The organism is Streptococcus mitis, assembly GCF_013305725.1.
In the GTDB taxonomy this organism is placed as follows: domain Bacteria; phylum Bacillota; class Bacilli; order Lactobacillales; family Streptococcaceae; genus Streptococcus; species Streptococcus mitis_BO.
The window spans coordinates 1,086,432-1,144,102 of record NZ_CP047883.1; the positions used below are offsets into that span (position 1 = coordinate 1,086,432).

At 33.9% G+C, this 57,671-nt stretch carries 56 protein-coding genes and 3 pseudogenes (2 of these 59 cut by a window edge); 48 read left to right on the forward strand and 11 right to left on the reverse strand.

Annotated features, from left to right (window positions below; translation table 11 throughout):
* Positions 1 to 677, reverse strand: the 5' portion of a protein-coding gene (locus M594_RS05400; RefSeq protein WP_173876164.1) for a LeuA family protein. It extends 448 nt beyond the left edge of the window; only the first 677 of its 1,125 coding nucleotides appear in the window; its start codon is at positions 675 to 677; its stop codon lies off the left edge, out of view.
* 127 nt (positions 678 to 804) lie between these two features.
* On the opposite strand from M594_RS05400, the gene M594_RS05405 reads away from it, so the two are divergent.
* The 7 genes from M594_RS05405 (at position 805) to M594_RS05435 (ending at position 10,300) form a co-directional block, all read left to right on the forward strand.
* Positions 805 to 1,692, forward strand: a complete 888-nt coding sequence (locus tag M594_RS05405; protein WP_173876165.1) for a LysR family transcriptional regulator — start codon at positions 805 to 807, stop codon at positions 1,690 to 1,692.
* A 128-nt stretch (positions 1,693 to 1,820) separates the two neighbouring features.
* Positions 1,821 to 2,384, forward strand: a complete 564-nt coding sequence (locus tag M594_RS05410; RefSeq protein ID WP_173876166.1) for a DUF3990 domain-containing protein — start codon at positions 1,821 to 1,823, stop codon at positions 2,382 to 2,384.
* Positions 2,381 to 2,593 (forward strand): hypothetical protein, encoded by a 213-nt coding sequence (locus M594_RS05415; RefSeq protein WP_033680325.1) that lies wholly within the window; start codon positions 2,381 to 2,383, stop codon positions 2,591 to 2,593. Before M594_RS05410 ends, M594_RS05415 begins: the two co-directional genes overlap by 4 nt.
* Before the next feature lie 349 nt (positions 2,594 to 2,942).
* The gene (locus tag M594_RS05420; RefSeq protein WP_173876167.1) at positions 2,943 to 3,353 is read left to right on the forward strand and encodes a thrombospondin type 3 repeat-containing protein; all 411 of its coding nucleotides are present in this window, start codon (positions 2,943 to 2,945) and stop codon (positions 3,351 to 3,353) included.
* Between the two features lie 47 nt (positions 3,354 to 3,400).
* Complete coding sequence (locus M594_RS05425) at positions 3,401 to 9,631, forward strand: DEAD/DEAH box helicase family protein (RefSeq protein ID WP_254597116.1); 6,231 nt, start codon at positions 3,401 to 3,403, stop codon at positions 9,629 to 9,631.
* 74 nt (positions 9,632 to 9,705) lie between these two features.
* The gene (locus M594_RS05430; protein WP_049534662.1) at positions 9,706 to 9,990 is read left to right on the forward strand and encodes a DUF5962 family protein; all 285 of its coding nucleotides are present in this window, start codon (positions 9,706 to 9,708) and stop codon (positions 9,988 to 9,990) included.
* Between the two features lie 13 nt (positions 9,991 to 10,003).
* The gene (locus tag M594_RS05435) at positions 10,004 to 10,300 is read left to right on the forward strand and encodes a DUF5966 family protein (RefSeq protein ID WP_125395691.1); all 297 of its coding nucleotides are present in this window, start codon (positions 10,004 to 10,006) and stop codon (positions 10,298 to 10,300) included.
* Between the two features lie 13 nt (positions 10,301 to 10,313).
* Here the strand turns inward: M594_RS05435 and M594_RS05440 are convergent, their stop codons facing one another.
* On the reverse strand, positions 10,314 to 10,511 hold the full coding sequence (locus M594_RS05440; protein ID WP_025172557.1) for a hypothetical protein: 198 nt from the start codon (positions 10,509 to 10,511) through the stop codon (positions 10,314 to 10,316).
* Between the two features lie 159 nt (positions 10,512 to 10,670).
* Between M594_RS05440 and M594_RS05445 the strand changes: the two genes are divergently transcribed.
* The 12 genes from M594_RS05445 to pezT all read left to right on the forward strand — a co-directional run bounded on the left by M594_RS05445 (position 10,671) and on the right by pezT (position 18,145).
* Positions 10,671 to 11,312, forward strand: coding sequence for a peptidylprolyl isomerase (locus M594_RS05445; RefSeq protein WP_173876169.1), 642 nt, complete (start codon positions 10,671 to 10,673; stop codon positions 11,310 to 11,312).
* Between the two features lie 9 nt (positions 11,313 to 11,321).
* Positions 11,322 to 12,407 (forward strand): toprim domain-containing protein, encoded by a 1,086-nt coding sequence (locus M594_RS05450; protein WP_173876170.1) that lies wholly within the window; start codon positions 11,322 to 11,324, stop codon positions 12,405 to 12,407.
* Between the two features lie 50 nt (positions 12,408 to 12,457).
* A complete protein-coding gene (locus tag M594_RS05455) occupies positions 12,458 to 12,691 on the forward strand; it encodes a DUF5965 family protein (protein WP_002933293.1) in 234 nt (77 codons plus the stop codon).
* The gene (locus M594_RS05460; RefSeq protein WP_173876171.1) at positions 12,688 to 13,071 is read left to right on the forward strand and encodes a DUF5945 family protein; all 384 of its coding nucleotides are present in this window, start codon (positions 12,688 to 12,690) and stop codon (positions 13,069 to 13,071) included. Before M594_RS05455 ends, M594_RS05460 begins: the two co-directional genes overlap by 4 nt.
* Positions 13,072 to 13,108: 37 nt before the next feature.
* Positions 13,109 to 13,369 (forward strand): hypothetical protein, encoded by a 261-nt coding sequence (locus M594_RS05465; RefSeq protein WP_173876172.1) that lies wholly within the window; start codon positions 13,109 to 13,111, stop codon positions 13,367 to 13,369.
* A gap of 5 nt (positions 13,370 to 13,374) precedes the next feature.
* Complete coding sequence (locus M594_RS05470) at positions 13,375 to 13,938, forward strand: DUF3990 domain-containing protein (RefSeq protein WP_254597117.1); 564 nt, start codon at positions 13,375 to 13,377, stop codon at positions 13,936 to 13,938.
* Positions 13,939 to 14,311: 373 nt separating this feature from the next.
* Positions 14,312 to 14,500, forward strand: a complete 189-nt coding sequence (locus tag M594_RS05475) for a hypothetical protein (RefSeq protein WP_254597292.1) — start codon at positions 14,312 to 14,314, stop codon at positions 14,498 to 14,500.
* A gap of 32 nt (positions 14,501 to 14,532) precedes the next feature.
* On the forward strand, positions 14,533 to 15,120 hold the full coding sequence (locus M594_RS05480) for an ATP-binding cassette domain-containing protein (protein ID WP_173876174.1): 588 nt from the start codon (positions 14,533 to 14,535) through the stop codon (positions 15,118 to 15,120).
* A 3-nt stretch (positions 15,121 to 15,123) separates the two neighbouring features.
* Positions 15,124 to 16,308 carry a hypothetical protein gene (locus M594_RS05485; protein WP_173876175.1) on the forward strand — a complete coding sequence of 395 codons (1,185 nt, stop codon included), beginning with the start codon at positions 15,124 to 15,126 and terminating at the stop codon, positions 16,306 to 16,308.
* 222 nt (positions 16,309 to 16,530) lie between these two features.
* Positions 16,531 to 16,758 carry a hypothetical protein gene (locus tag M594_RS05490; RefSeq protein WP_173876176.1) on the forward strand — a complete coding sequence of 76 codons (228 nt, stop codon included), beginning with the start codon at positions 16,531 to 16,533 and terminating at the stop codon, positions 16,756 to 16,758.
* A gap of 152 nt (positions 16,759 to 16,910) precedes the next feature.
* Positions 16,911 to 17,387, forward strand: a complete 477-nt coding sequence (pezA, locus tag M594_RS05495; RefSeq protein ID WP_173876177.1) for a type II toxin-antitoxin system antitoxin PezA — start codon at positions 16,911 to 16,913, stop codon at positions 17,385 to 17,387.
* Entirely contained in the window at positions 17,387 to 18,145 is a 759-nt protein-coding gene (pezT, locus tag M594_RS05500; RefSeq protein ID WP_173876178.1) for a type II toxin-antitoxin system toxin PezT, read from the forward strand. Before pezA ends, pezT begins: the two co-directional genes overlap by 1 nt.
* 388 nt (positions 18,146 to 18,533) lie before the next feature.
* Here the strand turns inward: pezT and M594_RS05505 are convergent, their stop codons facing one another.
* A complete protein-coding gene (locus M594_RS05505) occupies positions 18,534 to 19,430 on the reverse strand; it encodes a tyrosine-type recombinase/integrase (RefSeq protein WP_173876179.1) in 897 nt (298 codons plus the stop codon).
* A gap of 91 nt (positions 19,431 to 19,521) precedes the next feature.
* Here M594_RS05505 and M594_RS05510 point away from each other — a divergent pair, with 91 nt between their 5' ends.
* Positions 19,522 to 21,801: a tetratricopeptide repeat protein gene (locus M594_RS05510; RefSeq protein WP_173876180.1), complete on the forward strand. Its 2,280-nt coding sequence runs from the start codon at positions 19,522 to 19,524 to the stop codon at positions 21,799 to 21,801.
* On the opposite strand, the gene M594_RS05515 is transcribed toward M594_RS05510, so the two are convergent.
* Positions 21,785 to 23,026, reverse strand: a complete 1,242-nt coding sequence (locus M594_RS05515; RefSeq protein WP_050088028.1) for an aminotransferase class I/II-fold pyridoxal phosphate-dependent enzyme — start codon at positions 23,024 to 23,026, stop codon at positions 21,785 to 21,787. The genes M594_RS05510 and M594_RS05515 overlap by 17 nt on opposite strands.
* Before the next feature lie 361 nt (positions 23,027 to 23,387).
* On the opposite strand from M594_RS05515, the pseudogene M594_RS05520 reads away from it, so the two are divergent.
* The 11 genes and pseudogenes from M594_RS05520 to M594_RS05570 all read left to right on the forward strand — a co-directional run.
* A pseudogene (locus M594_RS05520) lies at positions 23,388 to 23,489 on the forward strand (XRE family transcriptional regulator); the annotation flags it as partial.
* Positions 23,490 to 23,537: 48 nt separating this feature from the next.
* Positions 23,538 to 24,364: pseudogene (locus tag M594_RS05525) on the forward strand (IS630 family transposase).
* 231 nt (positions 24,365 to 24,595) lie between these two features.
* The gene (locus M594_RS05530; RefSeq protein WP_173876181.1) at positions 24,596 to 26,728 is read left to right on the forward strand and encodes an AAA family ATPase; all 2,133 of its coding nucleotides are present in this window, start codon (positions 24,596 to 24,598) and stop codon (positions 26,726 to 26,728) included.
* A gap of 48 nt (positions 26,729 to 26,776) precedes the next feature.
* Positions 26,777 to 27,064, forward strand: coding sequence for a hypothetical protein (locus M594_RS05535; protein ID WP_173876182.1), 288 nt, complete (start codon positions 26,777 to 26,779; stop codon positions 27,062 to 27,064).
* Positions 27,065 to 27,246: 182 nt separating this feature from the next.
* Positions 27,247 to 27,930, forward strand: coding sequence for a LexA family transcriptional regulator (locus M594_RS05540; protein WP_173876183.1), 684 nt, complete (start codon positions 27,247 to 27,249; stop codon positions 27,928 to 27,930).
* A gap of 2 nt (positions 27,931 to 27,932) precedes the next feature.
* Positions 27,933 to 29,348: a Y-family DNA polymerase gene (locus M594_RS05545; RefSeq protein ID WP_173876184.1), complete on the forward strand. Its 1,416-nt coding sequence runs from the start codon at positions 27,933 to 27,935 to the stop codon at positions 29,346 to 29,348.
* Positions 29,345 to 29,710, forward strand: coding sequence for a hypothetical protein (locus M594_RS05550; protein ID WP_049539642.1), 366 nt, complete (start codon positions 29,345 to 29,347; stop codon positions 29,708 to 29,710). The genes M594_RS05545 and M594_RS05550 overlap by 4 nt, the downstream gene beginning before the upstream one ends.
* Positions 29,700 to 29,990: a DUF5960 family protein gene (locus M594_RS05555; RefSeq protein WP_001080184.1), complete on the forward strand. Its 291-nt coding sequence runs from the start codon at positions 29,700 to 29,702 to the stop codon at positions 29,988 to 29,990. The genes M594_RS05550 and M594_RS05555 overlap by 11 nt, the downstream gene beginning before the upstream one ends.
* Positions 29,991 to 30,284: 294 nt before the next feature.
* Positions 30,285 to 30,644 (forward strand): SAG1252 family conjugative relaxosome accessory protein, encoded by a 360-nt coding sequence (locus tag M594_RS05560; RefSeq protein ID WP_048787830.1) that lies wholly within the window; start codon positions 30,285 to 30,287, stop codon positions 30,642 to 30,644.
* Between the two features lie 9 nt (positions 30,645 to 30,653).
* Positions 30,654 to 31,019, forward strand: coding sequence for a MobC family plasmid mobilization relaxosome protein (locus M594_RS05565; RefSeq protein WP_173876185.1), 366 nt, complete (start codon positions 30,654 to 30,656; stop codon positions 31,017 to 31,019).
* Positions 31,006 to 32,868: an SAG1250 family conjugative relaxase gene (locus M594_RS05570; RefSeq protein ID WP_173876186.1), complete on the forward strand. Its 1,863-nt coding sequence runs from the start codon at positions 31,006 to 31,008 to the stop codon at positions 32,866 to 32,868. Before M594_RS05565 ends, M594_RS05570 begins: the two co-directional genes overlap by 14 nt.
* A gap of 43 nt (positions 32,869 to 32,911) precedes the next feature.
* On the opposite strand, the gene M594_RS05575 is transcribed toward M594_RS05570, so the two are convergent.
* Positions 32,912 to 33,760: a helix-turn-helix domain-containing protein gene (locus M594_RS05575; RefSeq protein ID WP_173876187.1), complete on the reverse strand. Its 849-nt coding sequence runs from the start codon at positions 33,758 to 33,760 to the stop codon at positions 32,912 to 32,914.
* A gap of 213 nt (positions 33,761 to 33,973) precedes the next feature.
* Here M594_RS05575 and M594_RS10120 point away from each other — a divergent pair.
* From M594_RS10120 to xerS, 17 genes and pseudogenes are all read left to right on the forward strand, one after another.
* A pseudogene (locus M594_RS10120) lies at positions 33,974 to 34,199 on the forward strand (recombinase family protein); the annotation flags it as partial.
* Positions 34,200 to 34,403: 204 nt separating this feature from the next.
* Complete coding sequence (locus tag M594_RS05580) at positions 34,404 to 35,261, forward strand: helix-turn-helix domain-containing protein (RefSeq protein ID WP_173876188.1); 858 nt, start codon at positions 34,404 to 34,406, stop codon at positions 35,259 to 35,261.
* A gap of 97 nt (positions 35,262 to 35,358) precedes the next feature.
* Positions 35,359 to 35,529 carry a subtilosin A family bacteriocin gene (locus M594_RS05585; protein ID WP_302478521.1) on the forward strand — a complete coding sequence of 57 codons (171 nt, stop codon included), beginning with the start codon at positions 35,359 to 35,361 and terminating at the stop codon, positions 35,527 to 35,529.
* A gap of 71 nt (positions 35,530 to 35,600) precedes the next feature.
* Positions 35,601 to 36,956 carry a radical SAM protein gene (locus M594_RS05590; protein ID WP_173876189.1) on the forward strand — a complete coding sequence of 452 codons (1,356 nt, stop codon included), beginning with the start codon at positions 35,601 to 35,603 and terminating at the stop codon, positions 36,954 to 36,956.
* Positions 36,949 to 37,869, forward strand: a complete 921-nt coding sequence (locus M594_RS05595) for a hypothetical protein (RefSeq protein ID WP_173876190.1) — start codon at positions 36,949 to 36,951, stop codon at positions 37,867 to 37,869. Before M594_RS05590 ends, M594_RS05595 begins: the two co-directional genes overlap by 8 nt.
* Before the next feature lie 14 nt (positions 37,870 to 37,883).
* The gene (locus M594_RS05600) at positions 37,884 to 38,732 is read left to right on the forward strand and encodes a hypothetical protein (protein WP_173876191.1); all 849 of its coding nucleotides are present in this window, start codon (positions 37,884 to 37,886) and stop codon (positions 38,730 to 38,732) included.
* A gap of 653 nt (positions 38,733 to 39,385) precedes the next feature.
* A complete protein-coding gene (locus M594_RS05605; protein WP_173876192.1) occupies positions 39,386 to 39,523 on the forward strand; it encodes a hypothetical protein in 138 nt (45 codons plus the stop codon).
* A 1-nt stretch (position 39,524) separates the two neighbouring features.
* Positions 39,525 to 40,217: an ABC transporter ATP-binding protein gene (locus tag M594_RS05610; protein ID WP_173876193.1), complete on the forward strand. Its 693-nt coding sequence runs from the start codon at positions 39,525 to 39,527 to the stop codon at positions 40,215 to 40,217.
* A gap of 1,515 nt (positions 40,218 to 41,732) precedes the next feature.
* On the forward strand, positions 41,733 to 41,954 hold the full coding sequence (locus M594_RS05615) for a helix-turn-helix domain-containing protein (RefSeq protein ID WP_173876194.1): 222 nt from the start codon (positions 41,733 to 41,735) through the stop codon (positions 41,952 to 41,954).
* A gap of 304 nt (positions 41,955 to 42,258) precedes the next feature.
* Positions 42,259 to 42,492, forward strand: a complete 234-nt coding sequence (locus tag M594_RS05620) for a hypothetical protein (protein ID WP_001022845.1) — start codon at positions 42,259 to 42,261, stop codon at positions 42,490 to 42,492.
* 84 nt (positions 42,493 to 42,576) lie between these two features.
* A complete protein-coding gene (locus M594_RS05625; protein ID WP_024057448.1) occupies positions 42,577 to 44,085 on the forward strand; it encodes a tyrosine-type recombinase/integrase in 1,509 nt (502 codons plus the stop codon).
* 81 nt (positions 44,086 to 44,166) lie between these two features.
* Positions 44,167 to 45,018: a ribosome biogenesis GTPase YlqF gene (gene ylqF / locus M594_RS05630; protein WP_173876195.1), complete on the forward strand. Its 852-nt coding sequence runs from the start codon at positions 44,167 to 44,169 to the stop codon at positions 45,016 to 45,018.
* The gene (locus tag M594_RS05635) at positions 45,005 to 45,784 is read left to right on the forward strand and encodes a ribonuclease HII (RefSeq protein ID WP_173876196.1); all 780 of its coding nucleotides are present in this window, start codon (positions 45,005 to 45,007) and stop codon (positions 45,782 to 45,784) included. The genes ylqF and M594_RS05635 overlap by 14 nt, the downstream gene beginning before the upstream one ends.
* A 16-nt stretch (positions 45,785 to 45,800) precedes the next feature.
* Entirely contained in the window at positions 45,801 to 47,351 is a 1,551-nt protein-coding gene (locus M594_RS05640) for a ClC family H(+)/Cl(-) exchange transporter (RefSeq protein WP_173876746.1), read from the forward strand.
* A gap of 379 nt (positions 47,352 to 47,730) precedes the next feature.
* Entirely contained in the window at positions 47,731 to 47,856 is a 126-nt protein-coding gene (locus M594_RS10205; protein ID WP_368039302.1) for a hypothetical protein, read from the forward strand.
* 262 nt (positions 47,857 to 48,118) lie between these two features.
* Positions 48,119 to 48,541, forward strand: a complete 423-nt coding sequence (locus M594_RS05650; protein ID WP_173876197.1) for a hypothetical protein — start codon at positions 48,119 to 48,121, stop codon at positions 48,539 to 48,541.
* A gap of 400 nt (positions 48,542 to 48,941) precedes the next feature.
* Complete coding sequence (gene xerS, locus M594_RS05655) at positions 48,942 to 50,012, forward strand: tyrosine recombinase XerS (protein ID WP_150923141.1); 1,071 nt, start codon at positions 48,942 to 48,944, stop codon at positions 50,010 to 50,012.
* A 74-nt stretch (positions 50,013 to 50,086) separates the two neighbouring features.
* Here the strand turns inward: xerS and M594_RS05660 are convergent, their stop codons facing one another.
* The 6 genes from M594_RS05660 to M594_RS05685 all read right to left on the reverse strand — a co-directional run.
* Entirely contained in the window at positions 50,087 to 51,076 is a 990-nt protein-coding gene (locus M594_RS05660) for a lipoate--protein ligase (RefSeq protein WP_173876198.1), read from the reverse strand.
* Between the two features lie 59 nt (positions 51,077 to 51,135).
* A complete protein-coding gene (lpdA, locus tag M594_RS05665; protein ID WP_173876199.1) occupies positions 51,136 to 52,839 on the reverse strand; it encodes a dihydrolipoyl dehydrogenase in 1,704 nt (567 codons plus the stop codon).
* 45 nt (positions 52,840 to 52,884) lie between these two features.
* Entirely contained in the window at positions 52,885 to 53,928 is a 1,044-nt protein-coding gene (locus M594_RS05670) for a dihydrolipoamide acetyltransferase (RefSeq protein WP_173876200.1), read from the reverse strand.
* Between the two features lie 522 nt (positions 53,929 to 54,450).
* Positions 54,451 to 55,443 (reverse strand): alpha-ketoacid dehydrogenase subunit beta, encoded by a 993-nt coding sequence (locus M594_RS05675; protein ID WP_173876201.1) that lies wholly within the window; start codon positions 55,441 to 55,443, stop codon positions 54,451 to 54,453.
* Between the two features lie 16 nt (positions 55,444 to 55,459).
* On the reverse strand, positions 55,460 to 56,428 hold the full coding sequence (locus M594_RS05680) for a thiamine pyrophosphate-dependent dehydrogenase E1 component subunit alpha (RefSeq protein WP_173876202.1): 969 nt from the start codon (positions 56,426 to 56,428) through the stop codon (positions 55,460 to 55,462).
* A 153-nt stretch (positions 56,429 to 56,581) separates the two neighbouring features.
* Positions 56,582 to 57,671 carry the 3' portion of an MATE family efflux transporter gene (locus tag M594_RS05685; protein WP_173876203.1) on the reverse strand. Its footprint extends 272 nt past the window's final position, so only the last 1,090 of its 1,362 coding nucleotides appear in the window; the start codon falls outside the window, past its right edge; its stop codon occupies positions 56,582 to 56,584.

The window sequence follows — 57,671 nt, forward strand, 5'->3', positions numbered from 1 at the left end:
ATTCCTAAAAAGGTTGTCTCAATCTGACTTGCATGATTCATAATCGCAGCTACTGTATTAGCTGTTGCTAATCCTAAATCATTATGACAATGCGCTGATAACTTTAGAGCTGGAAATCTACTATGAATATCACTAAACATTTTTCCATATTCATCTGGCGTAGAACATCCAACAGTATCTGCTAAAGTTACAAATCCTACTTCATAGTTTGAAACAATATCTAATACTTGGAATAAAAATTCTCTATTAGCACGTGTTGAATCTTCTAAGACCATATCTACATGCAGTGATTTTTCTTTAGAATAATCCAAAATTCTCTCTAAGCGTTTTAGATAGATATCCTCTCTAGTTTTTAATTTTTCGGTTATATGCATCTTAGAAACAGGTACCAGTAGTTTAATAACCGTATTAGGAAACATACTATACAGCTGGAATGCTAAGTCAATACTACTCTCAATCAAGCGAGTTAAAACTACCCCAGATTGATCTTTTCTTAATATACGCATATAGCCTTTTAAAATATTCAAATCTTGAATAGTATCACACATACCAATCTCAACCGAATGAATTTTGGATTTACTAATCTCAGTAATAACCTTTTTCTTAGTTGCAACATCTTTCTTAATCGACGTTTGCTGCATACCATCTCTAATTGTATTATCTTGAATGTATATCATACCTCACTCCTTATTTTATTAGATACGAGCTCCTATCTGTAATAATATGGTATACTATATCAAGGTATTTTAAAATTTGAAAAAAGTTTAGAAATCATTAAGAAAAAATTTATAAATAGGAGTAACTATGAACTTAGATTGGTATTACACTTTTTTGGTATTATCAAAACATCTCAATTATCGTAAAGCTAGCGAAGAGCTATTTCTTACCGAACCAACACTACATCAACAAATTAAGAAATTAGAAAAGCACCTTCAAGTTCAACTTTTCGAAACAGTGGGAAGAAACTTGACACTAACTGCTGTTGGAAGAGAATTTATAGAGATTGCTGAAAATCTTATACAAACCTATGAGCAAAGTATTCAAAAGATTAGGCTACAAAATAAAAAACAACAATTTCATATAGAAATAGCCGTATCTCCTTACATTGCCACATACCTTTTACCACAATTTTTACAGGAATTCTTTCAGCGCTATCCAGATATTGATATCTCTGTATCCGTGCTAAATAGCCATATTGAACAAGCTATTGAAACGAATACATTCGATATTGGTATTGATAGAGAAGTTCCATATAGTAAAAAAATCATATCCGAACAAATTTGTGAAGGAAAGATTGCCCTCTTTTATCCTAAAACAACAGTAAAATGCGACGAATTACAATTATTTAAAAACTATAAAATATTATCCGATAACCACCCCGTCTATTGGGAAAATCTAAAAAAAGAAATCATTGAGCTAGTTCCAGAAGCCGATTTCACTACTATCAATGATATTACAGTAACTGCCAAACTAATAGAAATGAATCAAGGCATTTCCTTTCTGCCCCTTTACTTAAAAAAGACTTTTACAGATAAGATTGCTCATCTTGAAACCACTACAGTAACCACCCCCGTTTCTTTTACTTACTTAATGAGCAGAAAAGCTTCTAAGGCTATCACTATTTTCAATAATGCGTTTAAGGACTTTATTTTAAAGGAGCAAAATTTTAATTTAAGAATCAAAGGTCACTGATACTATTAGTGATTTTTGATTTACATATTAATCAATGGATTAATGACTAAAACGGAAAATAGTTAATGAGAGATGAAATTTATAAAATAGTACGTGCATAAATTATAGTAAAATGATATAATTAATTTATGGGAGAGTTAAGCTTTAGTAATCAATTTAGCAACACAGCCGTTTGGTATCACGGAACGACATCTACTCAGGTTCCATCTTTAAAAGATGGAATAGATGTTTGTCATAGTAAACGGAACTGTGATTTTGGTATAGGATTTTATGTGACATCTAAATTTGATCAGGCTGTTAAATGGGCTCAGCGAAAAACAAAAGATGAACTTCCTTTTAATCCAAACGTAAAGCCTGTTGTTTTAAGTTATCAGTTTCAAGATTCTAATGATGTTGAAACGAAGATTTTTGAAATTGATAAAGAATACTTTCAGTTTGTTTATAAAAATAGATTGAAGTTAGACGCTAAGGTTGGAATTAATTTTCATAATTTTTCAGCAGTATTTGGCCCAGTTCTTGATGGTCAAGTTACTCGTTTGAAAGTCACTTTAGATGACTATTTCAAGGGAGTAAATTCCTTAGAAAAAACCGCTGATATTCTTTTGGGAAAATATCAGGGTGATACACAACTTTGTATATGTGATCAAAAAATTGCAAATAAACTAATCTTAGTTGAGGAGGACACGATATGATTTTGACAAATGAAAAACAAGCTCTTAGAGTTGAGGTAGAACAGTTTTTACGGAAGAATTATCGCATTACTCCTGATACTGTTTCTTCTGTCACAAATGTTGTATTGAAGAATTGGTTTGAAGAGTTGGATAATGGAGGCTCTCATTTGACTTCAGACCTTATCGCTGATAATATCGCGGATATTGCAAAACGTTACTCAGTACATTAATAAGTAATTTGAGTTAGGTTTATCAAATCCAAATCTTTCTTTATATTCTCAAAAACGGTTCATTACCATATTAGGTAATGAACCGTTTTTTGTGTACGACGGGCATGTCGTGCGTCTGAGGTGTAAGTCCTCCGTGGGCACCCTCGAAAAACGTGGACTGGTTTCGTGTTTGGATTATTACCTTGAACGACATGCGTTAAAAGTTAGTTGAACCGCCGTATGCCGAACGGCACGTACGGTGGTGTGAGAGGGGCTAGAGATTATCCTCTACTCGATTTGTGATACTTCTTTCAAGGAATATTTGGTAGGATTGGAGTGAAAAAAGATTAACTAGGAAAGAAGGAAGTATATGGAAGCCATTTATCAACGTGATTCGGATCAAGATGGACTGACTGATGCTCAAGAATTGGCGCTAGGAACCAATCCTCTTAGCGCAGATTCTGATTGTGATGGTCGTTCAGATTTAGTGGAAGTAGAAGAAGGAACCAATCCCTTAGAAAAGGATTTACAAGACATGGAACAAACAAGTATAACTGAACCGACATCAGTATTTATGGAAATGAAACAAAAGATTTCAGATATGATGGAGAGTCACTACAAGGAATTTATACAGGCTCTGATTAGTATTGAAACAGGGATTGAAAACCAACAAGACCTTGAAGACTTATATAATTACTACATGAGAACAGATGCCGTTTCTCTTTTGTCTAGTGATTTAGAAACCAGTCCTCAAGAGGTTGAAATGGAGATAGAGTTGTAGGGGAATCATGTGATTCTCCTATTTTCGTATAGATGAAAGGAGCGAGTATGGAAGTAAAGGAAATATTAGCTATGTTTCGTGGAACAATTCCAAAAGATAGAGAGAAAATGGACCTATTTCTTCGTTATCAAGCGCAACATTTTGATGAGAAATGGCAGGATTTGGTAGAGAGTTTTTTGATTGAAGAAGGCAAGAGAGAAGAGATAGCTCATGTCTATTCTTTTGAACAAGATATTGTTTCTTTTCTAGAGGCCAGTTCTGAAAATAATAATCAAGATTTAGAAAGTTACACAAGAAATTTTGGACAAGCAGGTCTAGGTAAATTATCCCAATTAAGTAATTTTGAGAAAAACTTGGTGCTAGAAGTCGCAACCTATAATCTTTCCACTCGATTTTACATCCAATCTGAAAAAGAAAAGCTAGAACAACTAAGTGAGCTTGTATTTCATCAGAATCAGGATGTCAATTTAGTCAACGTCTATCGAGTTGCGAATAATCTATCTGACCGTATTAGTAGAGATATAGAGGAATTTCTTCTAATGGTTGACTCAAAAGAGCTTAAAAAAGAAGTTCTTGAGATTCGTTTTGAAGAAAAAGAGGGAGATGTTCTAGCCTATATGGGTTCAGAATTGATGGCTACTTTAGATACAGTTACGGATCTTGTTCATCGTGAAGAAAACTACCAACAACTCCCACTGACACAAAAGCTGAAGATTATTACTCATTTTGATGAGGTAAAGGCTAGAAGCGAAAAATCAAAGCAAGTAGAAGAATCCTTATCTCCTTCAAGTGAAATTGAACAGGAAATAGAAGAAACTAACTCTTTTTCTAATGTCGATAAAATTGTAGAAGAAGCTTTGAGGGAATATCCGATTGGTTCACAAGTAAGTTATAAAGGACAAGTATTTCAGTTGGTTTCGATTGAAAATGCACAGTTAAATGACTTAGTTCGCCTAGAGCTATTCAATGATTCCAACCAGTTATTTGAAGAGAATCCTATCTTATACTTGAACAGTTTGAAAGAGATTGAACAAGTATTGTCTCTTGTAGAACTTGAGAAAGAAGAATTAGAGATTGAGATTGAATCATCAAGTGAAAGTCAGGAAATAGATTTGTTTTCCTATTTGGAAGAAGAAAAAGAAAAAGAAAAAGAAAATGAAAAGGAAACAGAAACTCTAATTTCAGGTATAGAAGAGACGGATGTCTCTGTTCAAGATTTTGTTTTTCCAGATGATTTAGAGAACTTTTATCCTAAGACAAATCGAGAAAAAATTGAAACGAATATCGCCGCAATTAATCTTGTTAAAAGATTAGAAAAAGAGGGAAGACAAGCGAATCCAGAAGAACAAGAACTACTAGCCAAGTATGTTGGCTGGGGTGGCCTTGCCAATGAATTTTTCGACGAACTCAATCCAAAGTATGAAACAGAACGTTTAACTCTTAGGGGCTTAGTAAGTAAATCAGAATACTCGACCATGAAACAAAGTTCTCTCACAGCCTATTATACAGACCCAATGATTATTCGCCAGATTTGGCAAAAATTACTGGATGATGGTTTTGAGGGAGGAAGAATTTTAGATCCTTCTATGGGGACTGGGAACTTCTTTGCGGCGATGCCTAGAAGTATACGAGAGAAATCAGAACTCTATGGAGTTGAGTTAGACAGTGTGACAGGCACAATCGCAAAACAACTCCATCCAAATGTCCACATTGAAGTGCGAGGATTTGAAGAGGTTCCCTATCAAAATAATAGTTTTGATTTAGTCTTAACGAATGTTCCATTTGGAAATTTTCGCATTGCAGATAAAAACTATGATAAACCTTATATGATTCATGATTACTTTGTCAAACACTCACTTGATTTAGTAAGAGATGGAGGACAAGTGTCGATTATCTCTTCTATCGGGACAATGGATAAGCGGACAGATAATGTCTTACAAGAGATTAAAGCCAACACTCATTTTTTAGGGGGAGTTCGTTTGCCGGATACGACTTTTAAAAAGATTGCAGGTACTCGAGTGACCACAGACCTCCTCTTCTTTCAAAAGGATCAAGCAAAGAATCTTAATGAAGATGAGCTTGTCTTTAGTGGCTCTATTCCCTTTGAGGAGGATAAGCGTGTCTGGATCAATCCTTATTTTGATGGGAAATACAACACACAAGTTTTGGGTGAATATGAGGTACGTAATTTTAATGGAGGAACCCTCAATGTTAAGGGGGTATCAGAAACATTATCTACTGACATAATGAAAGCATTAGAGAATGTTGAAGCACCTAAACAAATTGACAATTCTTTGAAAGCACCTGTTTTTATCCAAGAAGAAGTGGATCATTCTATCCCAAGTCGTATACGTGAGAACTTAGCGCTCTATTCTTTTGGATATGAGGGAAATCAAATTTATTACCGAGATACGCATGGCATTCGGAAAAGTTCAAAAGTAGACGAAATTAGTTATTATGTAGACGAGAAGGGAGATTTTAAAGCTTGGGACAGTTCTTTGTCTGAACATAAAATAGACCGATTCGTGCAACTCCATTTGACAGATGAGGAAGCACTAGATGTATACAAGTCGGAAGAAGCGAGTAAAAGAGGGAAATATAAGGGACTGTTCAAAAAAACTGTCTTTTATGAAAGTCCCTTATCGGATAAGGATATTAGTCGCATTAAGGGCATGGTTGATTTGAGAGAGACCTATCAAGCCTTAATTGAAATTCAACGTCGTCCAGATTATAGTCGTCCAGATTTTCAGATATTACTTAGTAAACTCAATCATGACTATGACCGTTTTGTAAGTCAATTTGGATACTTGAATGCCTCAGTCAATCGGAACTTATTTGATAGTGACGATAAGTATTCCTTACTAGCTAGTTTAGAAGATGAATACATTGATTCTAAAGATCAGAAAGTAAAATATAAAAAATCTTTAGCCTTTGATAAAGCATTGGTTAGGCCAGAGAGAGTGATTACAAGAGTTTCAACGGCTCTAGATGCCTTAAACTCCAGTTTATCGGATGGTAGAGGAGTTGATTTAGACTATATGGTATCAATTTATCCCGAACATAGCCAAGCTGCTATTTTAGATGAGTTAGGAGACCAGATTTTAATGGATCCAGAAAGCTATTTAAGAGGGGAAAGAAAATATCTTTCTAAGAACCAGTTTTTATCAGGAGATATTCTCAACAAGATAGAAGTAGTTCAACTATTAGTGGAGGAAAATAACCAAGAATGTGATTGGAACCATGCTTTAGATTTGTTAGAATCTGTTCGTCCTCCACGGATTCATCTGGCAGATATTGAGTTCAAAATAGGGTCACGTTGGATTCCTCAATCCGTTTATGGTAAATTTGCCTTTGAATGTTTTACCAATCGTGAATTTGAATTGTCTTCGCCAGATGTTGAACAAGTCATTGAAGTGAATCCTGTCGATGGCCAGGTTCATTTAAGGACATCATTTGCTTATCGCTATCCAAGTGCCAAAGATAGTAGTCTTGGAGTTAGTGGGTCACGTTATGATACAGGAAGAAAGATTTTTGAGAATTTACTAAATTCAAACCAACCGACGATTACTATGACAGTTACGGAAGGAGAAAAGAAAAAGACTATCACAGATTTGGAAAAAACCTCTGTTCTAAGAGCAAAAGAGCAGCATTTACAAGAACTCTTTCAAGACTTTGTCTCACGGTATCCAGACGTCCAACAAGTCATTGAAGAAAGTTACAATCGTCTTTATAATCGAACGGTTAGTCGAGAGTATGACGGTAGCCATCTAGTCATTGATGGCTTGGCACAAAACATCAGTCTTCGTCCTCACCAAGAGAATGCCATTCAAAGAATCGTTGAAGAAAAAAGAGCCTTGTTAGCTCATGAGGTAGGTTCAGGAAAGACCTTGACTATGCTTGGTGCTGGGTTTAAATTAAAGGAGTTGGGGATGGTTCATAAGCCCTTGTATGTGGTGCCCTCTAGTTTGTCTGCTCAATTTGGCCAAGAGATCATGAAATTTTTCCCTACTAAAAAAGTCTTTGTGACTACTAAGAAAGATTTTGTGAAGGCGAGAAGAAAACAATTTGTTTCACGTATTATTACAGGAGATTACGATGCCATTGTCATTGGGGATTCTCAATTTGAAAAAATCCCTGTCAGTAAGGAAAGACAGATGAACTATATTGAGGATAAACTCAATGAACTACGAGAGATTAAAACACATTCTGAAAATAAGTATACCGTTAAAGAAGCAGAGCAATCAATAAGTGGTCTAGAGAAACAATTGGAAGAACTCCAACGCTTTAATCGTGATAGTTTTATTGATTTTGAGAACTTAGGAATTGATTTTCTCTTTGTGGATGAAGCACATCACTTTAAAAATATTCGTCCCATTACTGGACTTGGAAATGTAGCAGGGATTACTAATACAACGTCTAAGAAAAATGTGGATATGGAAATGAAGGTTCGACAGATTCAGGAAGAACATGATTTTAAAAATATTGTCTTTGCGACAGGAACACCTGTTTCCAATTCTATTAGTGAGTTATACACTATGATGAACTACATTCAACCCGATATCTTAAAACGCTATCAAGTTGATTATTTTGACTCTTGGGTAGGTGCTTTTGGAGAAATTCAAAACTCTATGGAATTAGCTCCTACAGGGGATAAGTACCAACCTAAGAAACGATTTAAAAAGTTTGTCAATCTACCTGAGTTGATGAAAATCTATAAAGAAACAGCCGACATTCAAACACAAGATATGTTGGATTTACCTGTTCCAGAAGCTCATATTATCCCTATTGAGAGTGAGTTAACTGAAAACCAGAAACTCTATCTAGAAGAATTAGTTATGAGGTCAGATATGGTCAAATGTGGAACAGTTGATCCGAGTCAGGATAACATGTTAAAGATAACAGGTGAGGCACGGAAACTAGCAATTGATATGCGTTTATTGGACTCTAGTTATAGTCTAGCAGACAATCACAAACTGCTTCAGGTAGTGGATAATGTTGAAAGAATTTATCGTGAGGGAATGGGAAATAAGGCTACTCAGATGATTTTTTCAGATATTGGCACACCTAAGAAAAAGGATAATGGTTTTGATGTCTATTCTGAGATTAAGGCTTTATTAGTTGATAGAGGAATCCCTAGTAAGGAAATTGCCTTTGTACATGATGCCAATAGTGATGAAAAGAAGAATAGTTTGTCTCGAAAAGTCAATGCAGGAGAGGTGCGGATTCTCCTTGCCTCAACTGAAAAAGGGGGAACAGGTTTAAATGTTCAGAGCAAGATGAAAGCAGTTCATCACCTGGATGTACCGTGGAGACCAAGTGACATTCAGCAACGCAATGGACGGATTATCCGACAAGGAAATGAAAACAAGGAAGTGGATATTTACCACTATATTACCAAAGGTTCGTTTGATAATTATCTATGGGCAACTCAGGAGAACAAACTCCGTTATATTAAGCAGATTATGACTTCTAAGGAGCCGATTCGTGCTGCAGAAGACATTGATGAACAGACTATGACAGCTTCTGATTTTAAGGCACTAGCAACAGGTAATCCTTATCTCAAATATAAGATGGAACTAGAGAATGATCTAACTCTATTAGAAAATCAAAGACGCGCCTTTCAACGCAGCAAGGATCACTATCGTCATACAATCTCCTACTGTGAAGAAAATATGCCCATTCTTGAGAAACGATTAAGCAAGTATGAAGGCGACATTCAACAGTCAGAAATGTCGAAAGACCAGGCATTTTCTATGACGGTAGGTAAGCAAGCTTTTGATCAACGATCTGAAGCAGGGGAATCCCTACACCGTTTTATCCGTCATAATCAAGCTGACAGCAAAGAATTCCGTACCCTAGCAAGCTATAGAGGATTTGACATTAAAATGCTTAGTCTTCCAACAAATCAACCTCTTCCTGAAACCTTCTCTGTTAAGATTGTAGGAGAAAATCAATATTCTGTCAGTTTAGATTTGTATTCTCCTTTAGGGACCATTCAAAGGCTTCAGCATACGATTGATCACATCAAGGAGGACCAAGTGAAAACTCAGAACTTATTGGATGAATTAAAGGATAAATGGACTACTGCTAAGGTAGAAATTGAGAAAAATTTTCCAAAGGAAGAGGATTATCAAACTAAAAAGGCCGAATACGATGTACTCGCGCCATTAATTGAAACAGAAACGGATTTAGATATTATTGATCAGGCCTTAAGACAACTCCACGAAAAAGGAAAAGGAAAAGAAAAGCAAGAACAACTTTCTTTTGAATTAGATTAAAAAATAGATATAAATAGCGGACAAGAAAAGAAAAGCGCGGTAGAATAAAGATAGAAAGAAACGAGGTAACGATTATGATGGAAGATACCTATTATCAATTAGAAGAGGCTTTGGTACAGGGATTTCAAACACCTGAAGAATACCAAGCCTACAAGGAGTTAAAGGAACATTATGAGGAAGTGACAGGCGATTACAGTTTTTCTAAACGAGAACTCACTAGTCAATTGGAAATCTCTCTTCAGAATCATCGAAGTGTGGACTTTGAAGAACATGAAAAAGAGGAGTATTTGGACTTAGTTCAAAAGCTAGAGGAATTTGATTCCTCTCTTGCCACCCATTATCGTCAATTGATTGACTAGAAAGGAGAAAGTCATGAATGATTTACTCCTTATCCCAGTAATTTTTTTAGCAGTAGGAGGAATTCTCATTCTTTTATGGAGACTCTTTCTTATTGCCAGTGGACTTTTCCTGATTGGTTTTGTCAGTTTTCTTATTTTCGTTGAGGGTTATGGAATTTATTTGTTCTTTACTGAACCTAGTTTATATTTTGATGATATCAGACAACATGGTTTAACTAGTTTTACGGCTGTGTACCTTTTCATCAATCTGATGTTGGTTCTAGGATTCAGTTGGCGCTTCATTAACTCCATAAATAAGAAAAAAATGTGAACTTTTTAGATAGTCAAAAGACTTTATCTGAATCTAAATTCGGATAAGGTTTTTTATTTGCCTTGATTCTTTCATATACTTCATAGCTAAATTGGAGTAATAATTTATGAAAATCATTATCCTCACTATTATTACCTGTATTTATGGCTTGTTTATGTCGTTCAATATGAGAAAGAGCTCTTCTCAAATTTTCTTCTTTTAATTTGTTCATGTTTATATTATAAGCTGAAGACAGCTAATTTTGATATTTTTCTCTGAACTGTACAATTTTGCGCCTGAAATGTAGGAATTACCTTTCGTTGTGATGTGATAAAACTTACAAGTTCTTTTTGTTATTCTTGACCTAGTTTTTATAGAAAGAAGGTCTAAGATGTTAAATAAAGTCAAAACTAAAGCCTTAATTAGTGTTGGAGCAGTGGCTGCAACTAGCTTTATTCTCATGATGGGATATACTGCTGGTCAACATTCTACTGCTAAACAAAGTCGCAAAGAAATCGAATTGGCTGCAGCTAAACTTGTAGAGGACAAACAAGCAGAAGATAAAGCAAGTATTTTGTCATCGGATACTGTAAAAGAATTTTTGACTCAGTACTATACGAAAGAAAAGCTCGGAGAAAATAATACACGTATTCAACCTTATATGACTGAATCGGCTTATTCTCAAGAATTGACAAGTCAAAATGATGCCATGAACCAAGTGTATAAGGATTATATTTTGGATTATCATTTTGAAAAAGCAGATATCTTTGTCAATCAGACTACGAATCAAGCTATTGCCATGGTCTCTTATAATGTAACCTATGTATCTGATTTAAAGAATGCCAACCAATCAAAGACTAATCAGACAGAAACAAGAACAGTTAAGTTATCCTATTCTAAACTACCTGGTAAGTTATTGGTCAATCAAGTACAGGTTTGGAAATCTGGGTTAGATGATTTAGATAAGGCAACTCCTAAAACTTTAGAAGAATCATCATCAATACCATCATTGCCAAATACTACGACAAAATGATGATATTGCATGGAAATAGAAGAGTGTAAGCAAATTTCAATTCTTGATGTAGCCAATCGTTTAGGTATCTCCTTTAAACAAGTTTCTAGCAGTGTCTATGAACATCCTGAACACGATTCATTCCGAATTTTTTCCACTACCAATACTTTTAAATGGTTTTCAAGAGATATTCAAGGTGATGTCATTGATTTTGTTCGACTAGTTAAGGGACTATCCTTTAAAGAAGCTCTAGCCTTTCTTTCTGAAGAACCTTTTCAAAAAGAAGCTGTTCAAGAAAAAAGAGAGAGACCATTTTATTATCCTTTAAAGAGAATAGAAGATTCTAACTGTAGTCTGGCCAGATATTATTTAACAGAATGTAGAGGAATTTCAGAAGAAATCGTACAAAGGATGATTCAACAAGGTTTAATAGCACAAGCCAGTTGGAAAACAAACGAAACAGTTGAACCTGTTATTGTTTTTAAAAGCTTTAATCATCGTCACAAGCTGCAGGCAGCAAGTCTACAAGGGATTTATAAGAATCCCGCTCTTTCTAGAGAGAGGTTAAAAACGATTCTAAAAGGAAGCCATGGACATATTGGAATATCCTTTGACATTGGTAAACCAAATAAACTGGTCTTTTGTGAATCGTTTATCGACTTGATGAGCTATTACGAACTTCATCAACAAAGTCTATCTGATGTTCGTTTGGTATCTATGGAAGGATTAAAAAGGTCTGTTGTTGCTTATCAAACTTTACGACTGATAGCTGAAGAAAATCAGAAGTTGGAATTTTTGGATACAGTAATACCTTCAAAGTTATTGCCTTTGATCAATACAATTCGTGATACGACCAGCTATTTTGATAATCATCCTGATTTATTGACACTAGCGGTAGATTGTGATGATGCAGGAAAAGATTTTTCTGATAAGTTATCTCAATCAGGATTTCCTGTTTTACTGGATTTACCTGATAATGAATCTGGGAAAGAAAAAGTAGACTGGAATGATGTCCTTAGAGAAAAGAAATCAGATTTACAATTGATGATCGATACTGCAAAAGAAACATTGAGGAATCAACCAGTAAGACAAACCTCTCAATGTTTAGAATTGTGATAACAAAATCAAGATGTTTTAGCTAATATTAGAATGAAGGAGGATCGTATATGACCATTATTGAACGCTTAGAAGAAAAGGTCACTAGGCAAGAAAGCAAGGTAGCAAGAGAGTCAGAAAAACTAGCTGCTTATAAAGAGCAACTAGAGACAGCGATGTTTGCGACGTTCAAAAGGCGTCAAAGCATTAGTCACATGAGTTTTGAAGAAGCTCTTGACCATGCCTTTGGTAAAGAAAGACAATTCGATGATTCTGAATTTAGAAAGGATGAAATGAGTGAATGACAAAAGATTGGAATTTTAATCAACCATTAGAAAGTAAATCAGAAAATCAAGAAGATCCAGATAAAATTGCAGCCTTATTTGGAAATCATCAAGGAGGTAATGATGTAAATTATGAAGCAGCTTTTCAAAAGCGAAAACAAGCACCTGTGACGGAATCAAATCCTAGTTCTAAACCCAAAGTTACAGAGGTTAGAACAGGAAAAGAGACAGATATTACTACAAGTTATCAGCAACATCTTAAAAGACTGATTGCAGATAACAATAGCGATATTCAAAGTAGTCAAAAGAAAATTGAAGAGCTACATACGTTGATTGACACAAAGAATAAAGACAATAAGAAATTGGAGTCCATTTATGATGCGATTTCAGAATTACACTAAGCAGTCCTGATAGGCTGCTTTTTTTGAGAGGTTATAGATGTTTACAACATTTTTTAAGAAAAACCACGACAATGGTGATATATTTAAGAAACTAATTCATAGACTATCTGATATGTCTGTCCAAGATCTTGAAAAAATAGACCGACTGCTAGATATCATTTTCACTCCAGATCAAGGATCAGAACAACTAAAAACAGAAGCAACTTTGGACGACACATTAAAGGAAGCTAAGAACCAACTTCATAAAGAACAATTGGAGAAGAATTTAGAGAGATTTAGGAAAGACGGAAGGAAGTAAATGTTTTGGAGTTGACTACCAAGCAGGAAAAGCAACTAGGTCAGACGCAGTGGTTTCATGCTACATTATTGAGACATTTAGAATCCTTGAAAAAAGGAATCGATGTTAAATTTAATTTAGGAAGTGAGCTAGACTTTGGACCTGGTTTCTATATCACGCCTGACTTTGAACAAGCTAGAAAATTTATTAACAAGCAAGTTGAAGTATTAAATCGAAGCACCTCTAATAATAATATTTTTGACTCTGAAGAAGAAGTAGGTATTATAGTAGAATTTCGTATTTCAAATTTTATAGAAATTTTTAAGAGCACTGACTATCATTGTCACTATTTTGCAAAATATAAAAAGTCAGAGTCAGATTTAGATTTTGCGGAATTTGTAATTCAAAATCGAGAAAATCCAGATGAATTACAACATCATTTTGATTTTATCTATGGTGTTCAGACTGATGACAATCCACCCCAAGTTTTAGCTCATTTTCGTCAGAATGAAATTACAAAAGAAGAAATGCTTGATGAGTTTAGAAAACCGGTAACTTCTAAAACTAACTTCCAGTTTCCCACAATCTAGCCTTTAGTATGAGAAAAACGCGTGAAACCAGTGGAAATTCGTCTTAGACTAACTTCCACTGGTTTTCTTTTTCTTGATATATAAGGGTTCAAAAGCGAAAAGACTTAGAAAAAAGTGCACGACAAATAGCCCTAAAACAGAGTCGTCTTAGAGTAAATTCCAGTTGCTAGCGTTTAGTGTGAGACTTTTCGAATTAAAAAAATTATTACATAACAAATAAAAAACTATTGCATAACAAATAAAAACATGATATAATTAAAGCGCTTTCGAAAGTAAATATATTAGTGAGGTGAAAACCATGAAAAAATCAGCAAAAGTTGTTTTATTGGCTAGTTTGTTATCTGTTGGTCTTTTTCAGTCCAGTGTATCTGCTGTGAGCGTTCTTAAAACTTATAGGTATGATTGGAATACCTACTATAGGTCTAGTATGAATTACCACAAACATAGCTATATTAATGTTCCATCATGGTCTCGTTATTATAGCTATTCTGAGTATAAAGTTGGTTCTGGCTGGAATTATGATCGTTATGAGGTAATAAACTACTACAGCGGAGGTTATTAATCCTTAAAGAGTGAGGAAAAGGAGGACTGGATATGTTGCAGCTTACTCATGTGACCTTAAAAACGCGACAAGTCATCTTACAAGATGTTGATTTTACATTTGAAAAGGGCAGTATTTATGGCGTTCTTGCTATCAATGGCTCTGGAAAGACGACCCTGTTCCGCGCCATTAGCAATTTAATTCCTATAAGTAGTGGAAATATCGCAGTTCCTCCTTCTTTATTTTATTATGAGAGCGTTGAATGGCTGGATGGAAACTTAAGTGGGACGGACTACCTTCGCCTTATAAAAAATATCTGGAAGTCCAACCTAAACTTGAGGGATGAAATCGCCTATTGGGAAATGTCTGACTATATCAGCCTTCCCATTCGCAAGTATTCCTTAGGCATGAAGCAACGCTTGGTGATTGCCATGTATTTCCTCAGTCAGGCGAAATGCTGGCTCATGGATGAGATTACAAATGGCTTAGATGAGTATTATCGACAGAAGTTTTTTGATAGGCTAGCACAAATCGATAGACAAGAGCAACTGGTTCTTTTAAGTTCCCACTATAAGGAAGAGTTGGTTGATGTCTGCGATAGAGTAGTAACCATTCATCGGGGAAAGATAGAAGAGGTTTAGTTTATGAAAGATGTTGGTCTATTTTTATTAAAAAAAGTTTTCAAAAGTCGCTTAAACTGGATTATCTTAGCTTTATTTGTATCTGTACTCGGTGTTACCTTTTATTTCAATAGTCGGACTGCAAACTCAGTCAGCTTGGAGAACAGGTTGGAAACTCGTACTGCAGCCAACGAGAGAGCTATCAATGAAAATGAAGAGAAGCTCTCCCAAATGTCTGACACCAGCACGGAGGAATACCAGTTTGCTAAAGAAAATTTAGACTTGCAAAAAAATCTTTTGACGCAAAAGAAAGAAATTCTGACTTTATTAAAAGAAGGACGCTGGGAAGAAGCCTACTATTTGCAGTGGCAAGCTGAGGAAAAGAGTTATGAAACTGTATCAAATGACCCAACTTCTAGCTCGGACTTAAAAATAGCGGTTGACCGCGAACGAAAGACTTACCAAGCCCTGTATCCCTTGAACATAAAAGCGCACAATTTAGTTTATCCAACCCACGGGATTGATCAGATTGTCTGGATTTTAGAGGCTATCATCCCAACCTTGTTTGTGATTGCTATTATTTTTATGCTAACGCAACTATTTGCAGAAAGATATCAAAATCATCTGGACACAGCTCAGTTATATCCTTTTTCAAAAGTGGCATTTGCCATGTCCTCTCTTGGAGTTGGAGTGGGTTATGTAACTGTGCTGTTTATCGGAATCAGTGGATTTTCTTTTCTAGTGGGAAGTCTGATAAGTGGTTTTGGACAGTTAGATTATCCATACCCGTTCTATAGCTTAACGAATCAAGAGGTAACTATTGGGAAGATACAAGATGTGTTATTTCCTAGCTTGTTACTAACTTTCTTAGCTTTTATCGTCATTGTGGAAGTCGTCTACTTGATTGCTTACTTTTTCAAGCAAAAAATGCCTGTACTCTTTCTTTCACTCATTGGGATTGTTGGCTTATTGTTTGGCATCCAAACAATTCAGCCTCTTCAAAGGATTGCACATCTGATTCCCTTTACTTACTTGCGTTCAGTGGAGATTTTGTCTGGAAGATTACCTAAGCAAATTGATAATGTCAATCTAAATTGGGACATGGGGCTAGTTTTACTTCCTTGCCTGATTATCCTTTTGTTAGTGGGGATTCTATTTATCGAAAGATGGGGAAGTTCACATAAAAAAGAAGTTTTTAATAGATCCTAGCTTTCCTATAGGGAAAGTAAGGAAAAACTAACATAGAGAGGGAATCAACTTGATTCTCTCTTTTTGATTCGAAAACCAAGCCAAAATACAAACACAAACTTTTCAAAAAAAGTTTAGAAAACCCTATTCTTTTAAACAATTATCCATTCACAACCAATCTTTTTGTGATATAATAAAAATAGAGAAGGTTTATCAATCAAAAATAGGAGAGGAGTTACAAAAATGGCAGTAGTATCATTGGAAAATAATATTAAACTATATAGTTCAGAATTACTTCAAGTACTATTAAAAGCCTCCAATTATAAATTGGATGAGCGTATTGCTCAGACTGTTGCAGAAGGCTATGCTCGTAATCTAGATTATTCTGATCCTGAACTGATGCATGTTGGTGTAACTTCTGTTGCTAACAATTTGCTTACAAAAATTAAACAAGAGTATTTTAATGTATAGTATTTTGAGAAAAACCACCTAAAAAGGAATAACTTTTTAGGTGGTTTTTCTAGAAGTAAAGTTTAGATAGAAAAACAAGAAATAATGCACCAATTTTGGTGCGTTCTGCTTTTTTATGCTATAATGGATTTATAAAAATAAAGGAGTTTGCCATGATTGGAAAAAATATAAAGTCCTTACGTAAAACTCATGACTTAACACAACACGAATTTGCACGGATTGTAGGTATTTCACGAAATAGTCTGAGTCGCTATGAAAATGGCACTAGTTCAGTCTCTACGGAACTAATAGACATCATTTGTCAGAAGTTTAATGTATCTTATGTCGATATTGTAGGAGAAGATAAAATGCTTAATCCTGTTGAAGATTATGAATTGACTTTAAAAATTGAAATTGTGAAGGAAAGAGGTGCTAATCTATTATCACGACTCTATCGTTATCAAGATAGTCAGGGAATTAGCATTGATGATGAATCTAATCCTTGGATTTTAATGAGTGACGATCTATCTGACTTGATTCATACGAATATCTATTTAGTAGAAACTTTTGACGAAATAGAGAGGTATAGCGGCTATTTGGATGGAATTGAACGTATGTTAGAGATATCTGAAAAACGGATGGTAGACTAATGGGAATCCAAGATTATACTGATAGTGAATTCAAACATGCTCTAGCACGGAATCTTCGTTCACTGACAAGAGGAAAAAAGTCCAGTAAGCAACCTATAGCGATTTTGCTTGGAGGGCAAAGTGGTGCCGGTAAGACTACAATTCATCGTATTAAACAGAAAGAATTTCAAGGAAATATTGTTATCATAGATGGCGATAGTTTTCGTTCTCAGCATCCACACTATTTAGAACTGCAGCAAGAATATGGCAAAGATAGTGTTGAATACACCAAAGATTTTGCTGGGAAAATGGTAGAGTCTTTAGTAACTGAATTGAGTCATTTGGGATACAATCTGTTGATTGAGGGAACTTTACGAACGATTGACGTTCCAAAGAAAACAGCACAACTCTTGAAAAGTAAGGGATATGAAGTACAATTAGCCATAATCGCAACCAAGCCCAAATTGTCCTATCTGAGTACTCTTATCCGATACGAAGAACTGTACGCTATCAATCCAAATCAAGCATGCGCAACTCCAAAAGAACATCATGATCTGATAGTGAACAATCTAGTTGAGAATACCCACCAGCTGGAGCAATTAGGTATCTTTGAACAAATCCAAATCTATCAACGAGATAGGACCTGTGTTTACGATTCGAGAGATGATGAAATATCAGCAGCAGCTGTTCTTCACGAGTTACTGTTTGGAGAGTGGAGTCAGGTAGAAAAGGATATGCTTAAATCTGAAGAAGAAAGATTTAAAGATTTAACTAATTGAAATGGTTGTTAGAACACAAATTTTAAAATATAGTCTACTTATAACTTTTGTTAGTTGTTTAAGGTGGGCGAAAATTTTTTAGAACCAAAAACGCATAGTCTCAGGTGTTGAAAAACTTGAAATTATGCGTTTTCTTGTGGGAAGATTTACTCCATTTTCTTCAGGAATTGAGATTTTGCCCATCTCTTTTTATTATATTTAAGGATATTTGAAAGATGTATTTTAGAAAAACAATTATGGAGTTCTTAATACGGAATATAGTATAAATGCTGATTCAAAGTGAAGTTTTATATGTTTTTTGCTTTTGTTGAGTATAAAACTATTAACTAAAGTCGAACTACAAAAATTAATTTAAGATGAAGTGAACTGTAGACTTTGGAAATGTCTCTTACTCGATTTCAGAATGAATTACTGATACGGGATTAAAAGAACTAAGTATTTCTTTTTGTTTTGAATGAGATACGTGAGTATAGATTTGTGTGATTGATATAGAACTATGTCCAAGAATTTGTTGAATATATCGAATATCTACATCACTATCTAGAAGCATTGTCGCAAAGCTATGTCTAAACATATGCGGTGTAATAGTTCTAGATAGGCTGTTTTGTTCAACAATTCTCTTTAAAACTAAACGTACACTTTGCTCTGACAATGGTTTAAGTGAATGTTTCCCAGGGAACAAGAAATCATTGGATTCATTTCTTGTTTTATTTATATATGTTTCTAATAAATTGAATGTTTTTTGATCTCCTAAAAATAGGATACGTTCTTTCTTACCCTTTCCTATAATATGGAGTGTCTTATTGGAAAGATTAATGTCTTTGAGATGAATGTGGCAAAGTTCAGAAATTCTGATGCCTGTTGAAAGTAAAAGTGAAATAATTAGTAGATTTCTTTCAGCGTGTTGTTTTTGATAGTCAGTTTTAGATACAATTACTTTCTGTTCTAAATATATAAAAATGCTTTTCAGAATGTCATACGGAATCGTTTTAGGCAATACTTTTTCAGTTCTAAATTGAAAGCGCAATTGATTGAAGGGATTCTCTTCAATTATGTTCTGGTATTGTAGATAGTTATAAAACACCTTCATACAAGCAATTTTTCTTCTTAATGTATTCGTTTTTATGTTAGATCGTGTCAACTGTTCTATATAGGATTCGACATTATCATAGTCTGAGTTATAAAATTGCATAAGATCATTCTTATAAGCGCGAATTGTGTGTGAACTCAAACGCTTATGAGTTTTGCAATAATCTAAGTAATTAGAAATAAGTTTATAATCCATAAAAATCTCCTTTATCAATAATCATGCTATTATAAACCTATTTGAGTGCTTTGTATAGTGATAATAAATTGTTATCGGTAGGAGATGTTTTATGTATTACGGTCGCGATACTGAAATAGAAGAATTAAAACAGCATTTTAAATTTTCTAGTAATGATAAAAATAGTTTATATATTATTAATGGTTTAAGTGGTAGTGGTAAAACCGAGCTAATCAAAGAGGTTTGTCAACGAGTTTACAGCCATGATAAAGAAGCCTTTATTCTCTACATTGATGTTATAAATGATGGGTTTGAAAGTAATAAATTTTTTGAAAATCTACTAAAAGGAGCGTATGTCCCAACACAATTCAGAAGAAATCTATGCTTATCAATACCTCAAAAATATTCGTTTTCAAATTATTTAAGAAAACAAAAACTAACAAATCTAACTCTGAAACATAGTCTTAGGTTAATCAGATCGTTTATTGCGTTCGATACAACTTACAAAAAAGTAATTGATTATCCTTGGGAAGAAGTTATTACTGAAATAAAGGAGGGAATATTTGAAAATGATTTATATTTAAGATATTTCATTCATGTTTCAAAAAAAATCCGTCTTAATATTATTATTGATAATTATCAATTTTTATCTGAAGATATAAAAATAAAATTTGAAGATGACTTTAATACACTTCAAAGCGGAATCTCTTTAACAATTATAAACCGAACAAATGATAAGTTAAAATCGATTGATAAACTAGATACATTGGACAATTATACTCCTACTGTATTAAATTTATCGTATCTTACTGAGGATGAGTGTAAATTACTAATAAGAAATAAAATTGCTTTACTTGATAATGTCAAATTGAATCAAATCTGGCAGATAACACAAGGTAATTATAAAGATATTGAATTAATTATTAACAGACTTATTGATAATCCAAATTCAGAATTATTTAATATTTCTGATATATATGACAAACTTCCAGATATTCAAAAAAATATACTTATCATATCATCAATTTTTCCTGCTGGTATGAAAAAAGATATAGTTTTTAACTACATTAAATCTATATTAGACGAAAATACTGAAGTAGCTGATTCTCTAAAATCCCTTATTGATGCAGGTTTTGTCTATATTAATGGTGATACAAATGATAAAATCAAAATTTCACACGAATCAATTGTAAATGGTATTTTAAATCACACAAATGCTTCTGATCTTCAATTAGTAACCAACAATCTAAAAATATATTTAGAGCAAACTATCCTATCTATAGGAGTTGGTGGCGAGTTAGCTTATTTAATTCACTGCTTAATAAATATATGTAATATTGAAGAGTTGCGGCAAAATGTAGAATATATCAAACAGTTACTTGAAATCGAATACAGGAAAAATTCATATTTTTACATTGTATCTTTGAGTAAGAAGATACTTCATTTAATAGAATTATTACCCGAAAAATACTTACATTATATGTTGAACTCGTACCAGTGGATTTCTGATTTTAATGGAGGTTTAGCTATTTTAAACAGTCTTCAAAAAGATAATTATTCAAAAGATTTACAGCTATACTATCCTAGATTTCAAATTCAAAAATATGAATTTGAGGAGGCGCTAAAATCACTGGAAAAGTTAGAAAATTGCTCTGGAACATTACTCTACAAGCTAAATGCTTATGGTCATTTAGGTAAAGATCGAGAGGCAATTAAACTCCTTAATGAAAGCATGAATTCTGTAGAAAAAGACGACTTCTATTATATTATTTTACGAAATTCTGCTCATTATTTCCCAACTAAAGAAGCTACCGAAAATCTCAAACTAGCATTGGACTATTTTCAACGTAATGAATATCAAATACCTGTTGCAACAGTATATAATAATTTAGGTGTTGTTAATATCTGGGACGGAGAATATGATATAGCTTTAGAGAATCTAAATAAGGCCATAAAAATACTAAAAAAATATGATTCAAATGAAATTTTTGAACCATATTGTAATAAATCAATTATTTTTTTGATGAATAAAAATTATCAACAATCTCTGAAGTTTATAAATAAATCACTTCAAGAATGTCCTAAAGCTTTGACCTTAGATATTAGGATGCTCAAGTTAAACAAATTAATTATTGAATTGATTTCTGAAAGAATCTCTTTTACAGAATTTCAAAATTCACTAAGAAACTTTGAGGAAGAAATTCCACTCATAGACGATCCTTGGTATAAATTTCAAATAGTATACAATTTACAACAATTTGATGATATTCCTTTTGTTTGTGAAAAAACTTATATTGATGATTATCAAGACGGACTCACTAAATACTATCTGTTGATTCCTTACAAAAAATATAATTTCTGTATAGGTCTTTCTCCTAATTGGAGATATTAATTTGTTCATGGTACTTGCGAATGAGATCTAAATATATGGAATAATCATATTGTTTATATTTTAATAAATTAGCTACTAGTTTAGCTAATTTTTTAATATCATCATCAGTATAGGATAAATTTGTAATTCCGATTGTTCCTAATCTTATTCCTGAAGTCGTCATTGGTCCGTGTGTATCATTTGGAATTTGATTTCGGTTAACTAATATTTTATGTTGAAAAAGTAGATTCTCTGCATCCTTACCACTCAAGTTTAGATTCAGTAGATTAACTAAAATTATATGAGTCTTTGAGTTTTTATAAACAACATCAACCCCTTCTTTACTTAATTGTTTTATAAACAATAAAGTATTTTTTATAACCTGTTGTGCATAATCTTGAATATCTATTGATAATAATTTGATTAAACAGATACATTTCGCAAATAATGCATTTTGTGTAGGACCTCCCTGTGTTCTAGGAAAAATTGAATTAGTTATTTTTTCTTCAAATATAGAACGATACATTAGTACTCCTCCTTGAGGCCCACGTAAACATTTATCCATTGTAAAAGTAACGAAATCGACATATGGAAAAATCGACTTATGTAGCTTTGCCATAATATATAAAACACTATGGCAAATATCCGCTAAAATAAGGGTATTGGGGCTAACCTCTTTTATAATTTCATAAATTTGTTGATAATTAAATTCATTTCCATACGATGAAGCACCAATAATAATCAATTTAGGTTTATATTTATCTAATAATTCCTTTAATTCGATATAATCAATATTTAAATCATGATCTAAGTGATAATATTTTACAGTACCTTTGCCTGTATAAGTGTGTGAAATATGTCCTCCGTCTTTTGGAGATAACGATAAAATATAATCGTCACTTTCTAAAACACAATTATAGACTATTTGGTTAGCCTGAGTTCCTGAATGTGGTTGCACATTAACTCTATAATCACCAGGATTTAAATCAAAAAGTTGAAGACACAATTCTTCTGAATATATTTCAATATTATCCAATGAAGTACAATGAGGAAAAAAGCGTTTTTCAACAGCTCCCTCTGTTGGCAGAGTAGCGAGAGGGAAACTTTGAATCTCTAATACTTCGGTGAATGGATAGCTAATACATGCAGCAAGATTTATTACGCTATTCTGTTCTTGGTTATATGAATCAAGAATTTTATTTAACTTCTGATAGATTTCACCTTCAAATTTATTAATTTTATACACTGACTTCTCCTATCGATAACAATTTATTATCATTAGTATACCATAAATTCATCTTTAGTAGATTGATTTGTATAATGATTTTTTTAGTAAAAATTAAATAGCAAACTATGATATTGGTCAACGAGAGCTTAAAACACGATTTTTAAATCATATCTAATACTTTTGATTTAATTACAAACTTGAAACAATGGGGGATTAGTATAGGTTGAAGGAAATAAGTACAAATTTATTAGAAAATCAAGATTGCATAGAATTAGCACGAAAAATTTCAATTTTAGAACTATAGCCCCAAATGATTTTGAATCAGTCTTTTTAATTTTCTAAATGATATGATAGTATTATCAAGTAAAAAGAAATTTCCCTGATTGGAGACCATATCAAATCTTTACGAAAGACACATGACATGACACAACTAGAATTTGCACGAATTGGGGATATTTCACGTAATAGCCTTAGTTGTTACTATAGTGAAATGAACCAAAAATAGTACATAATGTGGTATAATCTTCTTATGGCATATTCAATAGATTTTCGTAAAAAAGTTCTCGGTCATTGTGAGCGAACAGGTAGTATAACAGAAGCATCACATGTTTTCCAAATCTCACGTAATACCATTAGTTAAAAGAGAAAATAGGAGAGCTAAACCATCAAGTAAAAGGAACAAAACCAAGAAAGGTTGATAGAGATAGACTTAAAAACTATCTTACTGATAATCCAGACGCTTATCTGACTGAAATAGCTGCTGAATTTAGCTGTCATCCAACTGCTATTCACTATGCTCTCAAAGCTATGGGCTACACTCGAAAAAAAAGAACCACACCTACTATGAACAAGACCCAGAAAAAGTAGCTTTATTTCTTAAGAATTTTAATAGTTTAAAGCACTTAGCACCTGTTTATATTGATGAAACAGGATTCGATACTTATTTTTATCGAGAATATGGTCGCTCATTGAAAGGTCAGTTATCTGGAAGAAAATATCAGAGGATTTCTTTGGTTGCAGGGCTAACAAATGGTGAGTTAATCGCTCCAATGACTTACGAAGAGACAATGACGAGCGACTTTTTTGAAACTTGATTTCAGAAGTTTCTCTTGCTAACATTAAATACACCCTCAGTTATTATTATGGATAATGCAAGATTCCATAGAATGGGTAAGCTAGAGCTTTTATGTGAAGAATTTGGACATAAACTTTTACTCCTTCCTCCCTACTCCCTACTCACCTGACTACAATCCTATTGAGAAAACATGGGCTCATATCAAAAAGCACCTCAAAAAGGTATTACCAAGTTGTAATACTTTTTTCGAGGCTCTTTTGTCTTATTCTTGTTTCAATTGACTATAACAGTATCAACTAAGGATAGCGTTACCGTTGTTCCACTTCCAAAAGTGGAAAGCATAGATGACTGTATCGATAAAGCCAAGTCTCAACTTAAGACGGATAAATTAGAGAAACGGATAGAGGAGTTTAAGAAGAGGAGGAAGTAAGGCTAGCAGAATTTTATTGATAATATAAATGTTTCTATTCATATGAAATATGGTACAATAAAATTGTAATGGAGGTTTAGCAATGATAATTTCAACTCTTAAGAAACTGACGATAAAGTCGTTTGATAATTATGATATTCCCGATGATTTTTTTAAACGAAAAAATTTAGTATTTGGTCACAATGGTAGAGGAAAGAGTTCACTAGCCAGAGCGATTATTGATGAATATAGGTCTTTTCCAGAGACGTCTTCAGATGGATACCGTTTTTTTAATAGAGACTATGTACGGGATAAGCTCTTATTGACAGACTCAAACAATGAATTAAAGGGCGTAAAGGCTTTTTTTGGTGAAAAAGACACTGATATTCAAAATAAGATTATTAAACTAGAATCTGAAATCGTAGATACGATTCAGCTTAAAATGTCAATTAAGGAAGATAGTGATACTGTTAGACAGAAAATTAATGATATTCACGATTCTAAAAAAGGCAAAGCAAGGATATCTAAAAAGAACTCAAGTTTTACATTAAGACAAGTAATTTCTAGCTATGAAAACGATTTGGAAGATGCCAAAAAAGTCAATCCCAATCTTACTAATATAAAAGATTTTTCAGGGGATAGCGAGTCCCTTGAAAAGGAATTAGAAAGGGTTCAGAATATTGTTCTTCCTAATTTAGAAATTAAAGCTCTTTCATCAGAGGATTTGGAATTTTTGGATACTTGTTTATCAAAAAATTATAAGCTTGAAGATATTCCCAGCTTTAAAATTGTTAATTGGATAGAAGAGGGACTGAGTATACATCATCAAGATGAACATGAGTGTTTATTTTGTCATAGTCAGTTGAATATAGAGGAGATTAAATTAAGAGTAGAAAAATATAAACGAAATCAGGTTCAAAAAGATACTCAACGACTGTCTCTCATACTCGAAAAGTTAAAAAATAATTTATCTCTCTTTAATGAAGCAAAAAATAGCACAAATTCTTTACGAATATTGGAAGTCTCTGAGGAAGAAATACATAACTACTATACTATAGAGAGTGAACAGGGACTCATAGAAATTATTAATATTATTATTACAAAACTTTCTGATATGAATAATACTCATTCAGTAAATCTTGATAGTATAAAGAAATTTGAAAATCAGGTCAACAAACTAGATCTCAATTTAAAGAATCTTCGTAGTTCTAAATTAAATAGAATTAATAGTGACCTATCTAATATAGAAACATTAACTAAGGGGGCTATTTATTTAGCTATAAAAGATACTGATATTTTACAGAGCATTAATTCTATAGAAAATTCTGAAAAGGAGTTAATATCTATCGAACGATCCAATAATATTAAACGACTTGAAATTGAAAATTTAAATAAAAGTTTATCTGAGTATAGCGATTTTGCGGAGTTTTTGAATGAAGTATTGAAAGATTTAGGGATTCAATTCTCTTTACAATTACATGGTAAAAATTATTATCTTCAGCATAATTTTCACGATGTTGTTTTGTCAATAAATGATATTAGTGAGGGTGAAAAAAATCTATTAGCTTTGTTATTTTTTTATTTTGAGTTGTATTCTGATAAAGAACAATTACAAATAAAAGAAACAATTGAGTTAATTGTTGTTGATGACCCGATATCTAGTTTAGATGAATCGAATAGATTTTATGTACTAGAAATTATAAAAAGGATTTTTGAAGAAGACCAACCACAAGTTTTTATCTTTACTCATTCTTGGAATGATTTCAGTAGCTTAGGCTACCGTTTGAATGATGAAAATGTTTATTCGTTATTTGAAGTGTACAAAAAAGAAACGAGCGAGGTTAGGAAAATTCATGAAAATTTACCTCCTTATAAACTACTATTCAAAGAAATTATAGAGGTAAGTAGAAAAAATTATTCAGAAGAGCTTACTGAAGCCGAAAGATATCATACTGCTAATAGCATGAGAAGAGTTTTTGAAGAATTTTTATATTTTAAAAAGCCAAATCTATTACCTCAACGTAGTAATCATTCAGCAATTGAAGAATTTTATATGAAAGCAACTGGTGAACCACTTAGTAATAACTATCGCAGGAAATTAGGTGAGTTACTAAGTTTTATAAATGTGCTTTCGCACACGCCTTATCGTTCAGATGCTGTGATTGCGAATGCAAAATTTTTGATGAATCTCATTCAGAAACTTGATAAAGTACATTATGATTCGATGATTTCTTAAAAAATATAATTAATAAAATGAAAGAAAAAGAAGGATAGGAAGTAAGTTATGAAATTACAAGAAGTAAGAAATATGTTAGGGAATGATTTTGAAGCCATTATTTCTGAGTTTGAAAGAGAAGGAATTGTATTTGAGTCTCAATTCAGCTCTCTATATTCGATGTTTTGCAAGAAGTACACATATCAATTAGTTAAATTATTGGAGAAAGAAACTCAATTAGAAGTATCCTATGGCTATGCAGTTCCATATTTCTACTATTTCGATACTAATAGATTTGACCGTTCTGAGGCTACCAGAATTGCTATAAAGTATCAAATAGATAAAGGAAATATGTAATAAAATAGTTTTTGGAACGGTTAATAAGATTTTCACATATATAAGAATGTTGATTTGTCAGCATTCTTTTTTATTTCAAATGTATTCTCGGAATTAGAACATGGGGGTTATTAAACTCTTGATTTTTTCAGCAAGCTATGGTATTCTTTTGTTAGTTAATAAACTTACAAAAAGGAGAACAAATGTTTTCACCTACTAAATTAAAAGAAAAAAGAGAAAGTCAAGGATTATCGCAATCACAACTTGCATCCAGTTTGGGAATCAGTAGAGCCTCATACTTTAATTGGGAATCAGGTAAAACAAAACCGAATCAAAATAATCTAAGTAAGTTGAGCCAGATTTTAACTGTCGACCCTTGCTATTTTGAATCAGAGTATGAAATAGTTGAAACTTATCTCAAGCTAACGGAAAAGAATCAAAAAGCGACACTTCATTATGCTACAGAATTGTTGAACAAACAGAATGCGAAGGTTGTAGACATTCCTGAGCGTTTTGCTTATAAGGTCTACGAAAAATTATCAGCTGGTACAGGAACAGCTTATTTTGATGATGGTAATTACGATACAGTTTACTTTAATCACCAATTTGATTATGACTTTGCATCATGGGTGTTTGGTAATTCGATGGAACCAACATATGAAAATGGTTCTGTAGCCCTTATTAAGCAAACAGGATTTGATTATGATGGAGCTATCTATGCCATAGATTGGGATGGTCAAACCTATATCAAGAAAGTGTATCGTGAAGAAAATGGGCTACGTTTAGTTTCACTCAATCGGAACTATTCAGATAAGTTTGCGCCTTATGATGAGAATCCTCGTATCATAGGGAAAATCGTTGGAAACTTTATGCCTTTAGAGGACTGAGTATGACTTGGTTTGATTATAGTCTCGAACCTAAAAGCGATATTGCCTTTATTGATATGAAATCTTTTTACGCAAGTGTAGAGTGTGTCGATAGAGGCTTACACCCGCTTAAGACTTCACTTTGTGTTATGAGTCGAGCAGATAATTCTGCTGGGTTAATCCTTGCTTCCTCTCCTATGTTTAAGAAGGTATTTGGGAAATCAAATGTTAGACGTTCCTATGATTTACCATTTGATGTAAAGACTAGAAAGTTCTCTTACTATAATGCTAGAAAACAAGGTTTGCCGACAACGATAGACTATGTCCGTTATATAGAGGACTGGGCAAAATCAACAGTGATTGTTCCTCCGAGAATGGATACTTATATTGCAGTCAATATGGAGATTCAAAAAATCTTTCAAGATTTTGCAGCACCAGACGATATTTATCCCTACTCAATTGATGAAGGATTTATCGATTTAACCAGTTCATTAAATTATTTTGTGCCTGATAAAAGTATTAGTCGAAAAGATAAGTTAGACATTATCTCAGCTGCTATTCAAAAAAAGATTTGGAGAAAAACAGGAATCTATTCAACGGTAGGTATGTCTAATGCCAATCCCTTATTAGCTAAGTTAGCACTAGATAATGAAGCTAAAAAGACTCCGACAATGAGAGCCAATTGGTCCTATGAAGATGTTGAAAAGAAAGTATGGTCTATCCCTAAAATGACAGATTTCTGGGGAATTGGGAATCGTATGGAGAAGAGATTACATAGTTTAGGAATCTTTTCGATTAAAGAATTGGCACAAGCTAATCCTGACTTGATTAAAAAAGAGCTTGGTATCATGGGCTTAGAGTTATGGTTTCATGCTAATGGGATTGATGAAAGTAATGTTCATAAACCTTATAAGCCAAAGTCAAAAGGGATAGGGAACTCTCAAGTTTTACCTAGAGATTATGTCAAACCAAGAGATATTGAGATCATACTTCGTGAGATGGCAGAACAAGTTGCGGTTAGATTGAGAAGAGCTGGTAAGAAAGCAACTGTAGTTTCTATACACTTAGGGTATTCTAAAGTGGAACAGAAACGATCTATTCATACTCAAATGAAGATTGAACCAACCAATCAAACAGCACTACTGACAAACTATGTTTTAAAGTTATTTCACACTAAATATACTTCAGGAGCTATCAGAAGTGTTGCCGTGAGCTATTCAGGTTTAGTAGATGATTCATTTGGATTGATTTCATTATTTGATGATGTTGAGAAAATAGAAAAAGAAGAAAGGCTCCAGTCCGCAATCGATGCTATTCGAACAGAATTTGGTTTTACTTCACTATTGAAAGGGAATGCCCTGGATCAAGCTTCTAGAACAATCGCAAGAAGTAAACTCATTGGTGGTCATTCAGCTGGAGGATTAGATGGACTAAAATGATGAATCGTTCTTATTTACCTTTTTTGTCTGCAAGAGAGTATCAAGACCGTGGGATGGCTAAGTGGATGGGATTCTTTTTATCAGAACATTCCAGTTCTCTTTGGGAAGAAAAAAATAGAGAAGATATCTCCATTTCCCTATCAATGGAAGAGAAAGTTCTATTTGTTCGTCAACTTTATACGAATGTATTCCCAGCAACTTTTGTTTGTAAGCTCTCAAATAGAAGAAAAGTAGTATCGGGTATTGTTAAAGAGATTGGGAGAGAGTCTATATCCATTAAATCAGACTCTGGTTTTCTTCGATTAAGATGGGAAGATATACTCGATATCCAGATAGAAGGGGTGGATTTATATGAATCGTAAAGAATTATATGACGATAAATTGCAGCTGGATTATTTTTCAGATTCTTATTTACAGTTTGAGTCAGATTTTTACAAGTATTCAGCTTTAGATATACCATTAACATTTATCACTGATGATATTTTACGCACAATGGCTATGTCTCAAAAACATTATTTTAAACTTAACAAAAGTAAATCTTTAGACGGTCGTGACCATTACTTTGTTTTTTCTATCAAGATGAACAAAGACAGTAGTGGTATTAGACAGTATGAATATCAGAGACATTGTTTTAATTTGTAAGAGTCCGACAGGGCTCTTTTTCTGTGATAATTTTATCAAAAAGTATTTGTTATACTTTTTTTAATTTAGATTTATCTTAGGGGTTTGGGGGCGGAGCCACCAAGTTATCTTATCGTTGGCTGTCAAAACTGGAAGGTTTTGATCGGTTGACGATATGATTTTTGGGATATTGTGGACACAATATCTGAGCTCGCAAAGACCGAACAAGAAGCGAGTGAGGTCTTTAGGAAGCGTAATGACAATGTGAGGTAGACTGACACTGTCAGACAAGTAGAATATTGAAGGGATATCAGAATGGGACAAGAAATTAAGTCAATCCGAAAGCAATTTAGAATTACGAGACAAGAAGAAAAACAGATAAAAGAAATGATGAGGGAACAAAAAGTGGATAGTTTCTCAGAATTTCTTCGTCAAAATTTATTGAAAAAGAATTATCAGGATAGAATTTTTGAAAGTTGGTTCTCCCTTTGGCAGTCTCAAAAGTTTGAACAGATTAGTCGAGATGTGTATGAAGTTCTGGTTGTCGCAAGAGAAAATCATCAAGTGACTCAAGAGCACGTCTCAATCTTATTGACTTGCGTTCAAGAATTGATTGCAGAAGTGAATCAAGTGCAGCCACTCAGTCGTGAGTTCCGTGAAAAATATATGGGTTAGGAGGATGTAATGGTTTATCGCTATCGTACCAATCTCAAAAAAGTATTTCTAACTGATCCAGAATTACACCAATTGAATGAACGGATTGCTAAGAGCAATTGTCAAAATTTCTCAGTCTATGCCAGAAAAGTGTTACTTAATCCTAATATGGCTTTTGTCACAATTAACACGGATACCTATGAACAGTTAGTGTTTGAATTGAGACGGATTGGAAATAACATCAATCAGATTGCGCGTGCGATTAATCAAAGCCATCTGATTTCTCAGGACCAATTACAAGAATTGAGTAAAGGAGTCGGAGAGTTAATTAAGGAAGTGGACAAAGAATTTCAAGTGGAGGTGAAAAGACTGAAGGAGTTTCATGGTAGTTACTAAACATTTTGCGACACATGGTAAAAAATATCGTAGGCGTTTGATTAAGTATATCCTCAATCCCGATAAAACAGATGATTTGAAATTGGTATCTGATTTTGGAATGAGCAATTACTTGGACTTCCCTAGTCATGCAGAAATGGTAGAGATGTACAATGTCAACTTCATCAATAATGATAAGTTGTACGAATCCAGAAACGACCGACAAGAAAAACACCAACAAACTATTCATGCCCATCATCTCATCCAATCATTTTCTCCTGAAGATAATCTGACACCTGAAGAAATTAACCGAATTGGTTATGAGACCATGATGGAATTGACAGGAGGTCGTTTTAAGTTTATCGTAGCAACCCACACAGACAAAGATCATGTTCATAATCACATCCTAATCAACTCTATTGACCGCAATTCAGATAAAAAGTTGATATGGAACTATGCCTTGGAACGAAATCTCCGTATGATTTCTGACCGTATTTCTAAAGTGGCTGGTGCAAAAATTATTGAGAAACGTTATTCCTATCGAGATTATAAAAAATATAGGGAATCTAGTCATAAGTTTGAATTGAAACAACGTCTTTATTTTTTGCTGCAGCAATCTAAATCGTTTGATGATTTTTTAGAGAAAGCAAAGCAGTTGCATGTTCAGATTGATTTTAGTCAAAAGCATAGTCGATTCATGATGACGGATCGAGCAATGACAAAACCAATTCGAGGACGCCAACTCAGCAAACGAGATCTATATGATGAAGAATTTTTTAGAACGCATTTTACTAAGCAAGAGATTGAAAGTCGTTTAGAATTTTTGTTGAACCGTGTCAATTCTTTAGAAGATTTAATAACAAAAGCAAAAGAATTGAATCTAACCATTGATTTAAAACAAAAAAATGTAACTTTTATCCTGGAAGAAGATAATCAAAAGATAAGTTTGGGTCATCAAAAAATAAGTGATAAGAAATTATATGATGTCAAATTTTTTCAAGATTATTTTAAAAATAAGGAAGTCATTGCTTCAGAAGGATTAGAGAATTTACAGGAACAGTACCATGCTTTCCAAGAAGAACGAGATAAGGATAAAGTATCCACTGAAGAGATTGAGGAAGCCTTTGAGACATTTAAGGAAAAACGAGATACCGTTCGTGAATTTGAAGTGGAACTTGCAGAGAACCAAATAGAGAAGCTAGTTGATGAGGGCATTTATATCAAAGTGTCTTTTGGTATTAAGCAGAGTGGTCTCATTTTCATTCCAAATTATCAATTAGATATTCTGGAAGAAGAGAATCAAACAAAATATAAAATCTTTATACGTGAGACAACCTCATACTTTGTATATAACAAAGAACATTCGGATAAGAATCAGTATGTCAAAGGACGAACATTGATAAGACAGCTAACCAACGATGGTCGAGTAATACCATACAGAAGACCTACAGTTAAGAGTCTACAGGAAAAGATTACTGAGATTAACCTCTTCATTGAATTAACTGAAGCAGATAAGAAATACCAAGACATTAAAGACGAGTTAGTAAAAGAAATAGCAGAGATAGATATAAAACTAAATCAAATTAATGAAAAAATCGCCAACTTAAATAAGATGGCGGAAGTGCTTATCAATTTGAAGAGTGAGGATGTGAGCAGTCGAAAGCTTGCAAGATATGACTTTTCAAAATTAAATTTGCCAGAATCAATTACAGTAGAACAAGTAAGCGAAGAAATAAGAGCGTTTCAAGAGGAGCTAGATCATTATCTTTATGAGTATGAGAGCTTAATAAAAAATTTAGAAATGTTTGTAAAAGTACTGAATGATAAGGATTTTGATAAAAAATTTAGTATAGAAATACTATTGGAATAACAAGAACTAATCCTATGGCGGTTAAAGATTAACTATCTTTATGCTATTGATTAATATATTTGTCATAGTGCTCTTGGTACTGTGCTTTTATATTATGTTCTCCTAGAATTTCAAATACTTGAAGTGCTTGTTTCATCTTTTCGATTCCGTTCACAGGATTGCACTTAAATTCAAAGTATCCACATGTATATAAGAAGACGGTTTGTTCATAATAGTTTAATTCATTATTTAGTAATTTTTTTATTTCTTTGATTAGAAAACTACAATTTTGAAATTCTTCTTTATCAATACTAACAATTAGGCAATTGATTGCCAATTGTGTAACAAGCCGTTTATTTGTCTTATTTAATGTTGAATAGAGATAATTTTTTAACATTTCTATAGTTAATAGGAAGTAGGAGTTATAATTAATTGTTCTTACACAGTTACCTAATAGGATAATTTCATAGTAACCCCAGTTTTCAACTTTAAAAAGATAATCTGTAAGCTGTAATAACTCCTCGTCCGAGGGGAGAAAATTTTTATTTGTGGTATAGAGAATCGATTTTACCATTGTCTTTTCATAAGGACCCAAGTTAAAACTTGAAGAGTTTGATAGTAATTCAATAATACTAGCAAAATTTTTTGAGGAGTAGTGTTTTCGAATATATTGCACTAAGTTAGCGAATGATCCAGTTTTAGTAGAATTATTGTCATGAAGAATAATAAATTCATCCAAAGTTATATGTAATTTATCTAAAATATTGATTAGTCTAATACAAGAGATTTCTGATTCTCCACGTTCAAATCTAGAGATTTGAGATTTAGATAAATTACTATCAGCAATTGAACTTAAACTTATTTTCTTCCCTTTTCGAATTTTTCTGAGTGTTATACCAAGTTTTGATTTCATTTTTCCCATATTCCCAACAAAATTACAAGGATTTTTTATTTATTATACAATAAATAAAAAAATAAAGGGAGGTTCAGTATGAAAAAACTTTTAAAATTTACATCAATATTGTTATTGATTATGGATATTATCATTATAGTCGGAGGTTGATTCTTACTAATCTTATACGTAATTCTTAGAGGACATCTATTATGCAAGAAGTTATTATCACAAATAATAAAAGCTGGTTATTTAGTTCGTCTAAGAGACATAGAAGACACCTAAAAAGGGTTGTTGCTTATTGCAAAGTTAGTTCCGATAGTGAGAATTAGAAAAACAGTTACGATTCTCAAGTAAGACACTACAAAGAATATATTTCTCAGCGTTCAGATTGGTAACTTGCAGATAGTTATCATATAAAGGTATATTAGGAACAAAAGTAGGAAAAAGACAAGCTTTTAACGACTAATAAATGAAATGAAAACTATTATATTTCACTGATTACTGTCACATAAAACATATTTTTATGAGTAATGTATTTACTTTCATTGTATAATAACAATAGAAATACTATTTTAGTTTTACTAAAATCTAGAATATTTGAAAACTAATTGGCTTACTTATATATGAAATCATCCCTAATCTGCAACAAGGAGAGGAAGCAATGAAAAATTTAGGACAAATCTTAAAAAAAATTCGAGAAGCTAAGGGCCTCTCTCTTTACAATATTGCTAATGATGAGATTTCTACCTCTCAGTTATCTCGATTTGAAAATGGATATACAGATATTACTCTTAGTAAATTACTTTCAGTTTTAAAGACACTGGACGTATCTTTAGAAGAGTTTATGTATTTAGGGCGTGGTTTTCATAAGATGAGTAATTTCGAGGTAATTGATAAGATAAATAATTATTTTTATAAGAACAACAGCCCAGCCTTGAGAAGACTCCTAATTAATTGTATAGAAAAGGAAGAGGAGAAACTAAGTAAGAAATTAACAATAATTTTGATTAAGTTAAAGCTCCAAGAAATTGAGAAAGATAATATTGTTACTTCTGAAGAAATTGATTTTATATCAGACTATTTATTCAGCATAGATATATGGGGTGAATATGAATTAGAGTTATTTTCCTCCACAATGGAAATTTTTTGCCAATCAAGTATTATGATATTAACGAAGGAAATGGTGAGGAGAACTGATTTTTATAAACATTTACCGACCCATAGAAGATTAATTACCAGCATGTTATTTAATGCTTTTAGCCTCAGCGTAGAAAGAAATAATATAGTTGATGCATCTTATTATAGAGAACAATTAGTCCAGTTATTTTTTGATGAAACAGAATTATATGAAAGATTAGTTTTTCACCTCATAGATAGTTGTTACAATTTTAAGATGACAAATGAATTGAGTAATATTTTAGAGATGAGAAAGTGCATTGGCTTTCTGAAAACCTTGGAAAGCATGAGTTTAGTAGATAAATGGGAAAAATATATTGAGAGAGTACTTAATAGTAACTAATTGCAAATTGGGGATAAAAACTATTAGACCAACTGCTAGTGATATAATAACATTAGGCAGTAGGTCTAATAGTTTTTATAATCAAGGAGGATTAATCATGACTAAGAACAATAAGATTGACAACCCGTCTGTAAAAATTGAAAAAGCAACTGTTGTAAATAACAAAGGATGTAGTGTTTGCGCGATTGGTGCTGTTTGTTTAGCTGACGGTCCAATTCCTGATTTTGAAATTGCAGGAGTATCTGCTGTATTTACTGCATTTGGATAATTGCTAATTATAAATTAAATATCTAATATATAATGACCTACTGCTTATTTTTTGATTGAAAGAGGATAAAAATGTATTTAGTGTTGGATAATCAAGTTACAATATATCAAACTAAAGGGGACTATAATGTAATCGTTGAGAAAATCGATGCGAATAAACGGAAACAATTTGACTATTTTACAGTTAATAAAACAGGAAAATTACTTCTAGAAGCTATCAACGGCAAGCAAAATATGGAGGAATTTATAGAAAACTTTATTGATACTTACAACTTAGTAGAAGATGATCGAAATTGGATTGAGACATTTTTAAATGAAATGATGAAAAAAGGAGCCATTGCAATCAAAGAGAGCCCAGAGATTGCAAATTTGCCATTATATATTTATGGAAATTCAAGACTTATTTCTCCTTTACATGTAACAGTTGAGATTACTGAAAAATGTAATTTATATTGTGCTCATTGCTATTTAAATGCATCCTGTAACAAAACAACTGCAATTGATTACGAGGGTTTCAAGTCTCTTGTGAAAAAACTAAAAGCGAGTAACGTTTTGAGTATTGAAATCACTGGTGGAGAAGTATTTATGAATAAGGATGCAGAAAAAATACTAGAATTGGCATTTAATGAGTTTAGTAGAGTAGCCTTATTAACAAACGGTACAATACTCAAGAAAAGTAGCTTGTCGTTATTAGAGAAAAACAAAGATAAATTAGTTATGAGTATTTCTTTAGACAGTGTTAGAGAGGAATTACATGATAAGTTTAGAGGTATGCGAGGCTCATTTAGGAGTACTTGTAAAAATATTAAGCGTCTGACAGAAGCGGGAATACATGTACGAGTAGCTTCTTCTATTTTTGATGAAAATATGTGGGAGGTTGATAAACTTGCTGAGCTTGCAATTGAGTTAGGAGCGGAACTTTTTGTTTATAATTTTGTAGAAAATTTCGGCAGAGGTACGGATTTCAATAAAAATAGTAGTACGAAATTTTCCAAAGAGTACTCACGTTATTTGAGTGAGACGGTATTTAAGTATAGAGCATTAATTCCAATTATCGAATCGGAGGATTATCTAAAATCTTCTTCTAATTGTGGTGCTGGAACAAATACTATTTTAATTGGTGCAGATGGTAATTTAAGACCTTGTCCTATCTTTCCTAAGAATAAGATTTTCAAAAATATAAACGATGGTAGTATGGAGGAAATTTTTTCTGATGATGTTTATCAAAAAATTAGCAATATCTATCCCCCTAGTGATGAAAACGGTTGTTCTAAATCTTGTCCAAATTACAGTAATTGTTTTGGATGCTACATGAAAGGACTGGAAAGTAATGTAGATAAAGCACCAGAACAATATTGTTCTTGGATAACTTATAATAAATTAGAGAAGTTTATGGAACAATATAAGGGAGGGAAGGTTATTGAGTAATTATCTTTTTTCTTATAAATATTATAGACCTATTCCTAATTTATTTATTAAACAAAAACTAAGAGAAATTCATAAGTTACTTAAGGAAGATTTAATAAAATTTGGAATCGAAAACGGAATAATAATTTCAATTTTTGCTCTCGGTTGTAATGGGAGAATGACAGAAATTATTTATATAAAATCAATGTATCGTATTTCTGAAGATAAAATCTATGATATGTTAGATTTTTTATATAATAAAGAAATTGAACTTTACAAGGTGGTAAAAGATGATAACATTAATTGTACAATATCTTGCTACGGAGTAACTGCAAATGCTTCTATTCCTACAAAAGAGTCCTTAGGATACTTTTTAAAAAATTTTTTAAAATGGGAAAATTATAGTGTCAAAAAATATTCTAGAGTTAAATTAGAAACTACAGAAAATATTATAATTAAAGAAGGAGAATTAACGTATGTCGGTTTCCTATGTGATAATATAGAGATAAAAGAATTAGGAGATATGCTGTCAGCTAAGTTATTAGAAGAAATTTTTAAATCACAAAATAGCGTTTTAACAGAGATTAGAAATCAAGGACTTTGTTACACAACTGTATCAAAGTTTCATGAAGATTTGAACGTTGTTTATATCGGACTAATAACAAGTTATTCAGAAGATAAAATTTCTAGATTAGATACCATGTATACCAATGTTCAGTTAACTGAGGGCGAGTTCGAACTTGCTAAATGTCGATTGAAGAAAGAAATAATATTTTCAACAACTTTATATCAAATAGACCATTACTTATTACCTTTTCAGCTATTGAAAATTGATGCAAATGTATCAACTTTGTTAGAAATAATCGATAAAATAAAATTCGAAGATATTGTGAAAATCTTTAATAGCAGGAGAATAGTGTGTTTAAAAGCATAATAAGGAGGAAGTTAATGGAGAAAGATTGTACGTTTTTTATTAAACCAGTTTCAGATTTAGGAGAAGTTACTATTGAAAGAATAATTTTTAATTTTAATGGTTCAATTAGGGAAGGGTATTTACACCTTTTAGAACATCTATGGGTTAGAGCTAATAAGTCGTGGTTTGATGATTATGAAAGTAAAATGAATATTTTTAACGCTTTAACGGATAAGAATCGAATTACATTTATTTTGATATATACAGAATCGACAGTTAATACCAATAAGTTAATATTTGATTTAAATTTTAATGAACAGGACTTCTTGATCGAAAAAAAGACTATTTACGAAGAAAGAAAATTATATTCGGATAGTACACCAGACGTTGATATTGTTTTAGGAAGTCTTAGAACTATTGAAGCCTTTGATTTAATAGTTTTAAAAAACATGATGCATCAGATGAATTATAAAAAAATTCGATTTCATTTTTCCTCAAAAAACAACGGCAAATATATGAAAAATCCCACTATTAATATAAAAAAAAATTCGATAATTTGGAAGGATTCTAATACTATTCAACTCAAAGATTTTTATGATTATAAAGTGTTGTTAACCATTTTAAAAGTGTTTAAATTAACGAATGAAAGTTTTTGTTTTAATATCAACGAGGCAAAAGAAAATTATGAGATCACATTTGATGATTACGAAGTCTTTGATTTTATGCTAAAAAATAAAGATAATGTCTTAAAGCGATACCAGCTACTACTTACTAATACTCAATTATTTATAGAACAGACAATTTATTTATTTGATCTTTTTGGTTTTAATCTTGATATATTAGACTTTTGGAGAGAATTTAATTGGGAGGTTTTAGAAAAATGAAAAAAAAGCAACAATTCTATTTCTAATCAACCTAGTTCTATTAGCATTAAGAAATATAGTTAATAGTTACTGCAATTTAGAATTTAAAATAACAATCAGAGATTTTATAGTGTTAGGAGGGATATTAATTCTATGTGAACAGAAATATATAAAGGTACTACTATCTATCTTATCTACAAGATCTGCTTTAACTAACTATAAACAAATTGAGTATCTAATTTATCTGATAAATGCTAATATTCTGATGTACACATTGATAATGTATTTTAACACTTTTTCTTTTTCGTCATCATTCATCAATTTATATTATAAAAATTACTTCTTAAATTTTTTAATACTTATATTTTCTTTTTCTTATCTAATTATAAAATATAAGTTGCTGGTTATTAAATATAAATATGTTTTAATTATATTGACTTTCCTTCTTATGGGTGTTAGTGTATTAGACTTGATAACATTTGTTTTTTTGGCAATTATTTCATTTATCTCTAGTAGATTAACAAAGTTCAACACTAATTATTTCTCAGCAATAATATTTCCGATGGTATTAACTTATTATATTATGTTTGATAAAAATATATTTTCTATAGTTTGTACATGTTTATTACTTTTTAGCTGCCTTGTACCAATAATCTTAGAAAGGAAATTAAACAATGAACAAAAAACTTAGACTCGCAATTGCTATTTGCTTTTTTGTAGGTGCATTTATGTTTGTTTTCATGAAAGAATTTCTTTATGCAGTTGCTTTTATGATAGTGGGTGGAGTATATCTGTATAAAGGAGTGAGATAATTTGACAACTCTATTAGAACTAAAAAAATTGAATTTTGCATATGTTAAGAATAGTAAAATATTAGATAACATTGATTTAATTTTAAATCAAAACAAAGTCTATGGTTTGATTGGAAAGAACGGTGCTGGGAAAACAACGTTTATTAAAATTTTAAGTAGTGTATTTAACAATAATGTTTTTACTCTGGAATATTTTAAGTTTTTCGATAAAGAAGTCCAGCTGAGTTCAGAATTTTATCGACAAAATAAGTATACAGTATTTACAGAAAGTGAAAGCTTTTTAAACTGGACTTTTTTGCAATATTTGGAAATGGTCTGTCAACTTTATAATTGTTCGATAGAAAGAAAAAGATTGGAATTTTTAGTTAACGGATTTAAATTTGAAGAGTATTGCCAAAAAGAGATCAGAGACCTCTCTACTGGTAATAAAAAGAAAGTTTTCTTGATAGTAGGATTATATCTTAGAAGACCTTTATTGATTTTAGATGAACCGTTTGACGGTTTAGACTTCGAGTCCACGGAATTTTTATATAAGATGTTACTGGAGTATAAGCAATATGGTACAGTTCTGTTAAGTACTCATTTTGCAGAGAGTGTCGTAAGAGTTTGTGATTATCTTTATATTCTAGAAAATGCTCACATAAACTTATTCCAAGGAAATGTGTCTGAATGGTTAGAGTCTATCAGGAAATAAGGAGGAAATCTGTAATGTTATGGATATCCATATGTAGAGATTTGTTTTCGCGGAAAAGATTTTATTTTTTGGGATTCTCTTTAATACTAGTTTTACTCATACGACATTTAATACCTTCTCATAACAATGCGAACTATCTTCTATTTTCTGCAACACTAATTACCTTAGTAAGTACTTGGCAACTACTTTTATCATATTTCAAATCAGAAAGAATCCAGGCATACTATCAACTTCCTATTTCTAACACAAAATTTTATATCCAATTTATATTTGTGTCATTTGCATCTAATCTAATCGAAAGATTGTCATTGTTAATCATTCTTTTTAGTGAAGCAAAATTAATAAATTTGATACTACCTATTTTATCTTCCCTCTTTGTTATTATGAGTAGCTTTAGATTAGTTAGGTGTTTTGGAACTTTAAAAAATAAAGTGACTAAGCTTTTATTATTCCTTTATATTTTTATTTCACTATCATTGTTTCTCTTACTGAAATCAATTTATTTGCTTTTGTTCATGATTGCTATTGAGTGGATTTTTATTTTAAGAGATGATAATTTTTTGTATTTAGATGATTTTTCAAATACAAATCATTTTTTAAAGTTTAAAAATTATTTTGTTTCAAATTTGGTAAAAGAGAGATATTTTTATTTTAATACTGTCGCCTCAGTATTATTTATTTTAATATTATATTTTCAAGAACTACCTGAAAACTTAAAAATTCCATTACTTTTCACTGTAGCATCTACTAATACACCTCTTACTAGTTTAATTTCTAGCGAGCCACAATTAAGAATACATTTGCGATCACTACCTAAATCTTATATTTTTTACAATATGTATCTAAGGTGTTTATTATACTATTATCTTTTTATAAATTTTCTAATTGCAATTGTCTATATTACTAGTTCACACAGTATAATATTTTTAGTATGGGTAGGGGTATTTACTTTATTTGAGAGTGCGTTATATCTATTTTTAGAAAAGTATTGGTATATTAAAAAATGGAACATAAAGAAGGAACTATGGAAACATCCTCGCAAATATATTGTTCCTATGATGACTTATCTATTTTTCTTTATTCTACTAATGTTAAAGAAATTCTAAAGCCCATTTGTAGAATAAAGTGTAACATAGTATTTAATCCTTTCAAGCTGTTTGAGTCAACTCAAGCAGTTTTTTCCTTTGTTTAAATAAAACTAAAATTTAGTATTGTTCAGCTTCAGAGAAATGATTGTATGATTTATTTGTGAACATTTTCCTATAATTTTGTAATATTCTTAAGACTATAATATATCAGATAAACATGTCTTTTGTGTTTCACTTTATTTTACAATAATACTAATTTTTGAAGTCAGTAATTTTAAATAGTTGATAAAATCTTTTCTCTCAGACGGTTAATAGATATGCTTATTAGAAGTGTTTAATAAATTAATTTTAGTTCAAAATGTCCAATTTGGACACTTTGAATGATTTCTTAGTTTTATATATTATACTTTTCTCAGGAGAAAGCTAGATGTACAGACGTTTGAGAGATTTGAGGGAAGATCACGACTTGACCCAAAAACAAATAGCTGAAATACTTTCGTTTACAAACTCAGCTTATGCTAAAATTGAACGGGGTGAGCATGCCTTAACGGCAGATGTATTGGTAACTCTCTCAAACTTTTACGATGTCAGTACAGACTACCTATTGGGATTGACAGATTTTCCTGATAAAATTCGCTTTAGAAAATAATCTCCTCAATTTCATAGAGTGTGAAAATGAGGAGATTATTTTATTTGGTTCTTTGACAATTAAATAGTCCAAAATGGTACTTTCCTCATTTGTGGAGCAGTTTTGAATGGCTCGCCATGATAAGAGCGACATAAAAACCATCAATAAAATAGAGCGATACTTTATATGCCATGATACAAATGATATACAATGATACTTCTGACCGTTCAGGCTGCCAACGTAAAAGAGCAGCAAGTGAAATTCTTATGATGACTTCATCAGTCATGCCATGGAGGAGAAAATATTTTTTAGGAAGGATGATGATATGAATATAAAATATATATCTGTCGAAAATTCCATTGCAGAATGGGCCGATAAAAAGGGAATTCTAAAAAGATGGGATGGTTTAAATCAATATACATTGAACAGATGGATTAAAGAAATGCGAGAAAACAGAACATTTTCCATGTATGTAATTAACCCAACCCATAAACTTGTTTTCATTAATCTAGAAGGATTTGAAAGTTTCTTAAGATGGAAGCAAAAGCGGACAAAATAAGGAAGTCATGGTATAATATAGGGTAGTTATTTATTCTATACAACAATGATTTATTTCTTTTTAAGAGTTAAGAGGAATTAAATTATGTATTATGTAACTAAAACAAATTCAAAAGGGCAACCCTTATATCAAGTGGTTGAAAAGTACAAAGATCCACTAACAGGAAAGTGGAAATCAGTAACTGTAAGTTATACTAAGAATACTAGTAGGGCGAGGAAACAAGCTGAAAGAGAGGTTCTTGATAAAATAGATAGACTAACTACTTCATTTGAAAGTCAGTATAGTCCTGAACTGATTACAACATTTGGAGAGTTAAAAGAAAATTGGTTTCAGACTTGGTGTGTCTCTGTTAAACCACAAACAATTCAGAGAGAACTACTGGTTATGAAGCGTCTTGGGAAAATTATAGGAGATGATTTTTTGTTAGACAGGATTACTCCACTTCTAATGAAAAATAGTCTCAATAAATATTTAGAAATGTATGATGCATCGCCTTCAACAATGACTCATATAAAAAGTACTTGTAATAAGATTTTTAATCATGGTGTGTTATATAATGTCATTAAGTTTTCTCCAATGACTGCGGTAAAACTAGATATTTCACTAGAGAAAAGGCGTAAAGCAAAAGAAAGACATGATTCTAAATTTCTAGAAATCCATGAATTACATGCATTTTTTGATGTGTTACGCCAATGCAGAAATGCAAACTATTATGATCTTGCTATAGTATTGTTGCTTACAGGTATTCGAATTAGTGAAGCAGCATTTTTACCATCAGATATTGATTTTGAAAAAGGAATCTTGCATATTGATAAAGCACTTCAATATCATTGTTTAAAAGTTAAACAATTTCATTTTGATACAACTAAAACACTCAATTCAATTAGAGAAGTAGCTTTGCCTGAAGCTGCAAGCGAAGCTATTAAAAGGACAATACAGAGAAATAAAGATTTTGATGCTTATATGAAGAAACATCCCTGTCCTGCTTTTACACATTCTGAAAGTGTATTTAGAACAGAATACGGCTCTCCAATAACATCAAGCACTTTTCGTCAAATTTTGAAACGAATAGAAGGAAAATTATTGACAAATTGTTTAAGTGACTATGGTTTTAAGTGGGTAAAACATGTTACTCCCCATTCGTTTAGGCATATGCATATTAGTTACCTTCAAAGCAATGAGATGCACATAGCAGTGAAAGATATTATGACTAGAGTAGGACATGCTAACTTTGAGACAACAATGGGCTATACACATAATATAAATCGTTCACAAGAAAATACTGTAAAAGCCTTAAATCAATTTGTAGAAAATCACAATTTCCATTTTGAAGAATTGAAAAGTTATACCTGTAAATATTCCAGAATGATTGAAAAATTCATTGAAACTAGTGATAATAGCAATAAAGTAGAATTAAGTGTTGATGAGTTCAAAGACTTGTTACATCTTAGTCCACGTTACTCACCTAAAAATATTGTTTCAAATTTACTATTAAAAATCAAAAAAGATATTGTCAAATACCACCCACAGTTTGATATAAAGATTGTGAAATCAAGCGAGAATCAAATCAGAGGTTTTTCCATTGCATGGTAGTTTTGGTGTTCGCTTGGTGTTTAGACAATAGTAAAATAAAATAGGGGCTCTAAACCCTTGCTACGAAAGGAAAAAAACTCAATGGCTACTATTCAATGGTTTCCTGGTCACATGTCCAAAGCTCGTCGACAGGTGCAGGAGAATTTAAAATTTGTTGATTTTGTGACGATTTTGGTAGATGCACGCTTACCTCTATCTAGTCAAAATCCTATGTTGACCAAGATTGTTGGCGACAAACCAAAACTCTTGATTTTAAACAAGGCAGACTTGGCTGACCCAGCAATGACCAAGGAATGGCGCCAGTATTTTGAATCACAAGGAATTCAGACGCTAGCTATCAACTCCAAAGAGCAAGTGACTGTAAAAGTTGTAACAGATGCGGCCAAAAAGCTCATGGCGGATAAGATTGCTCGTCAGAAAGAACGTGGTATCAAGATTGAAACCTTGCGTACCATGATTATCGGGATTCCAAATGCTGGTAAATCCACTCTGATGAACCGTTTAGCTGGTAAGAAAATTGCAGTTGTAGGCAATAAACCAGGTGTGACCAAGGGGCAACAATGGCTCAAAACAAATAAAGACCTTGAAATCCTGGATACACCGGGGATTCTCTGGCCTAAGTTTGAGGATGAAACTGTTGCGCTTAAGTTGGCCTTGACTGGAGCTATTAAAGACCAGTTGCTTCCTATGGATGAGGTAACTATTTTTGGCCTCAATTATTTCAAAGAACATTATCCAGAAAAGTTGGCCGAACGCTTCAAACAAATGAAAATTGAAGAAGAAGCTCCGGTTATTATTATGGACATGACCCGTGCCCTTGGTTTCCGTGATGACTATGACCGCTTTTACAGTCTCTTCGTGAAGGAAGTTCGCGATGGCAAACTCGGTAACTATACCTTAGATACATTGGACGACCTCGATGGCGACGATTAAAGAAATCAAAGAACTCCTTGCTACTGTCAAGGACTTAGATAACCCTATTTTTTTAGAGCTTGAAAAGGATAATCGCTCTGGAGTTCAAAAGGAAATCATCAAGCGTAAAAAAGCCATTCAGGCAGAATTGGAGGAGGATCTTCGTTTGGAATCCATGCTTTCCTATGAAAAAGAACTTTACAAGCAAGGATTGACCTTAATTGCTGGTGTTGATGAGGTCGGCCGTGGTCCTCTAGCTGGGCCTGTGGTTGCTGCAGCCGTCATCTTACCTAAAAGTTGTAAGATTAGAGGTCTCAACGACAGCAAGAAAATTCCTAAAAAGAAACATCTGGAAATTTTCCAAGCCATTCAAAACCAAGCCCTGTCAATCGGCATTGGTATCATGGATAATCAAGTCATCGACCAAGTCAATATCTATGAAGCAACCAAACTAGCCATGCAGGAAGCAATCTCCCAGCTCAGTCCTCAACCTGAGCACCTTTTGATAGATGCCATGAAACTGGATTTACCAATTTCACAAACATCTATCATCAAAGGAGATGCCAATTCCCTTTCAATTGCAGCAGCTTCTATAGTCGCCAAGGTGACACGTGATGAATTGATGAAGGAATACGACCAGCAGTTCCCTGGCTATGATTTTGCTGCTAATGCAGGTTATGGAACAGCTAAACACTTGGAAGGACTGAAAAAACTAGGAGTTACCACTATTCATCGAACCAGTTTTGAACCCATTAAATCGCTGGTTTCAGGAGAAAAAGAAAGTTAAGTTAGAAGGAATGATTATGGAGGAACAGTCAGAAATACTCAGTTCCAAGAAAGAATTCGCCTTTGCCTCAAGCACCATATTATCCCAAGTTGGACGAGGAATCATCGTCGGTCTCGTTGTTGGAATTATCGTTGGATCCTTTCGCTTCTTAATTGAAAAAGGCTTCCACCTGATACAAGGGCTTTATCAAGATCAAGCGCACCTAGTGCGCAATCTTTTTATCATTGGTCTATTTTATTTAATAGTTTGTTGGCTCAGTGCGAAATTAACTCGGTCAGAAAAAGACATCAAAGGTTCAGGAATTCCTCAAGTTGAAGCCGAATTAAAGGGACTCATGACCCTCAACTGGTGGGGCGTTCTTTGGAAAAAATATGTTCTAGGAATTCTTGCAATTGCCAGTGGACTCATGCTGGGGCGTGAAGGGCCAAGTATTCAACTTGGAGCGGTCGGTGGTAAAGGAATTGCTAAGTGGCTCAAATCCAGTCCAGTAGAGGAACGCTCCTTGATTGCTAGTGGAGCTGCAGCAGGATTAGCCGCAGCCTTTAATGCACCAATTGCAGGGCTTCTCTTTGTCGTGGAAGAAGTCTATCATCACTTTTCTCGCTTTTTCTGGGTTTCTACCTTGGCTGCTAGTCTCGTAGCAAACTTTGTTTCTCTGCTCATATTTGGCCTAACACCAGTACTGGATATGCCAGACAATATTCCTCTCATGACCCTAGACCAGTATTGGATTTACCTCCTCATGGGAATTTTTCTAGGACTTTCTGGTTTTCTCTATGAAAAAGCTGTACTCAATGTTGGTCGAGTTTATGACTGGCTTGGTCAAAAAATCCGTTTGGATAGAGCTTATTACCCAATTCTTGCCTTTATTCTCATCATACCAGTCGGCATCTTCTTACCCCAAATCCTTGGTGGTGGAAATCAGCTTGTACTTTCCTTAACTGAGCAAGATTTTAGTTTCCAAGTTCTATTAGCTTACTTTTTGATTCGCTTTGTTTGGAGCATGATTAGCTATGGAAGTGGCCTTCCGGGTGGAATTTTCCTACCAATTTTGGCGCTTGGTTCCTTGCTTGGAGCCCTAGTTGGTGTCATTTGTGTCAATCTTGGTCTTATCAGTCAAGAGCAGTTTCCTATATTTGTCATTCTAGGAATGAGTGGCTATTTTGGAGCGATATCCAAGGCTCCCTTAACTGCTATGATACTTGTGACTGAGATGGTAGGAGATATTCGCAACCTCATGCCACTTGGTTTAGTGACCTTGGTCGCCTACATCATCATGGATCTACTCAAGGGTGCGCCAGTCTATGAAGCTATGTTGGAAAAAATGTTGCCCGAAGAAGCGACAGATGAAGGAGAAGTCACTCTCATTGAAATCCCTGTTTCGGATAAAATAGCAGGAAAACAAGTACATGAACTCAACTTACCACATAATATCCTCATCACCACTCAAGTCCATAATGGCAAGAGCCAAACAGTTAATGGCTCAACCAGAATGTACCTCGGTGATATGATTCACCTAGTTATTCCAAAAAGTGAAATTGGGAAAATCAAAGATTTGTTGTTGTAGAATTTTTTACATAATTTATGTTATGTGAAATTAAACTTCTTAATTAAATATACTAGAAAACCGATTCTCAGCAATGAGAACGGTTATTTTTTTTTAATAAGATTTTTCACATACAAATAATTGAACTTTGGTAAAAATAAGACTATAATCAAGTTAGAAATAAAGCATAAAGCTAGAAAGGAGTTTATTGTATCAAGTCTGTACAGTAAGATTGAAATCAAACAATAGCAATTATACAATGTATTTTGTATCTCATAGCTCCTTATATAGCTCTTCAGTTGTGTAGTATTAACAGAAGTTTAGTGGGTGAGTTCTTTATTCCTTTCCTTATAGAGATGAGAAAGAAGTTCTGTCTGAGTTTTTATCTTTTATTGAGAAATTGCCTCTAGTTGGATACAATTTAAACTTCGATATTGCTTTTATAAATAAGAGTCTTAAAATAAATGATTTTTCTACTTTGAAAAATGAAAGACATGATTTACTTTCTTATATAAAAAGAAAGTAAATATTGCCTAGCTATCATCTCCAAGATGTTTTAAAAGCTTATGAAATTGATGCTGATACGGCTCTCATAGAGCATTAGCAGATGCAAATTCCACTTATTCATTGTTACAAAAAATTGGCATCTTTTGGAAAAAGTAAATGAGGAAATGTCTTTCCCGCATTTGCGGGCGTAAATATAGAAAAGCTAGTTTATTTGTCAGTTTTTAAATGTAAATAAAGAGGAAATCTTACAGGGATAAAATAGAAAGGAACAGCAAAATCAAATGAACATGAAGATGCAAAATGTTTATGATTTCTTTAAGAGTAAAAATTTTGCAAAAGCTCCTCTTACAATAGAGCTTATGCAAAACAATTTCATCCAAGAAGAGGGGACAGGTTATCGAATTGACCAACCAGAAAAAATCCCCAGCCAGTATACTCACTTAATAAATTACTGCAAAAAACGTCTACAAGATGGTGCTGTTTATTTTAATAGAACGGTACAATGTGGAGAGCTAATTTTTTGGATGGCAGAAGTATCCCAAGCTTTGAGTAAAAAAGAATTATTGGATTTGCAACAAAATATTTTAAAAAATTATAAAAAAGAAACTTACTCAAATGGAAAAATTGTTTATGATAGAAAAGCAGCTAATCAGCTCATCCTTAAAACTTGCTATGATAGAATTAAAGATGTCGTTGAACCTTAATGAAGAGTTCTAAAAGAATAGGAAGAGGCTTCTAATAAATTTAGTGTTATTGCCAGTCTTGTAAAAAAAGCCTTTTTAATGAGCTGCTTTGTAGTAGATATCTAACAATAGAACAATTAAAAAAGTATTTAAACTTAAAAGACAATTTGTAAAAAAAGAAAGGATAAAAGCCTTTTCTTTTTTATTCTTCACAAAAGTTAGTTTTAGTCTTTATTTTCAGTGATGGCTGATTCAAATTTGATGATTTAAGGTATATTTTTGTTCCAAAAAATTTTTAGTTATTAGATCCTTTTTTAAATTTTAAAAAGCTCTATAACATCTTTCCGAAAAACTATAATTTTCTTGAAAAATATATGAGTCTATGCTATACTGCTAGTATAGTTTATTTATGGAGAAAATCATGAAACGTGAGATTTTACTAGAACGAATCGACAAACTAAAACAAATCATGCCCTGGTATGTTCTGGAATACTACCAATCTAAGCTTGCTGTCCCCTATAGTTTTACAACCTTGTACGAATACCTCAAGGAATACGATCGATTTTTTAGCTGGGTTTTGGAGTCTGGCATTTCAAACGCTGATAAAATATCTGATATTCCTTTATCGGTATTGGAAAATATGTCAAAGAAAGATATGGAATCTTTTATCCTTTATCTTCGTGAACGTCCTTTGCTGAATGCTAATACAACCAAGCAAGGAGTTTCTCAGACAACCATCAATCGGACCTTGTCAGCACTTTCTAGTCTTTACAAGTATCTGACCGAGGAGGTTGAAAACGATCAAGGGGAACCTTATTTCTATCGTAATGTAATGAAGAAAGTTTCAACAAAGAAAAAGAAAGAGACACTTGCTGCTAGAGCTGAAAACATCAAGCAAAAACTCTTTTTAGGTGATGAAACAGAAGGTTTTCTATCTTATATTGACCAAGAGTATCCACAACAACTTTCAAATCGCGCTCTCTCATCATTCAACAAAAATAAAGAACGTGATTTGGCCATTATTGCCCTTCTCTTGGCGTCTGGTGTCCGCTTATCTGAAGCTGTTTATCTGGATATAAGGGATCTCAATCTCAAAATGATGGTTATCGATGTCACTCGAAAAGGGGGCAAACGTGACTCTGTCAATGTCGCTGCCTTTGCTAAGCCTTATTTAGAGAATTATCTGGCCATTCGAAATCAACGCTATAAGACGGAAAAAACAGATACAGCCCTTTTTTTGACTCTCTACAGAGGTGTTCCTAATCGTATCGATGCTTCTAGCGTTGAAAAAATGGTTGCTAAGTACTCTGAGGACTTCAAAGTGCGTGTAACCCCCCACAAACTACGACATACTCTAGCAACTAGGCTCTATGATGCCACTAAATCTCAAGTTTTGGTCAGTCACCAGTTAGGACATGCCAGTACACAAGTCACTGACCTCTATACCCATATCGTTAATGATGAACAAAAGAATGCTCTAGATAGTTTATAATTTTACGTATTTTAAGTTATGTAAATAAATATCAAAAAAAGAAGTTGGTTGTAGGACCAGCTTCTTTTTTTGATTTATCCAACTACCGCCTCAGCGATTTCTTCACGGCTAATACCAGCGAAGTAGCGTGTGATATCAATGGTTTCTAGCGCCTTAAGGACATCTTCGCGTTCGTATTTAACGCCTCGAAGGACATCTTCTACAGCTGCAACGTCTTCGATACCAAAGAAGTCACCATAAATCTTGATGTCTTGGATTTTTGATTCGACGACACTAGCAAAGACTTCGACCTTACCACTGGTGAATTTTGTTCCACGACGGACGTTAAATTCAGGTGATTTACCGTAGTTCCAGTCCCAAGTACCGAACTTAGTATCCTTGATTCGATTGATTTCAGCCAATTCTTCCTCAGAAAAAACGTATTCAGTCATCTCTGGGTACTCTTTTTTCATGTATTCCAAGAGTAAGTCACGGAATTCTTCGACTGTGATTTTTTCAGGTAATTCATTGATAATATTGGTTACACGAGCACGGACGGATTTCACACCTTTTGATTCAAATTTATCCTTTGAAACTTTGAGGGCATTTGCGAGGACTGACAAATCAACGTCAAAAAGCAAGCAACCGTGGTGCATGATACGGCCATTGATATAGGCTTGGGCATTGCCACAGAATTTCTTGCCATCAATCTCAAGATCATTACGACCTGTGAACTCAGCTTTAACCCCAAGTTGAGCCAAAGTATTGATAACTGGAGTTGAGAAGCTCTTAAAGTCAAAAGCTTTGTTTTCATCTTCTTTTGAGATGATCGTATAGTTGAGGTTATTTAAATCGTGGTAAACAGCTCCACCACCGCTGATACGGCGGACCACCTCAATACCATTTTCTCGAACATAATCACGGTTGATTTCTTCGATGGTATTCTGGTGACGACCAACAATGATAGATGGCTTGTTAATCCAAAGTAGGAAGATTTGATCCTCATCCAAAAGGTGTTTAAAGGCGTATTCTTCCAAGGCAATATTAAAGGTAGTGTCGTTTGAATGATTGATAATATATTTCATGATATCCCTTTATACGATAGAGACTGGAAAACACCTTTCCAGTCTAATCTATCTTCGTTTTATTTTTTCTTAGGTGAGTGGATGGCCATTCCTAAAACATCCGCAAATGCTTCATACATTACTTCAGAGTAGGTTGGGTGTCCGTGGATAGTCTTCAGCATTTCTTCAACAGTGATTTCCATTTCGATAATGCTTGATGCCTCGTTAATCAATTCTGCAGCTGCAGGACCGATAATATGAACACCAAGGATTTCTCCGTATTTCTTATCTGCAATGACTTTTACGAAACCTTGAGCAGCATCCGATGCAATAGCACGACCGTTAGCAGCAAAGTTGAACTTACCGATGGCTACATCGTATTTCTCACGGGCTTGTTCTTCAGTCAACCCTACTGCTGCTACTTCAGGAAGAGTGTAGATAGCTGCTGGAGTCAAGTTCAACTTGGCTACAGCATGATTTCCTTTAAGAGCATTTTCAGCAGCAACTTCACCCATACGGAAGGCTGCGTGAGCCAACATCTTAGTACCGTTAATGTCACCTGGTGCGTAGATACCTGAAATAGAAGTTTCCATGTATTCGTTGACCTTGATGCGACCACGATCCAATTCAAACTCAACATCGCCAATACCTTCAAGGTCTGGCACACGACCGATTGAAAGAAGAGCTTTATTTGCGATGATATCGTCTTTTCCTTCAACCTTGATACGAAGTTGACCATTTTCCTCGATGATTTCTTGCAGTTTAGTACCAGTCAAGATGGTCATTCCTTTACGTTCAAGGATCAAGCGAAGGTTCTTAGAAACTTCCGCATCCATAGCTGGAACTATACGGTCCATCATTTCGATAACAGTCACTTTTGAACCAAATGTCATGAAGGCTTGACCGAGTTCGATACCGACAACTCCACCACCGATGATAACGAGGCTTTCTGGGACTTCATTCATTTCAAGAATGTCATCACTAGTCATGACAAGCGTAGATTCCATACCTGGAACATTGATCTTGCTGACCTTTGAACCACCAGCAAGAATGATTTTCTTGGTTTCAAGCAATTCAGAACCATTTACTAAGACATTCTTATCTTTAGTGATGGTACCAATTCCCTTATGAACCGAAACTCCATAGCTACGAAGAAGACCCGCAACTCCGCCAACTAAAGTATTAACAACTTTAGATTTAGTTTCTAAAAGTTTGTCCATATCTACAGTGAAGTTAGGATTTTCAATCACGATACCACGATTTGCAGCATGACCGATATTTTCAATAATTTCAGCGTTATGAAGGTAGGTCTTGGTTGGAATACAGCCACGATTCAAGCAGGTTCCACCGAGTTCAGATTTCTCAACTAGAGCAACCTTACCACCGAGTTGGGCAGCTTTAATGGCTGCAACATAACCAGCAGGACCTCCACCAATCACAACGATATCAAAAGCATCATCGCTCTTACCATCATCGTTTGAGGCACTTGCTGCAGGTGCTGGGCTAGCTTCTGGCACTGTTGCTCCAGCTGTTGGGATATTTTCCCCTTCTTCTCCGAGGTAACCGATAACTTCCGTTACTGGGACAGTTTCACCATCTCCTTTGAGAATGGCAATCAAGTAACCGTCTTCTTCTGCTTCCAATTCCATGCTGACTTTATCAGTCATGATTTCCAAAAGGATTTCTCCTTCTTTTACAAATTCTCCGACTTTTTTATTCCATTGGACGATTTGTCCTTCTGTCATATCCACGCCGGCTTTTGGCATAATTACTTCTAAGGCCATGTCTTCCTTCCTTTTTCTATATCTTAAAAATGAATATTCTTGCTCTTAAATCAACATTGAGATTGGGTTTTCAATCAACTCTTTCAAGTCCTTCATAAACTTAGCACCAGCCATACCATCTACGACACGGTGGTCAATAGTTAATCCTAGGCTCATGATAGGGCGAATCACAATCTCACCATTGACGACAACAGGCTTCTCAATTGTCGAACTGACACCAAGGATAGCTGAGTTTGGTTGGTTGATGATCGGACCAAAGGACTGAACGCCAAACATTCCCAAGTTACTGATAGTAAATGTTGAATTTTGCAGTTCACTTGGAGCCAATTTGCCATCCAAGGTACGGCCAATAACATCCTTGAAGGCTACAACCAACTCTGAAAGAGTCATCTTCTCAGCATTGTAAACAACAGGTGTCATCAATCCATTATCCATCCCAACTGCCATCGCAAGATTGACATAGTTGTGAGTGATAATGGTCTTGCCATCTTCTGTCAATGAAGCGTTGATATAAGGATGCTTCATCAAGGTTTTCACAACAGCAAGTGAAAGAAGATCTGTTACAGTAGTCTTCTTCCCAGTTGCTTCCATGATTGGCTCAAGAACCTTCTTACGAAGAGCCAACATTTCAGTCATATCAACTTCATAGTTGAGCGTGAAGGTTGGCGCAGTTAGGTAAGATTCAACCATGCGTTGGGCAATAACCTTACGCATTGGTGTCATTGGAATACGCTCGATTTCACCATATGGTGTTACATTATCAGGAACTTCTTCCACTTTTTCAATCTGAGCAGGAGACTTGATGGTATCGTTTTCAATATTTTCAGGAAGCAAGGCCAAAACGTCCTTCTTCATGATCTTACCACGATGTCCCGTTCCTTGGATTTCCTGCCAAGCAATGTTATGTTCGAGGGCAATTCGTTTTGCAAGTGGCGAAATGCGAACCACGTTTGTGTCTTTATAAGTTTCCACGTCTTCTTTGTGGACACGACCGTTTGCACCTGAGCCAGAAATGTCGTAGAGGTTGATCCCTAAATCATCCGCTAACTTTCTAGCTGCAGGAGTCGCTCTTAGCTTGTCATCAGCCATGACCTCTCCAATTCTATACTAAGATATTAAGGACGAAGAGAGCAATGAAAAAATAGGAGATTGACGATGTGTTCGATGAACACAAGGAAATCTATCTTTTTTTCGAAGACCTCCGTCCGAATTCAATTAAATGATACAAAGGGCGTTAAAAGCGACTGAAAAATAGGAAATCAACGCAGACTTCAATGAAGTCAAGGAGATTTATCTTTTTTCCGAGCTTTTAGCCCGTGCTCAACTCTACAAGCAACTTGGATACAAAACGTATCTCAAATTACTACGGTTGCCGCTATTAGGCGGTCATCCTTTTAGACTTACTAATTCATTCGTCGAATATTATCGATTCGACTCACTCATGTCGCAACTCTTCAAATCACTTAGATACAAAACGTATCTCAAATTACTACGGTTGCCACTATCAAATAACCAACCATGTAGACTTACTAAATCCTTCGTCGGTTATTATCGAACCAACTCTTCTTATGACAGATAACAAGTGTTTTACATAACTTATATTATGTAATTCTATTCTTTGTTATATGTTTTACGGATGGCATCTTTGATGCTTTCAACTGTTGGAATCATTGCATTTTCTAGGTTTTGCGCATAAGGCATTGGCACATCTTCTCCTGCACAGCGGCGGATTGGTGCATCTAGATAGTCAAATGCTTCTGATTCTGAAATAATAGCTGAAATCTCTCCGATATAACCACTTGTTTTGTGAGCGTCGTTGACCAGAACAACTTTACCAGTCTTCTTCACTGAGTTAATGATGATATCCTTATCAAGCGGAACGAGGGTACGTGGGTCAACAATTTCAACTGAAATTCCTTCTTCTGCTAATTCTTCAGCAGCTTGAACCACACGACGAAGCATTTTCCCATAAGTAACAACTGTTACATCTGTACCTTCGCGTTTGATTTCCCCAACCCCAAGTGGGATTGTGTAGTCTGGATCAACTGGCACTTCCCCTTTTTGGTTAAATTCTGACTTGTACTCAAGAATGATAACAGGGTTATTATCACGGATAGAAGACTTGAGCAATCCTTTCATGTCTGCAGGTGTTCCAGGTGCCACAACCTTAAGTCCAGGAATGTGAGTAAACCAAGACTCTAGAGATTGCGAGTGCTGGGCGGCAGAACCAACTCCATTACCAGCTGCACAACGTACAGTCATTGGGACTTGACCTTTACCGCCAAACATATAACGAGTTTTAGCAGCTTGGTTAACGATATTGTCCATGGCAATAACTGAGAAGTCCATGAAGGTCATATCGACGATTGGACGAAGTCCCGTCATAGCTGCTCCTGCTGCTGCTCCTGAGATGGCAGCTTCAGAAATCGGACAATCACGGATACGTTCTGGACCAAATTCTTCAAGCATTCCAACAGAAGTTCCGAAGTCTCCTCCGAAGACCCCAACATCTTCTCCCATCAAGAACACATTTTTATCGCGACGCATTTCCTCAGACATAGCAAGGATAATGGTGTCACGGAAGGACATTGTTTTTGTTTCCATTTTTATCTCTTTCTCCTTAGTCTGCGTAAATATCTTCAAATGCGGATTCAAGCGGTGGGAATGGGCTTTCCTCAGCAAATTTAACAGAAGCTTCTACTGATTCCTTGACTTGTGCTTGGATTTCTTCCAATTCTTCAGCGCTAGCAATGTTATTTTCAATAAGGTAGTTGCGGAGGTTTTCGATTGGATCCTTTTGTTTCCACAATTCCACTTCTTCACGTGTACGATATTTACCAGGGTCAGATGATGAGTGGCCAAGCCAGCGATAAGTTACACTTTCAATCAAGACTGGACCATTGCCACTGCGAACATGATCTACAGCTTTCTTAAATCCTTCATAGACGTCGATGACATTGTTACCGTCTTCGATGAACATTCCAGGAATTCCATAAGCGGCGCTACGTTGATGGATATGTTCGACATTGGTCATTTTCTTGATATCCGCAGAGATACCGTAACCGTTGTTAATGCAATAGAAAATGACTGGCAGGTTCCAGATAGAAGCCATGTTCACTGCTTCGTGGAAAACACCTTCATTGGTTGCACCATCTCCAAAGAAGCAGACAACGATTTTCCCAGTATTTTGCATTTGCTGACTGAGGGCTGCACCAACAGCGATTCCCATACCACCACCTACGATACCATTGGCACCAAGGTTACCAGCATCAAGGTCAGCGATATGCATAGATCCACCTTTACCTTTACAGGTCCCAGTGTATTTACCAAGGATTTCAGCCATCATTCCGTTGAGGTCAATTCCTTTGGCAATAGCTTGTCCGTGACCACGGTGGTTTGAGGTGATCAGATCATCTGGATTGAGAGCCAACATAGCACCCACGTTAGCTGCTTCTTCTCCAACAGAAAAGTGCGTCATTCCTGGCACTTTCCCTTTCTTTACTAATTGCGCAATTTTTAAGTCCATACGACGAATTTCTTCCATCTTACGGAACATCTCTAGCAAAAGATTTTTATCTAAAGTTGACATCTTCTTGCCTTTCTAAGTTTCTTCTTACCTTACTATTTTACCGTTTTTGGCAAATACTGTCAAAGTTTTGCTAAAGAAAATTTCACAAAATAAAAAAGAAACCCCCATGAAAACAAGGGATTTTCTTATTAAGAATATTTTTTCACAAACTTTTTAGAGTTTAGATTTTTCTACAGATTCAAATCTCTTCATAATCACAGTTAAACGCCAACGGTAGAGCCCCCCACTTACGATCAGACTAATAATCAAACCAATCCAGTAAGAATAAGCTCCAAAATCTGTTAGGGAATCAAAGACCATAGCTACTGGAATTGCTACACCCCAATAACCAACCAAACCAAGGTAAAAAGGAATCACTGTATCCTTATACCCCCTCAAAATTCCCTGAAGCGGTGCCGCAAAGGTATCTGCTAACTGGAAGAAAAGACTATAAGTCAAAAAACGTGCTGTCAGATCGATAAATTCTGGGTCGTTACCATAAAGACTGGCCACATTTCCCCTAAAAATGTAAAGGAAAGATAAGGTGAAGCCTGCAAAAATAAGGGCAGTCCATCTTCCTAAACTAATATAGGTTTTCGCATCATCAAATCGCTTGGCTCCCACTTCATAGGAAACAACAATAGCCATAGCAGATGAGATGCTCATAGGAAAGGCGTACATGAGAGTTGAAAAATTCATAGCTGACTGGTGACTAGCGATAATCAAGGATGAGAACTTAGCCATAATCAAGCCAACCACAGAAAAGATAGCCACCTCCGCGAAGACAGTTCCCCCAATAGGCAGACCCAATCGAACTCCTTCCTTGATTTTATCCATATTAAATGGAATTCGTTTCTCAAGATGTAGAGCTTTGAGCTTCTCCTGTTTAAATAAAACCAGAACAGAAATTCCCAGCAAGACCCAATAAGCCAATGAAGTACCTAAACCAGAGCCAGCACCTCCCAATTCTGGAACACCAAAGGCCCCGAAAATCAAGAGATAGTTAAATCCACTATTGATAGGAAGTAACAAAAGCATGAGGTACATGGACAGTTTGGTCAAGCCCAGCGAATCCAGCAAGGAACGAATGACACTAAAGAGCAACAAGGGGATAATTCCGATAGATAAAAACCAAAGATAGCGAACCGCTACTGCTGCCACCGGTGCTTCTAGGCCAATATGATTCAAGATTGGTGGTGCCAAGAAAAGTACCATCCCCAGCAAGACCATAGATAGCGCCAAGGCCAGATAGATGAACTGGTAA

Coding starts and splice junctions, on each gene's coding strand:
- M594_RS05615 (WP_173876194.1), top strand. CDS start 41,733: ATGTACAGACGTTTGAGAGATTTGAGGGAAGATCACGACTTGACCCAA.
- M594_RS05590 (WP_173876189.1), top strand. CDS start 35,601: ATGTATTTAGTGTTGGATAATCAAGTTACAATATATCAAACTAAAGGG.
- M594_RS05570 (WP_173876186.1), top strand. CDS start 31,006: ATGGTAGTTACTAAACATTTTGCGACACATGGTAAAAAATATCGTAGG.
- M594_RS05620 (WP_001022845.1), top strand. CDS start 42,259: ATGAATATAAAATATATATCTGTCGAAAATTCCATTGCAGAATGGGCC.
- M594_RS05675 (WP_173876201.1), bottom strand. CDS start 55,443: ATGGAAACAAAAACAATGTCCTTCCGTGACACCATTATCCTTGCTATG.
- M594_RS05445 (WP_173876169.1), top strand. CDS start 10,671: ATGTTAAATAAAGTCAAAACTAAAGCCTTAATTAGTGTTGGAGCAGTG.
- M594_RS05490 (WP_173876176.1), top strand. CDS start 16,531: ATGGCAGTAGTATCATTGGAAAATAATATTAAACTATATAGTTCAGAA.
- M594_RS05625 (WP_024057448.1), top strand. CDS start 42,577: ATGTATTATGTAACTAAAACAAATTCAAAAGGGCAACCCTTATATCAA.
- M594_RS05585 (WP_302478521.1), top strand. CDS start 35,359: ATGACTAAGAACAATAAGATTGACAACCCGTCTGTAAAAATTGAAAAA.
- pezA (WP_173876177.1), top strand. CDS start 16,911: ATGATTGGAAAAAATATAAAGTCCTTACGTAAAACTCATGACTTAACA.
- M594_RS05480 (WP_173876174.1), top strand. CDS start 14,533: ATGTTGCAGCTTACTCATGTGACCTTAAAAACGCGACAAGTCATCTTA.
- M594_RS05535 (WP_173876182.1), top strand. CDS start 26,777: ATGAAATTACAAGAAGTAAGAAATATGTTAGGGAATGATTTTGAAGCC.
- M594_RS05635 (WP_173876196.1), top strand. CDS start 45,005: ATGGCGACGATTAAAGAAATCAAAGAACTCCTTGCTACTGTCAAGGAC.
- M594_RS05565 (WP_173876185.1), top strand. CDS start 30,654: ATGGTTTATCGCTATCGTACCAATCTCAAAAAAGTATTTCTAACTGAT.
- xerS (WP_150923141.1), top strand. CDS start 48,942: ATGAAACGTGAGATTTTACTAGAACGAATCGACAAACTAAAACAAATC.
- M594_RS05580 (WP_173876188.1), top strand. CDS start 34,404: ATGAAAAATTTAGGACAAATCTTAAAAAAAATTCGAGAAGCTAAGGGC.
- M594_RS05410 (WP_173876166.1), top strand. CDS start 1,821: ATGGGAGAGTTAAGCTTTAGTAATCAATTTAGCAACACAGCCGTTTGG.
- M594_RS05460 (WP_173876171.1), top strand. CDS start 12,688: ATGACAAAAGATTGGAATTTTAATCAACCATTAGAAAGTAAATCAGAA.
- ylqF (WP_173876195.1), top strand. CDS start 44,167: ATGGCTACTATTCAATGGTTTCCTGGTCACATGTCCAAAGCTCGTCGA.
- M594_RS05550 (WP_049539642.1), top strand. CDS start 29,345: ATGATGAATCGTTCTTATTTACCTTTTTTGTCTGCAAGAGAGTATCAA.
- M594_RS05605 (WP_173876192.1), top strand. CDS start 39,386: ATGAACAAAAAACTTAGACTCGCAATTGCTATTTGCTTTTTTGTAGGT.
- M594_RS05465 (WP_173876172.1), top strand. CDS start 13,109: ATGTTTACAACATTTTTTAAGAAAAACCACGACAATGGTGATATATTT.
- M594_RS05600 (WP_173876191.1), top strand. CDS start 37,884: ATGGAGAAAGATTGTACGTTTTTTATTAAACCAGTTTCAGATTTAGGA.
- M594_RS05545 (WP_173876184.1), top strand. CDS start 27,933: ATGACTTGGTTTGATTATAGTCTCGAACCTAAAAGCGATATTGCCTTT.
- M594_RS05420 (WP_173876167.1), top strand. CDS start 2,943: ATGGAAGCCATTTATCAACGTGATTCGGATCAAGATGGACTGACTGAT.
- M594_RS05485 (WP_173876175.1), top strand. CDS start 15,124: ATGAAAGATGTTGGTCTATTTTTATTAAAAAAAGTTTTCAAAAGTCGC.
- pezT (WP_173876178.1), top strand. CDS start 17,387: ATGGGAATCCAAGATTATACTGATAGTGAATTCAAACATGCTCTAGCA.
- M594_RS05425 (WP_254597116.1), top strand. CDS start 3,401: ATGGAAGTAAAGGAAATATTAGCTATGTTTCGTGGAACAATTCCAAAA.
- M594_RS05455 (WP_002933293.1), top strand. CDS start 12,458: ATGACCATTATTGAACGCTTAGAAGAAAAGGTCACTAGGCAAGAAAGC.
- M594_RS05510 (WP_173876180.1), top strand. CDS start 19,522: ATGTATTACGGTCGCGATACTGAAATAGAAGAATTAAAACAGCATTTT.
- M594_RS05640 (WP_173876746.1), top strand. CDS start 45,801: ATGGAGGAACAGTCAGAAATACTCAGTTCCAAGAAAGAATTCGCCTTT.
- M594_RS05530 (WP_173876181.1), top strand. CDS start 24,596: ATGATAATTTCAACTCTTAAGAAACTGACGATAAAGTCGTTTGATAAT.
- M594_RS05415 (WP_033680325.1), top strand. CDS start 2,381: ATGATTTTGACAAATGAAAAACAAGCTCTTAGAGTTGAGGTAGAACAG.
- M594_RS05450 (WP_173876170.1), top strand. CDS start 11,322: ATGGAAATAGAAGAGTGTAAGCAAATTTCAATTCTTGATGTAGCCAAT.
- M594_RS05660 (WP_173876198.1), bottom strand. CDS start 51,076: ATGAAATATATTATCAATCATTCAAACGACACTACCTTTAATATTGCC.
- M594_RS05540 (WP_173876183.1), top strand. CDS start 27,247: ATGTTTTCACCTACTAAATTAAAAGAAAAAAGAGAAAGTCAAGGATTA.
- M594_RS05405 (WP_173876165.1), top strand. CDS start 805: ATGAACTTAGATTGGTATTACACTTTTTTGGTATTATCAAAACATCTC.
- M594_RS05440 (WP_025172557.1), bottom strand. CDS start 10,511: ATGAACAAATTAAAAGAAGAAAATTTGAGAAGAGCTCTTTCTCATATT.
- M594_RS05505 (WP_173876179.1), bottom strand. CDS start 19,430: ATGGATTATAAACTTATTTCTAATTACTTAGATTATTGCAAAACTCAT.
- M594_RS05435 (WP_125395691.1), top strand. CDS start 10,004: ATGAATGATTTACTCCTTATCCCAGTAATTTTTTTAGCAGTAGGAGGA.
- M594_RS05430 (WP_049534662.1), top strand. CDS start 9,706: ATGATGGAAGATACCTATTATCAATTAGAAGAGGCTTTGGTACAGGGA.
- M594_RS05680 (WP_173876202.1), bottom strand. CDS start 56,428: ATGTCAACTTTAGATAAAAATCTTTTGCTAGAGATGTTCCGTAAGATG.
- lpdA (WP_173876199.1), bottom strand. CDS start 52,839: ATGGCCTTAGAAGTAATTATGCCAAAAGCCGGCGTGGATATGACAGAA.
- M594_RS05555 (WP_001080184.1), top strand. CDS start 29,700: ATGAATCGTAAAGAATTATATGACGATAAATTGCAGCTGGATTATTTT.
- M594_RS05670 (WP_173876200.1), bottom strand. CDS start 53,928: ATGGCTGATGACAAGCTAAGAGCGACTCCTGCAGCTAGAAAGTTAGCG.
- M594_RS05560 (WP_048787830.1), top strand. CDS start 30,285: ATGGGACAAGAAATTAAGTCAATCCGAAAGCAATTTAGAATTACGAGA.
- M594_RS05650 (WP_173876197.1), top strand. CDS start 48,119: ATGAACATGAAGATGCAAAATGTTTATGATTTCTTTAAGAGTAAAAAT.
- M594_RS05575 (WP_173876187.1), bottom strand. CDS start 33,760: ATGAAATCAAAACTTGGTATAACACTCAGAAAAATTCGAAAAGGGAAG.